This window comes from uncultured Psychrosphaera sp., from assembly GCF_947500655.1.
Classification (GTDB): domain Bacteria; phylum Pseudomonadota; class Gammaproteobacteria; order Enterobacterales; family Alteromonadaceae; genus Psychrosphaera.
In genome coordinates, this window is sequence record NZ_CANMSK010000003.1 from 57672 (window position 1) to 115342 (window position 57671).

45 protein-coding genes and 1 tRNA gene (2 of these 46 cut by a window edge) are annotated in these 57671 nt (G+C 37.1%); 23 read left to right on the forward strand and 23 right to left on the reverse strand.

The genetic code is table 11. The features are described 5' to 3' along the window. Positions 1-2402: the 5' portion of a preprotein translocase subunit SecA gene (secA, locus tag Q0940_RS03730; protein WP_299264162.1), read on the reverse strand. 301 nt of this gene lie to the left of the window's left edge; only the first 2402 of its 2703 coding nucleotides appear in the window; the start codon lies at positions 2400-2402; its stop codon lies off the left edge, out of view. A 93-nt stretch (positions 2403-2495) separates the two neighbouring features. Beyond that, positions 2496-3419 (reverse strand): M23 family metallopeptidase, encoded by a 924-nt coding sequence (locus Q0940_RS03735; protein WP_299264165.1) that lies wholly within the window; start codon positions 3417-3419, stop codon positions 2496-2498. A 30-nt stretch (positions 3420-3449) separates the two neighbouring features. Here Q0940_RS03735 and Q0940_RS03740 point away from each other — a divergent pair, with 30 nt between their 5' ends. After that, complete coding sequence (locus Q0940_RS03740; RefSeq protein WP_299264168.1) at positions 3450-3938, forward strand: DciA family protein; 489 nt, start codon at positions 3450-3452, stop codon at positions 3936-3938. Between the two features lie 14 nt (positions 3939-3952). Here the strand turns inward: Q0940_RS03740 and barA are convergent, their stop codons facing one another. Continuing rightward, a complete protein-coding gene (gene barA, locus Q0940_RS03745) occupies positions 3953-6739 on the reverse strand; it encodes a two-component sensor histidine kinase BarA (RefSeq protein WP_299264170.1) in 2787 nt (928 codons plus the stop codon). 136 nt (positions 6740-6875) lie between these two features. Between barA and rlmD the strand changes: the two genes are divergently transcribed. The 4 genes from rlmD to Q0940_RS03765 all read left to right on the forward strand — a co-directional run bounded on the left by rlmD (position 6876) and on the right by Q0940_RS03765 (position 15654). Beyond that, positions 6876-8243: a 23S rRNA (uracil(1939)-C(5))-methyltransferase RlmD gene (gene rlmD / locus Q0940_RS03750; protein WP_299264172.1), complete on the forward strand. Its 1368-nt coding sequence runs from the start codon at positions 6876-6878 to the stop codon at positions 8241-8243. Between the two features lie 9 nt (positions 8244-8252). Further along, complete coding sequence (gene relA / locus Q0940_RS03755; protein WP_299264176.1) at positions 8253-10478, forward strand: GTP diphosphokinase; 2226 nt, start codon at positions 8253-8255, stop codon at positions 10476-10478. After that, positions 10475-11383 (forward strand): nucleoside triphosphate pyrophosphohydrolase, encoded by a 909-nt coding sequence (gene mazG / locus Q0940_RS03760; protein WP_299264179.1) that lies wholly within the window; start codon positions 10475-10477, stop codon positions 11381-11383. Before relA ends, mazG begins: the two co-directional genes overlap by 4 nt. A gap of 215 nt (positions 11384-11598) precedes the next feature. Continuing rightward, entirely contained in the window at positions 11599-15654 is a 4056-nt protein-coding gene (locus Q0940_RS03765) for an ExeM/NucH family extracellular endonuclease (RefSeq protein ID WP_299264184.1), read from the forward strand. A gap of 158 nt (positions 15655-15812) precedes the next feature. Here Q0940_RS03765 and Q0940_RS03770 read toward each other — a convergent pair whose 3' ends face one another. From Q0940_RS03770 to pepA, 3 genes are all read right to left on the reverse strand, one after another. After that, positions 15813-18674, reverse strand: coding sequence for a valine--tRNA ligase (locus Q0940_RS03770; RefSeq protein WP_299264187.1), 2862 nt, complete (start codon positions 18672-18674; stop codon positions 15813-15815). Between the two features lie 89 nt (positions 18675-18763). Continuing rightward, the gene (locus Q0940_RS03775) at positions 18764-19237 is read right to left on the reverse strand and encodes a DNA polymerase III subunit chi (protein ID WP_299264190.1); all 474 of its coding nucleotides are present in this window, start codon (positions 19235-19237) and stop codon (positions 18764-18766) included. A gap of 48 nt (positions 19238-19285) precedes the next feature. Next, positions 19286-20794 (reverse strand): leucyl aminopeptidase, encoded by a 1509-nt coding sequence (pepA, locus tag Q0940_RS03780; RefSeq protein WP_299264193.1) that lies wholly within the window; start codon positions 20792-20794, stop codon positions 19286-19288. Between the two features lie 247 nt (positions 20795-21041). Between pepA and lptF the strand changes: the two genes are divergently transcribed. Beyond that, positions 21042-22145 carry an LPS export ABC transporter permease LptF gene (gene lptF / locus Q0940_RS03785; RefSeq protein WP_299264197.1) on the forward strand — a complete coding sequence of 368 codons (1104 nt, stop codon included), beginning with the start codon at positions 21042-21044 and terminating at the stop codon, positions 22143-22145. A gap of 2 nt (positions 22146-22147) precedes the next feature. Further along, positions 22148-23224, forward strand: a complete 1077-nt coding sequence (gene lptG / locus Q0940_RS03790; protein WP_299264199.1) for an LPS export ABC transporter permease LptG — start codon at positions 22148-22150, stop codon at positions 23222-23224. Between the two features lie 47 nt (positions 23225-23271). Here the strand turns inward: lptG and Q0940_RS03795 are convergent, their stop codons facing one another. Beyond that, positions 23272-23790, reverse strand: coding sequence for an RDD family protein (locus Q0940_RS03795; protein WP_299264201.1), 519 nt, complete (start codon positions 23788-23790; stop codon positions 23272-23274). A 190-nt stretch (positions 23791-23980) separates the two neighbouring features. Between Q0940_RS03795 and Q0940_RS03800 the strand changes: the two genes are divergently transcribed. From Q0940_RS03800 to Q0940_RS03815, 4 genes are all read left to right on the forward strand, one after another. Then, positions 23981-24065 (forward strand) — tRNA-Leu (locus Q0940_RS03800). Positions 24066-24865: 800 nt separating this feature from the next. Further along, positions 24866-25504, forward strand: coding sequence for a hypothetical protein (locus Q0940_RS03805; protein ID WP_299264203.1), 639 nt, complete (start codon positions 24866-24868; stop codon positions 25502-25504). A gap of 117 nt (positions 25505-25621) precedes the next feature. Beyond that, positions 25622-26674: a hypothetical protein gene (locus Q0940_RS03810; RefSeq protein ID WP_299264205.1), complete on the forward strand. Its 1053-nt coding sequence runs from the start codon at positions 25622-25624 to the stop codon at positions 26672-26674. A gap of 129 nt (positions 26675-26803) precedes the next feature. Beyond that, complete coding sequence (locus Q0940_RS03815) at positions 26804-27361, forward strand: hypothetical protein (RefSeq protein WP_299264207.1); 558 nt, start codon at positions 26804-26806, stop codon at positions 27359-27361. Between the two features lie 105 nt (positions 27362-27466). On the opposite strand, the gene Q0940_RS03820 is transcribed toward Q0940_RS03815, so the two are convergent. After that, the gene (locus Q0940_RS03820; RefSeq protein ID WP_299264209.1) at positions 27467-28099 is read right to left on the reverse strand and encodes a sulfotransferase; all 633 of its coding nucleotides are present in this window, start codon (positions 28097-28099) and stop codon (positions 27467-27469) included. Between the two features lie 524 nt (positions 28100-28623). On the opposite strand from Q0940_RS03820, the gene Q0940_RS03825 reads away from it, so the two are divergent. Then, positions 28624-30192: a methyl-accepting chemotaxis protein gene (locus tag Q0940_RS03825; protein WP_299264211.1), complete on the forward strand. Its 1569-nt coding sequence runs from the start codon at positions 28624-28626 to the stop codon at positions 30190-30192. A gap of 60 nt (positions 30193-30252) precedes the next feature. Here Q0940_RS03825 and Q0940_RS03830 read toward each other — a convergent pair whose 3' ends face one another. Continuing rightward, a complete protein-coding gene (locus Q0940_RS03830; protein ID WP_299264214.1) occupies positions 30253-32598 on the reverse strand; it encodes a peptidase U32 family protein in 2346 nt (781 codons plus the stop codon). Between the two features lie 134 nt (positions 32599-32732). Here Q0940_RS03830 and Q0940_RS03835 point away from each other — a divergent pair, with 134 nt between their 5' ends. Then, positions 32733-33413, forward strand: coding sequence for a glutathione S-transferase (locus Q0940_RS03835; protein WP_299264722.1), 681 nt, complete (start codon positions 32733-32735; stop codon positions 33411-33413). Positions 33414-33520: 107 nt separating this feature from the next. Here the strand turns inward: Q0940_RS03835 and Q0940_RS03840 are convergent, their stop codons facing one another. Then, positions 33521-34330, reverse strand: a complete 810-nt coding sequence (locus Q0940_RS03840) for a mechanosensitive ion channel domain-containing protein (protein ID WP_299264217.1) — start codon at positions 34328-34330, stop codon at positions 33521-33523. A 185-nt stretch (positions 34331-34515) separates the two neighbouring features. Here Q0940_RS03840 and Q0940_RS03845 point away from each other — a divergent pair, with 185 nt between their 5' ends. Both Q0940_RS03845 and Q0940_RS03850 read left to right on the forward strand, forming a co-directional pair. Continuing rightward, the gene (locus Q0940_RS03845; RefSeq protein ID WP_299264221.1) at positions 34516-35613 is read left to right on the forward strand and encodes a hypothetical protein; all 1098 of its coding nucleotides are present in this window, start codon (positions 34516-34518) and stop codon (positions 35611-35613) included. Between the two features lie 9 nt (positions 35614-35622). Beyond that, positions 35623-36192: a hypothetical protein gene (locus tag Q0940_RS03850; RefSeq protein WP_299264224.1), complete on the forward strand. Its 570-nt coding sequence runs from the start codon at positions 35623-35625 to the stop codon at positions 36190-36192. 116 nt (positions 36193-36308) lie between these two features. Here Q0940_RS03850 and Q0940_RS03855 read toward each other — a convergent pair whose 3' ends face one another. From Q0940_RS03855 to queA, 6 genes are all read right to left on the reverse strand, one after another. Continuing rightward, positions 36309-36794: a YajQ family cyclic di-GMP-binding protein gene (locus Q0940_RS03855; protein ID WP_299264227.1), complete on the reverse strand. Its 486-nt coding sequence runs from the start codon at positions 36792-36794 to the stop codon at positions 36309-36311. Between the two features lie 94 nt (positions 36795-36888). Beyond that, on the reverse strand, positions 36889-37848 hold the full coding sequence (gene secF / locus Q0940_RS03860; RefSeq protein WP_299264230.1) for a protein translocase subunit SecF: 960 nt from the start codon (positions 37846-37848) through the stop codon (positions 36889-36891). Positions 37849-37866: 18 nt separating this feature from the next. After that, positions 37867-39726: a protein translocase subunit SecD gene (secD, locus tag Q0940_RS03865; RefSeq protein WP_299264234.1), complete on the reverse strand. Its 1860-nt coding sequence runs from the start codon at positions 39724-39726 to the stop codon at positions 37867-37869. A gap of 72 nt (positions 39727-39798) precedes the next feature. Beyond that, a complete protein-coding gene (gene yajC, locus Q0940_RS03870) occupies positions 39799-40134 on the reverse strand; it encodes a preprotein translocase subunit YajC (RefSeq protein ID WP_299264237.1) in 336 nt (111 codons plus the stop codon). 103 nt (positions 40135-40237) lie between these two features. Continuing rightward, on the reverse strand, positions 40238-41371 hold the full coding sequence (tgt, locus tag Q0940_RS03875) for a tRNA guanosine(34) transglycosylase Tgt (protein ID WP_299264240.1): 1134 nt from the start codon (positions 41369-41371) through the stop codon (positions 40238-40240). A gap of 169 nt (positions 41372-41540) precedes the next feature. Then, positions 41541-42599, reverse strand: a complete 1059-nt coding sequence (gene queA, locus Q0940_RS03880; RefSeq protein WP_299264244.1) for a tRNA preQ1(34) S-adenosylmethionine ribosyltransferase-isomerase QueA — start codon at positions 42597-42599, stop codon at positions 41541-41543. 172 nt (positions 42600-42771) lie between these two features. Between queA and Q0940_RS03885 the strand changes: the two genes are divergently transcribed. Beyond that, positions 42772-45258: a GGDEF domain-containing response regulator gene (locus tag Q0940_RS03885; protein WP_299264246.1), complete on the forward strand. Its 2487-nt coding sequence runs from the start codon at positions 42772-42774 to the stop codon at positions 45256-45258. Positions 45259-45348: 90 nt separating this feature from the next. Here Q0940_RS03885 and Q0940_RS03890 read toward each other — a convergent pair whose 3' ends face one another. From Q0940_RS03890 to rplU, 5 genes are all read right to left on the reverse strand, one after another. Continuing rightward, entirely contained in the window at positions 45349-45720 is a 372-nt protein-coding gene (locus Q0940_RS03890) for a DUF3718 domain-containing protein (protein WP_299264249.1), read from the reverse strand. 78 nt (positions 45721-45798) lie between these two features. Continuing rightward, positions 45799-46293, reverse strand: a complete 495-nt coding sequence (gene folA / locus Q0940_RS03895; protein WP_299264252.1) for a type 3 dihydrofolate reductase — start codon at positions 46291-46293, stop codon at positions 45799-45801. A gap of 10 nt (positions 46294-46303) precedes the next feature. Beyond that, positions 46304-47446, reverse strand: a complete 1143-nt coding sequence (gene cgtA / locus Q0940_RS03900) for an Obg family GTPase CgtA (RefSeq protein ID WP_299264255.1) — start codon at positions 47444-47446, stop codon at positions 46304-46306. Between the two features lie 224 nt (positions 47447-47670). Then, entirely contained in the window at positions 47671-47928 is a 258-nt protein-coding gene (gene rpmA, locus Q0940_RS03905; protein ID WP_299264258.1) for a 50S ribosomal protein L27, read from the reverse strand. A gap of 19 nt (positions 47929-47947) precedes the next feature. Next, the gene (rplU, locus tag Q0940_RS03910) at positions 47948-48259 is read right to left on the reverse strand and encodes a 50S ribosomal protein L21 (protein ID WP_299264261.1); all 312 of its coding nucleotides are present in this window, start codon (positions 48257-48259) and stop codon (positions 47948-47950) included. A 335-nt stretch (positions 48260-48594) separates the two neighbouring features. Here rplU and ispB point away from each other — a divergent pair, with 335 nt between their 5' ends. Further along, positions 48595-49566: an octaprenyl diphosphate synthase gene (gene ispB, locus Q0940_RS03915; RefSeq protein WP_299264264.1), complete on the forward strand. Its 972-nt coding sequence runs from the start codon at positions 48595-48597 to the stop codon at positions 49564-49566. Positions 49567-49836: 270 nt separating this feature from the next. Here the strand turns inward: ispB and mdh are convergent, their stop codons facing one another. Beyond that, entirely contained in the window at positions 49837-50781 is a 945-nt protein-coding gene (mdh, locus tag Q0940_RS03920; RefSeq protein WP_299264267.1) for a malate dehydrogenase, read from the reverse strand. Positions 50782-50927: 146 nt separating this feature from the next. Between mdh and argR the strand changes: the two genes are divergently transcribed. After that, complete coding sequence (argR, locus tag Q0940_RS03925) at positions 50928-51392, forward strand: transcriptional regulator ArgR (protein ID WP_299264268.1); 465 nt, start codon at positions 50928-50930, stop codon at positions 51390-51392. Between the two features lie 73 nt (positions 51393-51465). On the opposite strand, the gene Q0940_RS03930 is transcribed toward argR, so the two are convergent. Beyond that, positions 51466-52386: a Dyp-type peroxidase gene (locus Q0940_RS03930; protein WP_299264270.1), complete on the reverse strand. Its 921-nt coding sequence runs from the start codon at positions 52384-52386 to the stop codon at positions 51466-51468. Positions 52387-52799: 413 nt separating this feature from the next. On the opposite strand from Q0940_RS03930, the gene Q0940_RS03935 reads away from it, so the two are divergent. From Q0940_RS03935 to Q0940_RS03955, 5 genes are all read left to right on the forward strand, one after another. Continuing rightward, on the forward strand, positions 52800-53705 hold the full coding sequence (locus tag Q0940_RS03935; RefSeq protein WP_299264273.1) for a porin: 906 nt from the start codon (positions 52800-52802) through the stop codon (positions 53703-53705). A 369-nt stretch (positions 53706-54074) separates the two neighbouring features. Beyond that, positions 54075-54758, forward strand: coding sequence for a phosphate regulon transcriptional regulator PhoB (gene phoB, locus Q0940_RS03940; protein ID WP_216053740.1), 684 nt, complete (start codon positions 54075-54077; stop codon positions 54756-54758). 11 nt (positions 54759-54769) lie between these two features. Then, entirely contained in the window at positions 54770-56071 is a 1302-nt protein-coding gene (gene phoR, locus Q0940_RS03945) for a phosphate regulon sensor histidine kinase PhoR (protein ID WP_299264292.1), read from the forward strand. 232 nt (positions 56072-56303) lie between these two features. Next, positions 56304-57251: a Ppx/GppA family phosphatase gene (locus tag Q0940_RS03950; protein WP_299264295.1), complete on the forward strand. Its 948-nt coding sequence runs from the start codon at positions 56304-56306 to the stop codon at positions 57249-57251. A gap of 238 nt (positions 57252-57489) precedes the next feature. Further along, on the forward strand, positions 57490-57671 hold the 5' portion of the coding sequence (locus Q0940_RS03955; RefSeq protein ID WP_299264298.1) for a phosphate ABC transporter substrate-binding protein PstS family protein. Its footprint extends 787 nt past the window's final position; 182 of the gene's 969 nt are visible here — the first part of the coding sequence; it begins with the start codon at positions 57490-57492; its stop codon lies off the right edge, out of view.

Sequence of the window (57671 nt, forward strand, 5' to 3'; positions counted from 1 at the left end):
TGCTTTGGATTTTTCTGGGCATAACCACGTAAATGAATACCTTGGCGTAAATGGTCCATTGACGCTAAATGTTCTTTCCAGTGCTGATCTAAGCTCTGTAGCATTATAGATTTTTCAAAGTGACGTAAAACATCTTTGCCAACTAATGCTTCTTTTGCATTATACATATCGTCAATGCTTTCGCTGATACGTTGTTTTAATGTTTCTTCATGTAGTTTTTCGTCTTCTTCTATCCATTTACGGATTGGTAAGTCGACTGACATATCACTTTTAAGGCGATCTTCTAATCCTTCAAGATCCCACATTTCGTCTAACGACTGAGGTGGAATGTATTGGTCTAGAACTGTTGCCACTACGTCTTGACGGATACCAGAAATAACTTCACCGATATCACCTTCTTCTAACAACATATCACGTTGTGAGTAGATAACTTTACGTTGGTCATTAGCAACGTCATCATATTCTAATAACTGTTTACGGATATCAAAGTTACGCGCTTCAACTTTACGTTGAGCGTTTTCAATTGCTTTGTTTACCCAAGGATGTTCAATAGCTTCGCCATCTTCCATCCCTAAACGACGCATCATGTTAGTAACACGTTCAGATGCGAATAAACGCATTAAGGTATCTTCCATTGAAAGATAGAAACGTGAGCTACCAGCATCACCTTGACGACCAGAACGACCACGTAATTGGTTATCTATACGACGAGATTCATGACGCTCAGTACCAATGATGTGTAATCCACCAGCGGCTAATACAGCATCATGACGTTTCTGCCATTCTGATTTAAGATGCTCAACTTGTTGTTCAGTTGGGTTTTTAAGACGAGCTGCTTCAGCCTGCCAATTACCACCTAATACGATATCGGTACCACGACCGGCCATATTAGTTGCGATAGTTACCGTACCTGAAGTACCTGCATCTTCAATGATTTGCGCTTCTTTCTCATGCTGTTTCGCATTAAGTACGCTGTGTTTGATCTTTTCTTTCTTAAGGAAAGAAGATAACAATTCTGAAGATTCAATTGACGCCGTACCAACCAAAACTGGCTGTCCACGTTTTTGACAATCCTTAATGTCTTCAATGATTGCTTTGTATTTTTCTAACTGAGTTAGGTAAACCAAATCAGTCATGTCATTACGAACCATAGGACGGTTAGTTGGTACAACAACCGTATCTAGTCCGTAAATTTGTTGGAATTCAAATGCTTCTGTATCAGCAGTACCTGTCATGCCAGACAATTTGTCGTACATACGGAAAAAGTTCTGGAATGTAATAGAAGCTAAAGTTTGATTCTCGTTCTGAATTTTTACACCTTCTTTTGCTTCAACAGCTTGATGTAAACCTTCTGACCAACGACGACCTTCCATTGTACGGCCTGTATGCTCGTCAATGATAACAATTTGGTCATCTTGAACTATGTAATCAATGTCTTTTTGATACATTAAATGCGCACGCAATGCTGCATATACATTGTGTAATAACGGAATATTAGTGGCTGAATATAAAGATTCACCTTCAGCGACTATGCCACGTTCTAATAAAATTTCTTCTACGCGAACCTGCCCTCTTTCTGTTAAATAAATTTGTTTTGATTTCTCATCAGCGGTGAAATCACCATCGCCTTCAACACCTTCTTCATCGTCCTTTTCTTGTTTTTCAAGTAAAGGTACGATTTCATTTATTTTAAGGTACATTTCTGAGCCATCTTCAGCAGGACCAGAAATAATCAAAGGGGTACGAGCTTCATCAATTAAGATTGAGTCAACTTCATCGATAATAGCAAATGGGCGGCTACGTTGAACACGTTCGCTGCTTTCAAACGCCATATTGTCGCGTAAGTAGTCAAAACCAAATTCGTTATTGGTTCCGTAAGTAATATCTGCGTTGTAAGCAACTTTTTTGGCATCATGTGCCATACCTGCAGTATTACAACCAACACTCATATCCAAAAATTCAAATAATGGGCGGTTAGTTTCAGCATCACGAGTTGCTAGGTAATCATTCACGGTAATAACATGAACGCCATCACCCGTTAATGAATTTAAGTAAGCTGGTAAAGTAGCGGTAAGCGTTTTACCTTCACCCGTTCTCATTTCTGCAATGGAACCACGATTCAATACCATGCCGCCAACTAGCTGCATGTCAAAATGACGCATTCCAAAAACACGTTTACTGGCTTCGCGCACAGTGGCAAATGCTTCTGGTAATAAATCATCTAATGTTTCGTTTTCTGCTAAACGCGCTTTAAATTCTGCGGTCTTCGCTTTTAATTCTTGATCTGTAAGGCTTTCGAATTGAGGCTCTAAAGCATTAACTGTTTGAACCGTTTTATTTAATTGTTTAAGCGTGCGTTGGTTTCTGCTACCAAACATCTTTGTAAGTAATGATGAGATCATGGTTTTAGCTTTTTACTTTTAATTATTCTAAAAATAAACAATCGGCCAAAGGGCCGATTGCAACATGTTGATTAAATATCGTCTAATTAATCGTCAATCGGCTTTCCGATAGACATAAGGTAATGGATCTATTCGCTTACCGTTTTTTATTACTTCGTAATGAACATGTGGTCCTGTAGACCTACCTGTACTGCCCATTAATGCAATCTTTTGTCCTTTGGTTACTATGTCACCCGCATTTACTAATAAGGCTTTGTTGTGTCCGTATCGAGTGATAATACCATCACCGTGATCTACTTCCACTAAGTTACCATAACCAAATCGACTGTCGGCCCAAGTTACAACACCAGAACCAGTCACAACAACAGCCCCGCCATCTTCACCAGCAAAATCCAAACCTTTATGAGTGGCTGGCATACCGGTAAACGGGTCTTTTCTTACACCAAAATATGAGGATAACCAACCGCGTGTAATTGGTCTCCCAGATATAAATATCTCGTCTTCTATATGGGTATTCATCAAGATAGATTCAAGTACAGCCATCTTTCTTTCTTGCCCATCTAACTTAATCAACATTTCATCCATCTCACTGAATAAAGTTTCAGCATTTGCAGTTACATCTTCAGCATTGGTTGTCAAAGGACCGCCAGTTGCTGCCAATGTAGCAAAATTAAATTCATCATCAGGGATTTCAGACTGTTGCGCTAAACGAGAGGCAAATGCATCTAATCGATTTACTTGGCCTTTTATTTCGCCAAGTTTTAACGTTAATGCGCTTAATTGATGTTGAGTTTGATTTTTTAGACGAATAAGCAGCTCTTTTTCATCGCTGTATTCTTTTTGCGCGACACTTAGTTGTTCGCGTACATGATTAGTATCATCTGTGTGACCAATTGCACCACGCACAAGCCATATCGTGAGCAATGTTAAAACCAAGGCAACAGAAAGCCACTGAGCCTTTAACATTCTCGTTTTAAAGCTTACATTTTTTCCTCTATAAATAAGTGTTAAACTCATTCACTACTACCTAATTTCACGGACATATAAGTGAAGACACCCAAATCGTTAAATGAACTAATAAGTTCAGACAAAGAAACAAACAACCTATCTTTATATCGTCAAAAAACGAGTAAGTTTAGGTTAATCCACAAACTTTTATCAGAAGTCTTAGGCGCTAATATCGCTCAAAACATCATAGTAAGCAACTATAAAAACTCAATTGTCTATTTAGAAACCACTTCTGCCGGCATTGCTACCGGATTTAAAATGCAACAATCTCAAGTTTTATCTTTATTTCGTAAACAGCTTAACCCTGCACTTGTTACCATCGAAATGAAAGTTAGTCCGCATTCTGCGGCTCTACAATCAAAAAGAGCAAAAGCAGAAGCCCCAGCTGAAACCCCAAAAAGCACTAAAACTATTCCACCAGACGTTGCAAAAATGTTTGTATCTATTGCTGAGTCTAGCAAAGGACCGTTAAAAGAAAAGTTTCTAAAACTAAGTCGACTCAAACAATCAGGACAAGATGATAACTAAAATAACCTTTATTGTTAATCTAAATTCCAATTTTTTGCATCATTAATTATATGAGCAATTTCATCAATCAACTCCAAAAGTTCAGGTTCGATTGACTCAATTATCCTCTCACTCTTTAATCCTGACTCTATAATTTCGGCTAACTGCTTTAATTTAGACACTCCTGTATAACAACAAGCACCATGAAATTTATGGATAGCAGTTAATAACTCTTCAGTATTTTCATCGTCATAACTTTGTTTAATTGTTATCAATAAATCTGGCAAACTTTTTACCAGCATAGTAAACATTTCAATAGCTAAGTCTTGTTTTCCAGCAGCACGAGTAAGGGCAAGCTCCCAATCTAAGTGATGATAATCAACAAAAGGCAATTCTAAATTTGTTTGATTAATTATAACCGGAGTTCGATTATCTCTTTGCTGTAATCGACAACCTGGGCAAACATCTAAAATCACTTGAGTTAACATATCTTCGTCGATTGGCTTTGCTAAATAGCCAGTAAATCCAACCGCTAACATTCTTTTCTGCTCCTCAGGCCCAGCATGAGCTGTGACTGAAATAATAGCTGTATTTTCATTTAACGATGATTCTTTAATTTTTTGGCAAGCCGTTATGCCGTCCATTATTGGCATCTGTATATCCATAAAGATGACGTCATAAATATGTTTTTTTGCTTGCTGCAGAGCAACTAATCCATCATGAGCAATATCAACAACCATGCCCATTTCATTAAGTAATGTGGTTAACAATTTTAAATTAGCAGGGGTGTCATCTACAGCAAGTACTTTCATACCACTAAATGACGAAGATAAAGGCTGATGTTGAATATTCTCTTCTATATAAGGGTCAGCCAAGGTATTTATTAGTTTGCGATGATTCACTGGCATACTCAAGCAATCTTTGGCGCCTGAACTTATACTGACTTCTTTTAAATTAGGAGAAATACTATTCACTATGGTGTAAACATGTGAACAATGCTCTGTCGCCATAACTATATATTTTTTAAGCTCACCTATCATGCTAGGGGATATTTTACGGCAGATTAATACCATATCGAACACCTGCTGTTGCAAGGACTCTAAATAAGACTGTTCGGAATCACAAGTAGTAACAACTAATTCAGTTTCCTCATTCAACAATTGCCCTATATCTTTAGACGCTTGTGGGCAGGTAGCGAAGAACAGTATTTTTTTACCTTCAATTTCTGCAAGAGGTAATTTTTGGCCAATCGCTGTGTTATTTTCATTAATATAAATATCAAAAAAGAACTGTGATCCTTTATTTATTTCACTAGTAAAGCTAATTCCACCTTTCATGCTTTCTACTATTTTTTTACAAATAATAAGGCCTAAACCAGTACCACCAAATTTTCTTGTAGTGGAATTATCAGCCTGACCAAACGCCGAAAACAATTTATCTTTAAAGTTAGTCCCTATACCAATACCAGTATCTGAAACAATAAATTTTATATGATGACCATACTCATGACTTCCTAAATACTTCACATCTAAGCGTATATAACCGTCTCGGGTAAATTTAATTGCGTTACCTACAAGGTTAATAATTATTTGTTTTAACCTAACAGGATCACCTTGTAACTCGTCAGGTACACGAGTATCAATATTAAGATGAATTTCTAAACCTTTCTCAAAAATACCAGGAGCTAACAGTGTCATTACCTCGTTGACGGAATCTCGTAAAGTGAATGGCGTTGACTCCAATTCCATCTTACCTGCGTCGAGTTTTGAGAAATCTAAAATATCATTAATAATTTGTAGTAAATTATTAGCTGATGTATCGATTGTCTCAAGAAAATCACTTTGATTAGTATTTAATTGAGTTTTTTTCAACTGACGAGTAAAACCTAATACACCGTTTAGAGGTGTTCTTAACTCATGACTCATATTAGCCAGAAATTGTGATTTCACGTCGTTGGCATTTAGGGCTTCTCGCTTGGCCATATTAAGTTGAATATTTTGTACTTCTAATTGCTCTACTGTTTGCTGTAACTCTTGAGTGTGCTCACTTATATTATGTTCAGCTTGCTCAGTAACGACATACATAGCTTTAGCAATTGCATTAACACTGACCCTTAAGTGATCTAATTCACCAACCATAGGTGTATTAACTCGGCACTTATAATCGCCATTAGTAATACTTTTCACTGCGACATTTAACTTATTAATTGACGTTATAATGTCTCTAATGAAAAATAAGGCAAAGGCAATAGTTAATATAATTACGAATAATAAAATCAATACCAAGGTGACAACAGATGATTGCTGCTGTAACAAAGCTTGATCGCGACTTAGTTCAACCACTAAATAACCAAATAATGTTTGGCCATTTTTAGTAATAAATAAATTTGAATCCCTGTCCATATCTTTGCCATAAATGGGAGAACGAATGTAAATAATATTATCCGTTACTTCAACGCGTGTGTTTTCTGCCAGCAATTTCCCAGGTTGTAAACGGGTATTTTCAAAATCTTTATGAAAATTAGAAGATTGGAAAAGTTTATGATTTGGTAAAAAAACAGAAATTGAGCGTACTATTGGACTGGCTTTTCGGTGTGCCATATCGAGAGCTTGCTCTAATATTTTTTGTTTATTATGCAAAATAGCATCAGCACTTAAGATACTTAATGGCTCGGAAAGATAGATACCACGTTGGATTAAGTTTTCATCCAACTCAGTATATCTTTTGTATGTTAAATACCCGCCCAACAAAAGGCCAATTAAGATAGTAGGTAAAATAGTGATGATCAACGCGCGTTGACGTAAAGAAAACAGTTCTTTCATTAAGAGTACGAGTATAATTTAAATAAATTTAGGGAGAATAACTTATCCTAAACTTGTTAAACTAACAAGAATACAGCTTTCTCAATTTCATATTTCTCTATCTCAATAAGATTTAAGGACAAAGGCACACCTTCGTATGGCTCAAATATTTAACCCAAACAAGTCAGGCAAAAATAGAAAACATAAATCTCTTGCCAAGCAACTGCCTGACTTTATCGCAAAAGTTGAAAGTTATGACCCTGAAGGCAAAGGTATTATCAGAGCCGAATCTGGCCGTATTGCATTTGTCACCGGAGCGCTTGTAGGCGAAGTAGTAAAAGTACGTCCAATAACCTACAACGAAAAAATAATGAAAGGTGAAACCTTACAAATTATTGAGCCAAGTCCAAAACGAGTCACTCCTCATTGCACTCATTTTGATGTGTGTGGTGGTTGCCAATTACAGTATATGCAATCTGAACATCAAACTGAGGCTAAGCAGCTTGCGTTGAACACCTTATTTCAAAAGCAACTTGGCTTAACTGATATCCCATGGCAACAACCGATTGTAGGTCCAGATTGGCATTATCGACGTACGGCACGTTTATCTATTTGGTTTGACTCAGACAAATCATTCCGCTTAGGTTTCAGACAAAAAAAATCTAAACAAATTATAGATGTAGAACAATGCCCTATTCTGGTTCAAAGCCTTACCGATTTATTGCCTTCTCTTAAAACTTTAATCCAAAGTTTAACCAATCGCAGAGCAATAACCCATGTGCAACTGTACGCGTTAGATAATGGCAACACTATTATCTTTAGAGTCATTGAATCGATTAAAAATGAAGATAAAGAAAGGCTTAGCGAGTTTGCCAAGCAAAATGAATTTAATATTATTTTGCAACATAACGAACATGAATTTGAACAAATATCCGCATTAAAAGGCACAAGTGGTACAGAGCTTGAATACCAAATGCAAAATTGCCGATTCCAGTTCTCACCAGAAGATTTCATTCAAGTGAATTCAGAGGTAAATCAGCAAATGGTAGCACAAGCATTACAGTGGCTAGCGCCCACTAAAGACGATGTTGTATTAGATTTATTCAGCGGTGTTGGCAACTTTACTTTGCCATTAGCATTAAAAGCAAAACAAGTTTTTGCCGTTGAAGGTGTCAATAATATGGTATTGCGCTTACAAAAAAATGCTGAATTAAATCAAATAGATAATATTTCAGCACACCAAGCCGATTTATCTAAATTAGTACTTAAATATAAACCCAAGTGGCTAAAGCCAATTGATAAGTTATTATTAGACCCAGCTCGTGATGGCGCTTTTGATGTTGTGCAAAAGATCCCATTATTAGCCCCTAAAAAAATATTGTATGTCTCTTGTAATCCATCCACTATGGTCAGAGATATTAAAGAATTACAACAAAGTGGTTATAAATTGTCGAAACTAGGTTTACTCAATATGTTTCCTCATACCGCTCATATAGAAGCAATGGCTTTGTTAGAAAAAGAATAAGGAGCACCCGTGGTTTCGGTAACTCGTGTACATCACTTAGAAGATATTCTAGAAAGTAAAGATACCAAACAGTGGCTACTATCTGCTGGTCTTTCGGATCATACTGTTCAAGCTATTGATGACGCAGTTAACTGGTTACAGGAACAACCAAAGCAAGCTGAACTCTTATCTCCTGTCGACGGCGATTTTACACGCCAAGGCTTATTAATAGTTGAAATATTACTTGAACTGCATATGGACGATGACAGCTTAATTACCGCCTTGTTATATCCTTATTTTGAACATCAATCATCTGACAACAAAGTTAAAGAAAAGCTTAAAAAGAAATTTGGCCGCAATATAATTAACTTGTTAAACGGTGTTACTAAAATGGCCAGCATGGGCTTGTTATCTGCTCGAGTAAAGCATTCCCCAGAACAAGGTGAAAATATTCGTCGTATGTTAACGGCCATGATTGAAGATGTCCGTGCTGTTGTTATTAAATTAGCTCAACAAGTAGTATTTTTACGAGAGATCAAAAAAAGCGACGAGGAAACCCGAGTCCTAGCAGCTAAAGAAACTCAAGCCATTTACGCCCCTTTGGCTAACCGTTTAGGTATTGGTCAATTAAAATGGGAACTAGAAGATTACGCATTTCGTTATTTACAGCCTGACTTATATAAAAACATCGCCTCTAGCCTTGAAGAAAAAAGAACCGAAAGACAGCAATATTTAGAAGATTTTGTTGATACTTTAGGAAACCGTTTAGACGACGCTAATATAAAATCCCAAGTATACGGCAGACCAAAACATATCTATAGCATTTGGAAAAAAATGCAGAAAAAAGGCTACGAATTTAGTCAGCTTTTTGATATCAGAGCCGTTCGTGTTGTTACCGATAAAATCCAAGATTGTTATTCCTGCTTAGGTATAATTCATACAAGCTGGCGCCATATTCCGTCTGAATTTGATGATTACGTTGCCACGCCAAAACCCAACAACTATCAATCAATACATACTGTGGTTATTGGCCCACAAGGCAAACCAATTGAAATTCAGATCAGAACCGCAGATATGGATGACGATGCTGAACTTGGTGTAGCGGCACATTGGCAATACAAAGAAGGTGCTTTGCCAACCAAAGCAGGAAAAGGCTCTAGCTACGAAGATAAAATTGCATGGTTAAGAAAGTTACTGCAATGGCAAGAAGAAATGGCCGACTCTGGTGACTTTGCCGAAGAGCTAAGAAATCAAGTTGTTGAAGACCGCGTGTATGTATTTACTCCACAAGGCGATGTAGTAGACTTGCCTAATGGTTCAACGCCATTAGACTTTGCTTATCATATACACACCAATGTTGGTCATAGATGTATTGGTGCAAAAGTGTTTAACCGCATAGTGCCTTTTACTTACCAACTTAAAACCGGTGATCAGATTGAAATAATTACCGGTAAAGAATCAAATCCAAAACGTGATTGGTTAAATCCAAATCTTGATTATATTCATTCATCACGCGCTCGAGCCAAAGTTCATACTTGGTTTAAACAACAAGATAAAGATAAAAACCTGCATGAAGGTAAACAGTTACTAGAACAAGAATTGGCTAGATTAAATATTCCTTGGTCAGAGGCTGAACAAGCCAAAGAACGCTTTAACATGATGACATTAGATGACTTGTTAGCAGGAATTGGCGGCGGTGACGTACGTTTAAATCAAGTGACTAATTACATTCAATCTAAGCTAATAAATGAAGAAGAACCAGAAATTGATCCAAGGTTAATTCAAAAACCACGTAAGCAGAAAAAATTCCAAAACGGCGTCGTTTTACAAGGCGTTGGTAACTTAATGAACCAATTAGCTGGTTGTTGTAACCCGATACCTGGGGATGAAATATCTGGTTATATCACTCAAGGCCGTGGCGTTGTTATTCACAGAAGTGACTGCGAACAGTTTAAAATCGTTATGAATGAACACCCAGAGCGTTTTATTGAAGCGAGCTGGGAAGAAGATTATTCAGGCGGTTATGTTTCTCATTTACGTATTATTGCTAATGACCGCAGTGGGCTAATAAGAGACGTCACTAGTATTCTGGCTAACGATAAAATAAACGTACTAGGCATGACTACTGAATCCGATACGCAAAAACAAATTGCCACTATGGGATTAAAATTAGAAGTTTATAACGTAGGCGCGTTTAATCGTGTTGTTAGTAAGCTAAGTCAACTTGATGAAATGATTGAAGTAAAAAGGCTGTGACTAAAGTTAACCAAAATTTAAATACTCTTATGGCTTTAACCGGTTTAGAAAAACTCACAACATTAATGAGTATGTTACGAGATCCAGAAACTGGCTGTCCGTGGGATTTAAAACAAACCTTTGATTCGTTAATACCTTATACCATTGAAGAAGCCTACGAAGTTGCCCAAGCCATTGAAGATAAAGATTATGCTGACTTAAAAGGTGAATTAGGCGATTTGTTATTCCAAGTGGTGTTTTACGCACAACTTGGCAAAGAACAATCCTTATTTGGTTTTGACGATATTATTGATGGTATTTGCGCTAAGTTAATTTCCAGACATCCCCATGTATTTTCTGATGCTCTATTTGAAACCGAAGCACAAATAAAACAAAACTGGGGAAATAAAAAAGCTGCTGAGCGCCAGTTTAAAGATTCAAAAAGCACTAGCGTATTAGATGATATCCCTCTGGCTATTCCTGCTATTTCCCGCGCATATAAAATTCAAAAACGAGCTGCAAGTGTTGGTTTTGATTGGCCAGATATACATGGCGCACTTGATAAGGTAAGTGAAGAAATAGAAGAAGTTAAAGCAGAGTTAATAACTAACTCAGCTAAAAGTGACACTCTTCTAGATGAAGCCAATTCAAATAAAAGCAAATCAAAGCAGTTAAGTGGCAATATATATAGTGATAACATAGATGCTATTGCCGATGAGTTAGGCGATTTATACTTTGCCTTAACCAACGTCACACGCCATTTAGGTTTAAATCCAGAGCAAGTCATTAAAGCGGCTAATAATAAATTTGAACGTCGTTTTCGTCATGTGGAAAACATAGCCACCAGCAATAATGCAAAAATAAACGAAACTAACCTTGAGCAGTTAGATATGTGGTGGGAACAAGCTAAATCAGAAACAAAGTAATACAACAGTCATTTTCCTGACCGTTTAGTCAAGTCAATATTTCCCCAAACAAGAAACGACAACAAACCTCATTAAACAAAGATAAAGTCAGGTGAATACAATTCACTTCATTTCTTGACCATATTGTCATATTTTATTCATAGTTATCCAATATGATTGGATTTCTACAAAAAGTCAGCGAATGAGACTGACACTAATAAAATCAAAGGAATACAATGAAAATAAAATATCCTATGTTGCTCGCATTGCTATCCATGCAATCCATTGCACAGGCCGAAGATCTCGAAGTAATTACAGCGCCATGCTTTAATTGCCCAGATTTATCAACCATTGCTATCGCTAGTGAGTTTAACGATAGCAGTTACTATGAAACAGTAATTCAAGCTGTATCAGATAATTTAACCGCTACAGAGATACACACATCGCTAAATGCGGTTATCAGTGAGGATCACAAAGTATTAACTTACTCTGAAGTATGGTCAGCATTAACCAAAACTGATGAAGATCCTAATAACACAGATAATGTTATTTTGTTATACAGTGGCATTTCACTTCCAAAACTGTCGAATGGCAGCGGAACACAAAGTACAGATCAAGACAACTGGAACCGTGAACACACTTGGCCTAAAAGCCATGGTTTTAGCAGCGACAGTTATGAAGCGTATACCGATATTCACCATTTACGTCCTACTGATATTTCAATAAACAGCTCTCGTGGTAATTTAGACTTTGATAACAGCGACAACGAATTAGCTGAGTCACCAAGTAACCGAGTAGATAGTGACTCATTTGAGCCGCGTGATGAAGTCAAAGGCGATGTAGCTCGTATGGCTTTTTACATGGACACACGCTATAACGGTGCTGATGTTACTCCAGATTTACAAATCGTAGACAGATTAACCTCGACAGGTGAAGCCGCATTGGGGCGTTTATGTCGTTTAATTGAATGGCATAATGGCGATCCCGTGGATACTACTGAGGAAACTCGTAACAACCGTATTTATGAGTTTCAAGGAAATCGTAATCCATTTATTGACCACCCTGAATGGGTAGATATTTTATTTACCGCAGATGCGTGTACTGACACTCCAGTTGATGACACAGATCCTGACGAGGGCAACTCTGATGAAACCGATCCAGTAGAGACAGACCCAGATGATACTGATACTGGTGGCTCTACAAGTTCAGCTTCATTATTCATTTCTGAATATGTTGAAGGCAGCAGCTACAACAAAGCTCTAGAATTATACAACCCAACAAGTAGTGACATAGATTTAGCTACCGACGGTTACACATTAGGCCGCTTTAGTAATGGTGGTACAAGCGCAACTAACATTAGTCTTTCTGGTGTTATTGCAGCCAATAGTACTTTTGTTATTGCTCATACATCAGCGAATGACGACATTCAAGCGGTTGCAGATTTACTAACAGGCTCTTTAAGTCATAACGGCGACGACGCTTATATTTTATATAAAGGTGACGACGTTGTAGATTCATTTGGTAATGTTGGTGAAGACCCTGGTTCTGAATGGGGCGAAGATGACTTTGCAACAAAAGATAATACGTTACGCAGAAACCCTACTGTTATTTCTGGCGATACAATATTCGATGATGCTTTCGCTCCTGAACTTGAATGGACAGGTTTTGGCACTGATATTGTTTCTGGTTTAGGTGAGCACACTATTATCAATCCAGAAATTTATATTTCAGAATACATTGAGGGCAGTAGCTACAACAAGGCATTAGAGTTATATAATCCTGCGGGGTCTTCTGTTGATTTATCAGCTAATAATTACCAATTAGCTCGTTTTACTAATGGTTCAACAACTGGAACGTCTATTGATTTAACCGGCGTTATTGCAGGTAACGATGTATTTGTTATTGCCAATAGTTCAGCTGCAGAAGCTATTTTAGATGTTGCAGATCAATTATCTGGAAATATTTCTCATAACGGTGACGACGCTTATGTTCTATACAAAGATGGTGTTGTTATTGATTCATTTGGCCGTGTTGGTGAAGATCCAGGTTCAGAATGGGGTTCGGATTTACAAGGCACACAAAACAATACGTTAGTGAGAAAAAGCAGCGTTACGGTTGGTGATACTATTTCTGATGATGAATTTACACCTAGCTTTGAGTGGGATGGATTCGATAGTGATACATTTGACTATTTAGGTTTCCATAATTCAAGCGAAGGTGAAGACACAACAGAGCCTGAAATTGTAGAAATTGGTTTATGTTTTGACCCTGCAACGCTTATTAGTGCAATCCAAGGTAACACTGATATATCACTAGTATTAGATGAGACGCATATTATTGAAGGTGTGGTAACAGGCGTATTTTCTGAGCTAGGCGGTTATTTTGTGCAGGAGCAATCGGCTGATGAAGATGGAGATGCAACAACATCTGAAGGTATTTTTGTTGTAAATAATGAAGAAACATACCCAACAGTAGGTTCTGTTGTGCGTGTTGTTGGTGTAATTGAAGAAAGTTATAACAAGACTCAGTTAGTCGCTAGCAACAGCTTGTTTGATTGTGGTACAGACACTGTAACTGAAACTCTGCTATCACTACCATTTGAAACTGCAGATACTCCAGAAGCGTTGGAAGGTATGTTGATCACGTTAAATAATGAACTAACCGTATCTGATAACTACAGCTTAGGCCAATACGGTGAAGTAACGTTATCGAATGGTCGTTTGTTTAATCCAACTAACCTGTTTTTACCAAATTCTGATGAAGCCATTGCTTTAGCTGAAGCAAATACCCTAAATACAATTATTTTAGATGACAATGTTAACGGCAGTAACCCTGAAGATGTTATTTATCCTACAGGGGGATTAAGTGCTGATAACACATTACGTTCTGGCGATAGTGTTTCTTCGGTAACTGGTATTATGGATTATAGCTTTAGTGCATATCGTGTTCTTCCAACGATTGATCCTGTTTTTGTACAAAGTAACCCAAGAACAGAAGCTCCTGAGCTTGTCCCTGGTAATTTAACGGTAGCTAGCATTAATGTACTTAATCTATTTAATGGTGATGGCCTTGGCGAGGGGTTCCCAACCTCACGTGGCGCAGATACATTTGTAGAATATGAACGTCAAGTTGCAAAAACAGTTTCAGCTTTAGTCGCTATGGATGCAGACATTGTTGGTTTAATGGAAATTGAAAACGACGGGTTTGAAACCACCAGCACTATTGTTGAGTTAGTCAATAAGGTAAACGAAGCGCTTGGCGATACCATTTATGCTTATGTAGACGCAGAAACCACAATTGGAACCGATGCAATTGCAGTTGGCTTGTTATACAAAACAGCAAACGTGACACCAGCGAGTTCTGTTTTATTAAATACAGACAGTACATTTAATCGTCCACCAGTTGCACAAACATTTAGCATAACCGGCAGTGATGAAGAAATAACGGTCATTGTAAATCACTTCAAATCAAAAAGTTGTAGCAGTGCTTCTGGTGATGATGCAGACCTAGGTGATGGTCAGAGTTGCTATAACGCAACACGTGTAACTCAAGCACAATTACTAATGGAATGGATCAGCACAAACGAAGAATTAAGTGTACAAGAAAACCTGTTAATAATGGGGGATTTAAACGCTTACGCAAAAGAAGATCCAATTACTGCTTTTGTAACAGGCGGTTACACTAACCTTATTGAAAAATTTGCAGGAGCTGAAGCATATTCTTATTCTTACAGTGGTTTATTGGGTTATTTAGATCACGCATTGGCAAGTCCCGCATTGGTTGAGAAAGTAATAGATGCAGGTGAATGGCATATTAATGCTGACGAACCTAGAGTACTGGACTACAACGTCGAATATAAATCAGACACTCAAGTTGATGATTTTTATTCGGATGACGCTTACAGAATGTCAGATCACGACCCTGTTGTGATCAGCTTATTCTTTGAACCAACACCAGAGCCAGTTCTATTAGGTGATTGGGATGGTGATAACGATGTAGATTGGAAAGATATTTTTCAGTTCTTTGCAGCTATCCATAAGCACCAAGATATTGATATGTCATTTGATTTAAACAACGATGATAAAATTAACTTACGTGACGTCCGAGTTATGAGTAGTTTATGTACATATCGCAACTGTAGTGAACAAGACGTTAAAAAACATGGCTCTAATAAGTATGGTTCTAATAAACCCCACTCAAAGAGCCATAAGTCCAATTCAAAGCAAGATAATTCAAAGTCGCACGGCTTTGACAAATACAACTCAAATCAAAAAAATTCGAATAAGCATTAATCACGTTTATTCATTTTGAGTTATACAAATAATAAAATGCCAGAGCTAGCTCTGGCATTTTTTATCTCACAAAAAAACGCTAAAAGATTGCTCTTTTAGCGTTTCTTATTTACAACTAATGACTTAATTAGTTAACCATTAGTTGCTCAAAACCAGAGTTAAATCGCTTCTATTTCAGCGTATTGCTCTTTTAGCTTATCAACCGTTTGTTGGTATTCAGCCATTTTAGCTTGCTCTTTTTCAATAACAGCCGGTGGCGCATTACTTACAAACTTCTCGTTAGATAACTTACCAGATACACGTTGTAACTCTTGATTCGCTTTTTCCATTGCTTTAGTTAAACGCGATAACTCAGCGTCTTTATCGATTAAACCAGCCATTGGAATAAGTACATCCATTACGCCAACTAAACCTGATGCCGATGCTGGAGCTTTTTCACCGTCTGCTAATACATTAATTGTTTCTAATTTAGCTAACGCCATTAAGAATGCTTTATTTGCAGTTAAACGCTCAAGATCTTGAGCTGACGCATTACGTAACAATACGTTAATTGGTTTGTTTGGCGACAAGTCCATTTCACCACGGATATTACGGATAACTAAAATAAATTGTTTTAACCATTCAACATCGGCAACCGCTTGTTCATCAACCAAGTCTGCATTATACGTTGGGTAAGCATTTAACATTATGCTTTCAGCGTCTGCTGTTAGGCCAGTTAGAGGCTGTACACGTTGCCAAATCGTTTCTGTAATAAACGGCATAATTGGGTGCATTAAGCGTAATAACGATTCTAATACCACAACCAATGTTTTACGTGTTGCGCGTTGTTGTATTTCTGAACCTGTATTGATCACTGGTTTAGTTAGCTCTAAGTACCAACCGCAGAATTCATTCCAAGTGAAGTCATATAAAGCATTAGCCGCTAAATCAAAGCGGTATGCATCCAAATGACCACGTACCATTTGAATAGTGTTTTGCATTTGCCCTTGGATCCAACGATCCGCTAATGAATATTCTAATTCAGCGTCTGTGGCTGTTTTGCCACAATCAAACTCTTCTGTATTCATTAATACGTAACGGCTAGCGTTCCATAATTTGTTACAGAAATTACGGTAACCTTCTAAACGTTTCATGTCCCAGCTAATGTCGCGGCCAGTTGAAGCAAGCGCTGCTAAGGTGAAACGTAATGCGTCTGTTCCGCTAGTTTCCATCCCATCGGGGAATTCTTTACGGGTACTTTTCTCAATTTTTGCAGCCAGTTTTGGTTGCATCATGTTGCCAGTACGTTTTGCTACTAAGGTTTCTAATTCAATACCGTCAATAATATCTAATGGGTCAATTACGTTACCCTTAGATTTAGACATTTTATCACCGTTTTCGTCACGGATAAGGCCTGTAACGTAAACCGTTTTAAATGGTACTTGTGGTTTGCCTTCTTCATCTTTAATAAAGTGCATGGTCATCATGATCATACGCGCAACCCAGAAGAAGATAATGTCAAAACCCGTTACCAATACATCGGTTGGGTGGAATTTTTTCAAATCTTCTAAATTATCAGGCCAGCCTAATGTCGAGAACGTCCAAAGTGCCGATGAGAACCAAGTATCTAATACGTCTTCATCTTGACGAAGTTTTACATCGTCAGCTAAACCATTAGCCGAGCGAACCTCGCTTTCGCTGTTGCCTACGTATACTTTGCCATTTTCGTCATACCAAGCTGGAATTCTGTGTCCCCACCAAAGTTGACGAGAAATACACCAGTCTTGCAAATCACGCATCCAAGCAAAGTACATATTTTCGTACTGCTTTGGCACAAATTTAATGTCGCCATTTTCAACCGCTTCCGTTGCAACTTTCGCCATTGACTCAACACGCACATACCATTGGTCTGTCAGCATAGGTTCAATAACAACACCACCACGGTCACCATAAGGAACCGTTAATTCGTGCTCTTTAATTTCCTCTAAGTTTCCACTCTCATCCATTGCAGCAACAACGGCTTTACGTGCAGAAAAGCGTTCTAAACCTTGGAACTGTTCAGGTAAGTCAGTTGAATACACATCGCTTTCTTCACCGTTCGTATTAAATACCTGTGCTTCTGTACGAATGTGTCCAACAAAATCTAATACGTTGATCATAGGTAAGTTATTACGTTTACCTACTTCGTAGTCGTTAAAGTCGTGTGCTGGTGTGATTTTTACACAACCGGTTCCTTTTTCCATGTCGGCATGTTCATCACCAACAATAGGAATTAAACGACCAACCAATGGCAATACAACTGATTTACCAATTAAGTCTTTATAACGTGGATCTTCTGGATTTACCGCAACAGCTGTATCACCTAATAAGGTTTCAGGACGGGTAGTAGCAACAACTAAGTAGTTTTTACCGTCTGCCGTTTTTTGGCCATCAGCCAACGGATAACGGAAATGCCACATGTGGCCTTTTTTGTCTTTGTTCTCAACTTCTAAATCAGAAATAGCGGTTTGCAGTTTAGGGTCCCAGTTAACCAAACGCTTACCACGATAAATTAAATCGTCGTTGTATAAATCAACAAATACTTTTTCTACGGCTTTTGATAAACCTGGATCCATTGTGAAACGTTCACGTTCCCAATCTACCGAGTTACCTAAACGGCGCATTTGTTTGGTGATTGTGCCACCAGATTCGGCTTTCCAATCCCAAATTTTTTCAATGAATTTTTCACGGCCTAAATCTTTACGAGTGACATCACCTTCTGCAGCTAACTGACGCTCTACAACCATTTGTGTTGCGATACCAGCGTGGTCAGTACCTACTTGCCACAATGTATTGTAACCATCCATACGTTTGTAACGCGTTAGAGTGTCCATGATTGTGTGTTGGAACGCGTGTCCCATGTGCAAACTACCAGTGACATTTGGTGGTGGAATGACGATGCTATAACTGTCCCCTTTACCTGAAGGTTTAAAATGACCTTTAGATTCCCATTCTTCATACAAAGATTGTTCGATATCGGTTGGGTTATACGTTGTTTCCATGATGGTTTTAGCCTTGAATTTCTGTAAAGATTAATTTGATATTTTTTCTATCGACAAACGTTATTTAAACTTAGTTAATAAAACGTCGCTTAAACGATTGAATCTGGAATTTGGTTGGTTGTTAAATTAAAGCCCGCTTGCTTCAGCAATTTATAACGCTCTCTTGCTGCTGCTTTACCGGCTTCATCGTTTGGCACAAAATCATGCCATTCATTAACACCTTTTAATTTTGCTACATAGTCAGGCAGCTTTTGACATATGTTAACAAAACAGCCACGCCTTTGCTGACTTGGTTCCCAATTTATTTCAACGGGTGAACCATAATGAGGGCCTTCACCAGGCAAGTTATGCGGAATAAACCTATCCGCTTCAAACTGCCATAACCAATCATCAACTATGTGAGCTTGATCTTGGTTCTCGACCCCAATTAATAGCTTTTTATTTTGGCGATATAAATCTGCCGCTAACACGCAAGCATAATGAATGTGCGCCGTTACATTTGCCTCTTTGGCGTGAGCAGGCGCTTGTTGTTGTTCTGATAATATCCAGAAAATTGCATTCATTGATTATATTCTATTTGTTAATTTACTATATTTAATACGTTATCAGCTCTAGTTCTGCTCAACTGAAATACCAGCACGGTTCATTAAGAACTGCGTTAACATTGGAACAGGACGGCCAGTTGCGCCTTTTTTAGCACCACCGCTTACCCATGATGTGCCCGCAATATCTAAATGCGCCCAGTTATACTTTTTAGTAAATCTAGATAAGAAACAAGCTGCGGTAATTGTACCAGCATCACGTCCACCTAAGTTACTAAAGTCAGCAAATGGACTGTCTAATTGATCTTGGTATTCATCCCATAAAGGTAAACGCCATGCTCTGTCGCCACTTTGCTCTGATGCATTTAACAGCTCATGGGCTAATGGATTATGTGAACTTAATAAACCAGATGCATGTTTACCCAAAGCAACTACGCAAGCGCCAGTTAATGTTGCAATATCAATAACCAATTCAGGGTCAAAACGTTCTACATAAGTTAATGCGTCACATAATACCAAACGCCCTTCTGCATCGGTATTTAAAACTTCTACCGTTTTTCCAGACATAGTCGTTAATACATCACCAGGGCGATACGCTTTACTGCCAGTCATGTTTTCACAACCAGCTAACACACCAATCACATTAATTGGTAAGTCTAGTTCTGCTAAAGAACGCATTGTGCCTAATACACCGGCAGCTCCACCCATGTCGTATTTCATTTCATCCATGCCAGCAGCAGGTTTAATTGAAATACCACCTGAGTCAAAGGTTAATCCTTTACCAACTAAAACGATTGGCGCTTCGTCCGTTTTGCCACCATTGTAATTAATGATGGTCATAATTGATTCGTTGTCACTACCACGACCAACTGCTAGATAAGAATTCATGCCTAATTTAGCCATTTCTTCTTCACCAACCGTTTGCACAGTTACTTTATCGTAAGACTCTAACGATTTACCTTGCTCAGCTAAGTAAGCTGGATTACAAATATTTGGTGGCATATTAGCTACGTCACGACACATTTTTGCGCCATTTGAAATTGCTAAGCTGTGCTCAATCGCACTTTCGCCTAAAGGTAACTCACGTCGTGTAGGTACGTTAAATACCATTTTACGTAATGGACGACGAGCTTCGTCTTTTTTACTTTTTAATGCGTCAAAACTGTAAAGACTATCTAACGTTGCTTCTACCGCTTGTCTTACTTTCCAATAGGTATCACGACCTTTAACATGCATTTCTGTCAAAAAACATACCGACTCCATTGAGCCTGTATCGTTTAATGTGTCGATAGTTTTTTTAATAATTTGGCGATATTGACGTTCATTTAGTTCACGTTCTTTACCACAACCAACAAGTAACACACGTTCACTCAGTACATTTGGTACATGATGTAATAACAATACTTGGCCGGGTTTGCCTTCTAAATCGCCTCTGCGTAATAAATTACTAATATAACCATCACTGATCTGGTCTAACTGTTCCGCTATCGGAGAGAGTCTGCGAGGTTCATAAACGCCAACAACTATGCAAGCGCTACGCTGTTTTTCTGGACTTCCACTTTTAACACTAAATTCCATGATTTCTCCAATCGCATTTATTTTTATTATTTTTGTTTAAGCTATTCTTATTTTTTTGAAATTTTTATCGGCGATTCATCAATTTACCATTATAATAATTTCTATGCCTGTTATGATTAGGCCGCCCCAATTATAAGTAACTTACTTTAAGTTCAAGTATTACAAAATAGTTTTCTTATGAAAACAAGAAGTTTACTTATTAATTGGCATTATTCCAGTAAAAGTATACGTTTTCTAAGGTTTATTTGTGATAATTCTGCGTTATTTAACCGCTGAAGTATTTAAGTCGCAGTTTGCGGTTTTTCTAGTCTTCATGAGCATTTTTCTCAGTCAGACATTTGTTAAAATATTAGCCGACGCTTCAGAGGGTAAAATCCCCGGTTATCTTGTTGCGTCCATTATTGGTCTGCGCTTCCCACAACTTGCTGCAGTTATACTGCCTTTAAGTGTTTTTCTTGGCGTAATGCTCGCTTACGGACGACTTTATAGCGATCATGAAATGAGCGTATTAAAAGCGTGTGGTGTATCTGAATGGTACCTTACTCGCATTACGTTAATTTATGCCTTTATCTTAGCTTTTGTTGCAGGCACTGTAACTTTATATATATCACCTTTATCAGCTGAATATGAATATCAAGTAAAAGAAGAAGCTGCCTCTGAAGGTGTATTATCAACCTTGAATTCTGGCCGCTTTCAAAAAGCCGGCAGCGGTAATTCCGTGGTATTTATCCATGATATAGAACGTAAAACCTCCATTATGAAGAAAGTATTTGTTGCCAAAACTAACGACGATGGCGTTGATAATGTTGTATATTCTGACACAGGTCTGGTTGTTGAATATGATAATGGCAAGCAAGACTTAGTGCTATCCCAAGGCCATAGGTATTACACAGGCAAAGACAATAAATCACAACGACTCACCTTTTCTGAATACCAAATTCAATTACAAGATAAGGCCGTTGAAAAACGCAGTCGTAATTATGCGGCATTACCGACTTTAGAACTTGCTCAATCTGATGAGTTAGAAGCTATTGCCGAATTTCAATGGCGTATAGCCATTCCACTTTCTATTCCAATTTTAGCTATGATAGCTGTGCCATTAGCTTCAGTAAATCCAAGACAAGGCCGCTTTGGTAAAATACTGCCAGGACTCGGATTATTCTTTGCTTATTATATTTTATTAGTATTAGCTAAATCTGCGATTGAAGATGGTAATTTACCCCCTCATATTGGTTTGTGGTGGATTCATTTACTCGGTTTAGTTACTGCAACCTTGCTCTTAATTCAAGACCGAAGCGCAGGCGGTTTAATTAGACAAAAATGGCTACAACTAACAAGGAAAGGTGACTGATCATGTTTGGCATGTCTATGATTGACCGTTACATAGGTCGCACTGTATTAAGCTCAATTGGCGTGACCTTAGTTGTACTTACTGGCATTAGTTCTCTGTTTCGATTTATTGATCAAATTATGTATATTGGCCGTGGCGACTTTACCTTTTTAACCGCTGTAATATTTACCTTCTATTCCGTACCACAAGACTTAGAAATGTTTTTTCCTATGGCTGCCATGATCGGTGGTCTTGTTGCTTTGGGAGCAATGGCAACTAATTCAGAATTAATTGTTATGCAAGCTGTTGGCATGTCTAAGGCAAATATTGTAACTGCGGTATTGAAGTCCAGCACCATTTTAATATTGATCATGATGGTATTTTCAGAATGGGGTGTACCGTACGCAACACAATCAGCCAAAGAGATTAAAACCCAAGCGGTTTCTGGTGGTCAATTATACTCTGCCGAACAAGGCCTGTGGGCAAAAGATGCTGATGCGTTTATCAATATAAAAGAAGTTACCGAAGACGGTGAATTAATTAATGTAACTGTTTTTGATTTTGATGAAGAATTAAAACTTACCCAACAAATAAATGCTAAGTCTGCTCAAATCAGCAACGGTAACTGGCTGTTAAATGACGTTGTTATTAAACACTGGAACAGCAATAAAATAGAAATAACAAAGATAGATTTACTACCTTGGCCAACAGATTTATCGCCAGAAAAATTAGGCGTAGTGTCTGTAAAACCAGAGCGTATGGCTGTATCTGACTTAGTTGACTATTTAAGTTATTTAAATAAAAACGAGCAAAGCGCTAGCCGCTATGAACTCGCTTTGTGGCGGAAAATATTCCAACCATTTAACATTGCAGTGATGCTGTTATTAGCTTTATCTTTTATTTTTGGACCACTGAGAAGTGTGACTATGGGCGCAAGAGTTATATTGGGGATACTGACAGGATTTTCGTTTTTCTTGTTTGATAAAATATTTGGATCGGTTTCTTTAATTTATGAAGTGCCAACTGTGATTGGGGCATTCACCCCAACCTTAATATTTAGCTTAATCGCAGCGCGCTTGTTGACTAAAAAACAGAAATAGCAAAGCTGTAAGCAAGAAAGTGTAGTGCGTTAAATATGTATAAGCTTTTATTTATCGCTATTTTTTTGTAAAGGCTCTTCTATTCCGCGTAAATACACTTGTCTATTTGCTTCTTTAGTCAACACCACCATTTCAGTATTGGTCAATCTATCTTGTAATGACAATTTAGTTTTAGGCATCAACAATACTAAGATATTACCTAAACCAAACAACGCGAATAAAGCTCTTTTTGCAGCACGAATAAACGAAACTGGCTCGTCGTTAGTACTTTGAATTTTCACGCGCCACGCTCTCATTCCTAGCGTTTGACCACCATCATACCAAAACCAAGCGTAAAACCCCCAAATCACAGCAATCGTTTCAACTTTAAACCACCATTGCTGATTTAAATACGCAGAGTGATCTTGGTAACCCGTCAACGTAAACAGATCAAACGACACTAAGATAAACAAGACACCTAAATTGATAATACTAAGCAACATAGTTAAGGCAATAACCGCCAACAAGTCATAAACAATAACCGCTAAACGTTTAAAAAAACCAGCACGAGGGAAAACTTCAGACATAAATTTCTATTCGTTTCATTAAATAAACAATAATTGCCAGCTAGTCTAACAACAAAACCGTCAAATCCAAACAACATAGAGCGCCTTGATTTAGCAATTTGCACAATATATAAACACTCAAGAGCCATATATTGATAAATCACTTGCAAGCAACCAAAGCGTGGTTATAATTCGTCTCGCTAAATGTAGCGCCGGTGTGATGGAATTGGTAGACATAGGGGATTCAAAATCCCCCGCAGAAATGCGTGGCGGTTCGAGTCCGCCCACCGGTACCATTTACTTTTATATTATTTATATTAGTAAATAAAACAACCGACTTTCTTTAATTGGAACTGTCGGTTTTTTTATGTCTGTAATTTAATAAAATCCTAGTGATATAATTGGTAGACATAGGGGATCCGCTTTTTATAAGAGCCACCCCGCAGAAATGCGTGGCGGTTCCCAATTTCAAAGAGCGCCCACCGGTACCATTTATTCTTTAGAATGAATGAGAGATAACCGACTAACTCAATTTGAGGTGTCGGTTTTTTTATGCCTGAAATTCAGCAACTTTAGCATAGAATTGGTAGACATAGAGGATTCGCTTTTCATAAGAGCCGCCCCGCAGAAATGCATGGCGGTTCCCAATTTCAAAGAGCGCCCACCGGTACCATTTATTCTTTAGAGTGAATGAGAGATAACCGACTAACTCAATTTGAGGTGTCGGTTTTTTTATGCCTGAAATTCAGCAACTTTGTAGTAATAGAATTGGTAGGCATAGGGCACTTTTCATAAGAGCACCTTTTCATAAGAGCTACCTCGCAGAAATGCGTGGCGGTTCCCAATTTCAAAGAGCGCACACCGGTACCATTTATTCTTCGGAATGAATGAGAGATAACCGACTAACTCAATTTGAGGTGTCGGTTTTTTTATGTCTAAATTTTAAGTTATCTTAGATATAATTCAAATCAAGTGATCTAACCCTATTGCTTCTAACTTTTACACTGTCTCCCCTTCCTCACAAATAAACAAACCTTCAACAAACGTAACTTTTTGTTATTATGGATTTTTTAGATTTAAACTCCAAGGGAATGTTATGAAGCACTTGAATATCGGTTTGTTATTACTTACTTCAATTGTTCTACTTTCTGGATGTGTCTCATTTCCAAGTCAAATGAAAATACTCAAAACATCTGTTGAAATTATAGATTATAGAGATATTGATTATTTCAAAGTTGGAGTTAATAGAGAATCGATATCTGCACCGACAATCGAAATAAAGTTTATTGGTTCTGCACCTTTCGCATATATGAAAAGCAATGGATACATACAGCAGATGCGATGTTATGTCTACAAATCAGAAACTAAATACTATGATAACAATGGATTTACACAAGTTTATTTCGACAGAATGATAACCCCAAGGGACCCAGAACAAAGTTATGACAAGCAGCATGGTGACGAAAAACTTCAATATGTTTCATACGCATATAGAGGACTGACTGCTGACAAAACAATAAGTGGGGGTGAAGATATTGATTTAACAAAGTCAAATTATCATCATATAGAATGTGGTCTTTGGGGAGTGACTATACTTGGACCGCATGTTAGATCAAATGTAATTAAAATAAGCAAGCTTGAACTTATCGAACTATATCACCAGTATTTGGCTAGCCCCCCAAATAATAATGTTAAAAAGTTGAATCTCTGGATTAGTGAAAACAAAAAACACTAACAATGTGCTAATCAACGGGGTTAAAACCAGCCCCTCCCTCACAAATAAACAAACCTTCAACAAACGTAACTTTTTGTTATTATGATTTTTTTAGATTTAAACTCCCAAGGGAATGTTATGCAGTATTTGAATACCAAGCGTTTTAATTTATCTATGCTAAATATGAGCTTTTTATTATTGTTAATAATAAGCAGTTCAGCCTTTGCTAATACTCAATTACACTTTAACAACAATAAAACAGTTTACTTGCAAGGTTCTGATTTAACTTGGTTTAGTTTACCTATTAAACATCGTTACCATGAAATAAAATTAACTGTAATTGTGGATGATAAAACCTTATTTTATCCAATCATTACACTCTACGATCAATTTAAAAACGTACGAAGTGAAATAAAAAGTCCAATTAATGTTAAGTCTATTGGTGCTTACAAAGAAGGCGTTGAAATTAGTATTCCGTTTGGGCCTGAAGATGTTTATATGTCCATTAATATGCCGCAGGAGTTAGTTGGCCAGCAATTTAATATTACACAAAATCAAAACACTGTAATTCCAGTATTTTCAAATGGTTCTACATACTATGTTCCTTCAGGAAATAATCAATATTCAGTAACTTATACGTTAATGGATAAAGGCTTTATTGAATTGGCATTACCGGAAGAAAATAAATTTAGTCCAGAGTATAAACAAAACGGCTGGTACTTTGATTTAGGTGTTAACTTTGGTGGAGACACAATAGCTAACAATCCTGGAGGTGATAACTACAAAGCGGGTGGTGGCGCACTTCTGATGCTTGGTTATGACTGGCCTTCTAATGATGATTTTAGTTATCAAGTATCAACCGGTTTTCGTTATCAAGGAGCTCAATTAGGTGATGGAGAGAACTTTGGTTTGGTAAGTCGAGTTGAAGCTGACTATGACTTTGGAGAATACCATCTTGGCATTGGCCTACATTTAGATATTTTAAGCCATACTAAAGATGAGTTCGGAAAGAAAACTAAAATAGATGACTCTATTTCCCCATTCATCAGTGCATCTTGGGAAATGCTACCTCATATAAATTTAACAGGCACTTATATGTTTGCAGAATTTACCGACGAAAATGATGTTGTATATAAAGGAAACCAGTTTGGTTTGGGATTAAGAATGACAGGATTAAATTTTATTCCCTAACGAAAATACAAATGAGCTTTTTGTGTTGTCCTATACTTAAATCAGGTAAAAAATAAAATACACATAAAAACAAATCTAAAAACAAAGTTCAGGTATTATCTTTTCAAAGGAACAATCAAAGGCTCTCTAATGAAGTATCTATTTAACTCACTCTTATTTTCATGTCTATTTTTAATAGTTTTCAATGTTCATGCAGAGAAACCATTATCTAAAGAACTTATTGAGCAATATGCAGCAGCCAGTAAGCAATTAGATACCTTGCTAAGCAGTAGCTCTGATATGAATGAGAATACAACTCAAGTGAATAACCAAAATGAAATGCTTGCCTTTATACGTACACTAGACATTTATCCTGAATTTAAAGCAGGGGTTATAGACAAGGGCTTTGATGATATTGAAGATTACCTAAATACAGGAACGCGTGTTTTCAATGCAACGTTTAGCTTTAACATGAGATATTCAGGTAGCCCAAGCAAGATGCTTGAGACGATGAAAACACAACTAGCTGAAACGAAGAAACAAGGACTGCAATCTCCAGCAACAATAACTCAAATGGAAGCTAGCATAGAGCAAATGACTCAAAATCTACCTTTAATGGAGAAAATGCTCTCGGATACGTTAGCGCCAGATCTTGAGTTTGTAAAAGAACATAACTCATGGATTAATAAAGTAATGTCTGCTAAGTAAATCATAATTGAATTAGCACAGCTGAATTAACACAGCTAAAGCGAATCGTATGGTTCACTTTTTTGTTTTCAGCTCCCCAAATTGACTCTTACTTTAGTTCTAAAACTAAAAGTACTTACGCCCCTCCACTCCCGCTGCATTTGGGTTTACTTTATTTGGACTTTTGATCTCTTTCCAATTATCCACTCGTTTACCAATATTTAAATGTGGAAAACGTTCATTACCTGTGTGTGCCAACCCTAAAAACTGTAATAATTTAGGTAAGCTGTCTGCTTGGCTGATATCAATACTTAGTAAGTCATTTCGTCCTTGGAAATAATCATTCACTTGTTGTTCGTGTTTTTGATAACAACTTGTTAAATGACTTTCATCCAGAGGATCCTCAACATCACCAATGCCAAAAACTTGGCTAAAACTGCGCTTTAATATTGGATTTACGTATTCGCTTCCTTGCTGCTTATTGTCAATACCTAAGCTCGGAAGCATTTTATGCAGTAACATTTGTATTGATGGCAACCATTGTAATAATGGGCGCTTAAGGTACACAAATTTGGAATTGGGGAATAACTGATCTAACTGCTGATAATCAGTAAAACAAGGACAATCAGATACAACGTCAGCTAATTCAAAAGCGCGTTTGGTGTAAGCGGTGTGCGCTACTTTATAATGCTCAAGTAAAGTCACACTTATACTTGTTGTGCCCGTTCTAGGTAAGCCGATAATAAAAAGTTTATTCATGAAGTCTCGTGATTAAAACTAAGGAGCACACTGTAAATTAAAACATATAAATGTGAAAACTGAATTTGAAATTTTACTGACTTTTAACAATTAAACACTCTATTACTTTAAGAACATCTAATGAAATATCAACAGTGACATCAATAACATAAATGCTTTATAGTCTTAGCTCTTCTAAAAATATGACTTTAAAAAGCGCCGTTTAGAAGATAAGAAATAAGCATAATAAAAAATTATATGCTGGGTAAATAAAAGCCGACTTTCTTAATATAAGGATTGTCGGTTTTTTTATGGTTATAATTTAGCTGGATAAACATTTAAGACATTATATAAATGCCAAATCGTTATATCTAACTAAGCGATTTTACTCACATTAATTGAGGTCTCATTATTAGAGGTTAGCGGACAACTTGCTTAAACCAGTTAATATGACTAGTTTTACTAAGACTTTAGTCGTAATTCATACCTTTTATATTGACCTTCTATCGTCATAGTTAAACACTATAAAAAAAGAAGGAATTACTATGGTTTACTTCAGACTCATCAGCATATTATCGCTTTTCCCTTTATTTATAATTGGTTACCTAAACAATTCAATTACCCCAACCTTTGCGCTTATTGGTATTTTACTTAGTTGCTTTCTTCTACCACTATTGTGTTCTAGAGCTTCAAGTGCAGACAATCAAGGCGCCAAAATTAAAGGGGCGGATGTAGAGTCCGATAACTTTTATACCCAAATAAGTCAGAAGGTCACCAGTGCCACCTCAAAAATGGCAATAGGTGCAGCGGAAGTATCCTATTTTGTTGATAACTTAAATAAAGATATACATCTTACACGTGATGACAGCGAACAAATTACACAAGCCGTTGAAACACTATCCGATACAGGCATGACACTTTCCACAAGTCTTGGCCAATTAACTCACACCATGCATGACACGGCAGAATCCAGTCGTAGCGCTCAACAGTCACTAAAACAAAGTGCAGATCAAGTAAATGAACTCACACAAAAAGTACAAACCGCCAGTGAACAGTTAGCCTTGTTAACCAAAAGTGCCGACGATATAGACACCATTACAGCGGTTATTATTGGAGTTTCAGCACAAACCAACTTATTAGCGCTAAATGCAGCGATTGAAGCGGCCAGAGCGGGAGAATTAGGACGAGGGTTTGCGGTAGTTGCAGATGAAGTTCGTGCTCTAGCAGGTAAAAGTGCAGACGCTTCTGAACAAATATCCACATTATTAACTGACGTGCGCCGTAACAGTGAACTTACTAATCATGAGATGTCGTCGCTCAAAGAATTAACCGAATCATTATCAACCACATTATTGGGTGAAACCCAGCGCTTTATAACGCTAACAGAAGAAGTACAAAACGCATCAAAAGTACTTTCCGAAGTGGAAAGTTCAGGCGAGAAATTAGGCAGTACAAGTGCTCAAATTGGTGGTTCAATAACAAATATTAATTCGTCACTGCAAGACATATCGACTCGTAGTGAACATTTATCAACTGAAGCATCAGCCTTAAGCAATGGTGCTGAAGTTGTATTTAGAGAGTTAGACAAAGTTGATCAATCACTGTTTTTCTCTGAGTTAGTTAAAACCGCAAAAGTTTCGGCTCAAGCCCTTGGTGAACTCTTTGAAGCTGCAATTGATAGTGGCGGCTTAAGCCAACAGGCTGTGTTCTCAACAGAATACCTGCCAATTAAAGGCACTAACCCACAAAAGTTTAGTACCAGTTACGATCACTTTACCGATGAAAACTTTCCAGCTATTCAAGAAGCGGTATTAGAACAATATGATGAAGTTATGTTTGCTGGTGCGGTAGATACAAAGGGATATTTCCCGACTCATAACAAAAAATTTAGCCAAGCACTAAGTGGCGATTACGACAAAGATTTAATTAATAACCGTACTAAACGAATTTTTGATGATCCAACTGGACGACGTTGTGGAGCGCATACTGATAGTTTCTTATTACAAACTTATAAACGCGATACTGGTGAAATTTTACATGACTTGTCTGTACCAATTTATGTAAAAGGCAAACATTGGGGTGGATTTCGAATGGGCTTTAAATCAAAAAGCTAGTTGCCGGCTATTGCTATCGCTATAACCGGAAACTAAATTTAATGTGACACTTAATCCTGCTTACAAACCGTTATGGTATTGCACTACCGTTGAGTCTGGTACCAAGGTGTTAATGGTTTCAATTGGTGCTGTCTCACCACTAAGCAATTGTTCAAACTGCTCAATTAAGGTTACTTTATCTGGTGAGGTTTTATCGCCAGCGCCAATATTGGTTAAATCAATCATAAAGCTGTCAAACAAGTCTGATAAGTCTTTGATGATCTCAGTATTTAAGAACTGATCTTGATTATAAATACTTGGGTAACCGGCTTTTTGTTTGTCGATAGCAAACGAGTCACCTTTAAGGTTGGTGATACTGGTCGATTTATCACAAGACAGCATACAGCCATTGTCTATACGTGGTTTTTCACAACCAACACTTTGTTGGAAGAAACACTGTCTACTTGTCATCAATAATATTGGATGATAAATGCTGTACATCATCTTAAAGTTATCCGGACGCGCCATGTGTCTAATTTGCTTGAAGTTTATCTCGTTAGAAATAAACGCACCGGCACAATCAAATTCTTGCTGTAAACCTAATAACGCATACGAGTTAGTGGTGTTTAAAAACGGACCTGCTATCCACTTAATACCTAACGCGTTCGCTTCATAAGCGATACCTGTGTTGTTAGTCACAATCAGTTTAGGTTTAACCTGCTTTAAAATATTAACCGCTACATCGTAATCCTTGCCGATTAACACTGGTGGAAACCAAGGTATTAAACGAGGATTTTGATTTAAAAAATCTATGTAGTGTGTGCAGTCACGTTTGTAAGCATCTGGCAATTTGAAGTAAATATCCGCGTCGGTAGAATCCGCTAATACCACATCCGCTTCGTCACAAATTAGAATACTCAAGTCTGCTTTTTTAAGGCCGGCTGTTTGCGGTTTTTGATGTTTAGTTAACGGCGGCAATATCACTTCTGGGTGAATTGGCGTGTGCTTGTTAAGAATGAGTGATATTTCATTTCTAATCGCAGTCAGCTCTTTATAAGGAATACTTAAGCCGTCATCTAACCCATCTGAGTTTAACTCAAGTAAGTCATACTCTTCATTGTTTAAGCTTCTGAATCTTTTACTTAGCGTGCTCTCATCTAAGCTTAACTGCTCACTTTTAACTAATGAACTGGTTGAAGTAATTTCAAACGATTTAGTCTCTGTTGTTAACAAGCTAGAAATATATTCTTGGGTTGTTACCGTAACGGTAAATACGTCGCCAAGTTTCCCTGAGAAGTTTAACGTTAATGGTATTTTATCTATGCTTAGATGTTTGATTTTATCTAACATGATGTCTTGCAGTTCGCTTTTCTCTTTGTTTAGATCTTTCTCAACTTGTTGAATTTGAACTACCGATATAAGGTCGCTGCTCTCGATACCAGGTTTTCTTAATACCAAGCTTTCCGCAACTTGTTTTTCTACACCGTTTTTCTCTAGTGCATAAACTTTAGAGTTATCTCTTGGGTTGTCGATAAACATCGACTGATTTAAATCGCCACGTAAAAAAGCATTGGAGAAGTCGCGGTTAAATACTTTATATAAACGCTCGCCATCTTCTAACAACTCACCGGTTTTTAAGAACCCGTCAATTTGCTTGCGGAAACTATCAATAACCGTATGTACATAACTTGCGCCTTTAATACGCCCTTCTACTTTGAAAGAATGGACGCCGGCTTCAATTAACGCAGGCAGGTCAAAAAAGGCTGAATTGTCTTTGATATTAAGTGGAAAATTATTACCAGATTCAGTGGTTTCATATTCTTCACGACAAGCTTGGCTACAACGGCCACGGTTACCTGAATTGCCAACACTTGCAGAGGTGGAGTAACACAAACCAGAAAACGCAATACAAAGCGACCCATGGACAAATACTTCCATCAAGACATCGTGCTCAACGCCAACTTTAGTTAGTTCTGTGATCTCACGTAAGTTCATTTCTCTGGATAAATTAACACGGGAAGCGCCAAACTTTTTCAAGAATGGAATTTGCCCTGCATTATGTGTGGTCATTTGCGTTGAGGCATGAATATCAAGAGTTGGATAATATTTTTTCAATACATAAAGCAAACCAAAATCTTGGATAATAACGCCATCTAATGTGGTGTTTACCAACTTATTTAATAATTTAGTTAATGCTTTAAATTCGTGCTCTAAAATAACAATATTAAGGGTTAAGAATATCTTACATTCGTATTGATGCGCCAAACGAATTAGACCAACAAGTTGTTCAAATGTGATATTACCCGCACGATTACGTGCATTAAATGTATTTAACCCGCAATAAACGGCATCAGCTCCGGCTATGATTGCGGCTTTAATTGCTTCGGCGTCTCCACCTGGGGCGAGTAATTCAATTTTTGGGTTCATATGTACAACTTGTTATCTACAAAACTTTGGGCGGGGATTTTACCTGTATAATTAAAGAATGAATATGGTTAAAATGCTTATTCCTACTAAAATACTCAACTATTATTAATACTGCAGGCAAAGAATACAACGTGATGAAAGATAATGTTAATAAAGCCAGTGAGTTACCAATACTCTACTCGTTAAGAAATTGCCCTTTTGCCATGCGCGCAAGATTAGCAATATTTCGTTCACAATCTCCAGTCATCCTGCGTTCTATTGTATTAAATGACAAACCTGCGGAAATGTTAACGGCATCACCAAAAGGCACAGTGCCAGTTTTAGTGTTACCGAAAGAAGATAATGGCAAAACCGTTATTGATGAAAGCTTTGATGTTATGGTTTGGGCGTTAACACAAAGTGATCCGGACGATTTATTACATGCTGGAGAAGCAGCAATATCACAAGATATGTTTAGTTTAGTGAGTAAATTTGATAACGAATTTAAGTCCGCACTAGAACAGTACAAAGCCGCCAAACGTTACCATGAAGACAACTTAGTTGAGCGCCGACAAGTTTGCGAAGCTTATATTGCAGATTTGGAGCAAAGGCTAACAACGCATACTTTTTTAGTTTCCAACCGAGAAAGTTTCGCTGATTTGGCGTTATTACCTTTTATTCGCCAATTCGCCAAAGTGGAACGTAAGTGGTATTTACAATCACCTTATCCAAATTTGAAACAATGGTTAAATAATTATCTACAAAGTGCCATGTTCAACAAAGTAATGGCGCAGCATCCTTTGTACCTATCCACTGACGAAGTGATTTATTTTTAATTCGCTTTTTTTACTTTGCTAACAAAAAACCGACATCAAATTACTCTAATGTCGGTTTTTATTTCTTGGATTAAAATAACAATAAAAGCTACTTCATTACTGAATACTTACTTATGTAAATGCACATCCATTTGTGGGAATGGGATATTAAGCCCTTCTTTACCAAATGTTTTGTATACATTTTCATTCATGTCGAAGAATACGCCCCAATAATCTGGTGCTTTTACCCAAGCTCTTACCGCGAAGTTAACTGAACTGTCTGCTAATGCTGATACCGCAATAAAGACTTCAGGATCTTTTAAGATTCTTTCATCCGCATCACATAACTGTTTAATTACCTGACGTGCTTTGTCTAGATCATCACCGTATGCAACGCCGATTGTCCAATCAACACGTCTTTTTTCTTCCGTTGAATAGTTGATCATTGAAGAGGTTGATAAACCACCATTTGGGATAATAATGGTCTTATTATCTGGCGTTTTTAATATGGTATTAAATATTTGGATTTGCGCAACAGATCCTACATAACCTTGTGCTTCAATGACATCACCCACTTTAAACGGTTTGAATAGCAGTATCATTACACCGCCAGCAAAGTTCTGTAACGTACCAGACAATGCCATACCAACCGCTAAACCTGCAGCACCTAAGATTGCAATGAAAGACGTCATTTCAATGCCTAACATTCCAAGCACACTGATGAACAACATCACCTTAAGTAACATGCCTAACATGCTAAGTAAGAAAGGTTTAAGTGACGGGTCAACGCTGCCCTTATCTAACGCAATTCTTACGCTACCAACAACCGCTTTTATTACCCAGCCACCTATAAATAGAACAGCGATTGCCGCTAATAAGTTAGGACCGTTAGTTAGCACCAACTCAGTTAACTTATCTAATAATACTTGTGGATCCATGAATTTCCCTACATTTTTAGTGAGTTATATAATCGAATCAAGCATAGCAATATATTGATTAATCACCACTTTGATTACACATTTTTACAATTAATACTTGCTGTTTACTTGTAGGCTTAGCTTTATGCTTATACTATCGGGTGAAAGCAGTTTGGCTTGCCCCAATAATTGGAAAGATTAGATTCATGGATTGTCGTTTAATCACTCAGTTTTTTGCTAATGCGGTGTCTATAAAACGCAGCACTAAAAAAATATTAACTGTAATTAGTTTTATGGCTTTGATTGTTGTTCCGCAATTTCCAGCGTTTGCTAGTACACCTTGTTGGTTAACAAATCTAAATGCCAATAACAAAAACATTTATGGTGTATCTAGTAAAATAAGTGCGTCTAATATGCCAGCTCTGCATTTTGCTAAAGCCAATGCGTTAAATAACTGGTTGTTATCTGAAGGCTTAAAGCCTGTTGAAGTAATAGAAAACCTAGCACCACTAGAACAATACTCAACACAGCAACATACTATTTATTTTCTAGATCAGTACGAAGAAAATAATCGTATTTATAGTTTAGTCTCTGATATACCAAGCTCTGACTTTATCAGCCAACGCTGTGAAATTAAGTCTTGCGATATTAAACAATGTTCACCTTTGTGGTTATGTGAAAACACAAGTGACAATATTGCTATTATTAGCATGTCTGAACGCACCGCAATGCCAAACACTCAAATTAAAAGCATCATAAAAAATGCTCAAGATATAGCTCAAACGATTAATAATACTCACGTAAAGGGCTACATTGACACATTGCATTTAAATTCAAAACAAGTAAATGTGTCAAATATTCAACAACGCTACTCAATAACCAGCTTAGTTAAGCATCAACCTAAAGTTACAATTGGGGAAATGTGTAACCTCAAAGGTACCTTGTTATCTCAGGTTAGCTTAAATAATAAAAATATTGGCTCTGCTCATAATTGGATGGCTCAACCTTTGCTAGGTAATACACTTGGCGTTGTTGGTCATGCCAAAGGGCAAACCTCAACGGGCCGTTTAAGTGACTTGATGCAAATTGCTGTTCGACGTGCTTTATTCGAAATGGCTAAAGCAAAAAATATAAATGTGAAAAATAATGTTAAATTAGTTATAAATGAACAAGGTTATTATTCGCTGATGAGAAAATCTCATCAATATACTGAATCTATAGTTTCTGCATATATTGCAGATATGAAGATGAAAATTAATGACAAACTACAACCTGAGATATATATTTGGTTATTGGAAAAATAAGGATTTATTATGAATAAGCTTACAAAATTATCAACAGTCATCGCTATTACTGCAGCTCTAGCTGCGTGTGGAACAACTCCAGAAACTCCGGATGAGCTTAACGCTAATATTCCAGAGTGGGTATTAAGCCCTACTGTTGAAGACGGTATTGCAGCAGCAGCTTGTGTATCAGCATCTGGCAGCATGACGACTGATAGAGCTCAAGCAACTGCTTTATCTCGTGTTGATTTAGCTCAACAAATTGGTACAAAGGTTCAAGTACTAGATAAAACGTATCAAGAGCGTATTGATGTTGACGGAAAAGCACAAGTTGGTTCAACATTCTCATCTGTATCTAAACAGCTTACTGAGCAATCATTAACAGGTGCACGAGTTTCTAAAACATCTTATGCAAACTTTGATGGCAAGAATCAACTTTGTGTTTTAACAACACTGGGTTCATCTGCTACTAAAGAGTTATTTGAAAACATTTTAAAACAAAGTGAACGCCCTGTAACTCCAGACCAAGAGCGTGTTTTATACCAAGAGTTTAAAGCATACAAAGCTCAAGAAGAGTTAGACGCGGCATTAGCTAAATAGTATAAATACTTATTGCTAATACAAAAAACCCAAACACATGTTTGGGTTTTTTATTGCCTATCATTTAAGTTCTTAACGAGCATAAAAATCAGGTTCTTAAAGAAAGCATTAAATAGCTAGTCTCTAAAATTATTGAACTGTAAAGCTTGCTCAAGGTCTGCTTGTCTTAACACTTGCATCACTTGTTGTAAGTCATCACGCTTTTTACCAGTAATACGTACTTTATCACCTTGAATAGAAGCTTGGACTTTATACTTACCTTCTTTAAGCATCTTAACAATTTTCTTAGCTAAGTCCTGTTCAAGGCCTTGCTTAAAGTCGACCCAAAACGTGTGGGTTTTTCCAGTGATATCAATTTTGGCAGAGGTATTCATTGCTTTGGCATCTAAACCGCGTTTAGTACATTGTGAGCGCAAAATATCCGTTAGTTGACTAATTTGATACTCGCCTTCCGCAACTAATTTCACTTTTTCATCTTTAAATTCAACACTTGCGTCCACACCACGAAAATCAAATCGAGTGGCTAGTTCACGCTTAGTGTTATCCGCAGCATGGCGTACTTCATTCATATCTATTTCTGAAACAATATCAAACGATGGCATGGGTTTTCTCCTAACAAAAAGCCTTTCAAATCCTAATTGTGGATAATAAGAAAGGCTTTATTTATAACAAGTTACTTTTATATGCGTCTAACAATTAAGGCATCATTGGATCTTGATCCGCGCCTTCTTTCTCAACAACCGTTGGCATTAAGTCCTCTTTACTTATACCTAAACCAAGTGCAATTGAACTTGCTACATAGATTGAAGAATAAGTACCGATAACGACACCAAATAATAATGCAGTCGCGAAGCCTTTAATTAATTCACCACCCACTAATAACAAGGCAACTAATACTAATGCCGTTGTTATTGACGTAACCATAGTTCGGTTAAGTGTTTGAGTTAATGAGGTATCAATGATCTCTTCTGCATCACCTTGACGCATTTTTAAGAAGTTTTCACGAATACGGTCAGATACAACAATTGTATCGTTAAGTGAATAACCAATTACCGCTAATATCGCAGCTAATACCGTTAAGTCGAACTCTATTCCTAACACACTAAACAAGCCAACCGTTATAATAACGTCATGCATAAGGGCCGATACAGAGCCTACAGCAAAACGCCATTCAAAACGCATAGCAACATAGATTAGGATACAAATAAGCGCCGTTAGCATAGCTAAACCGCCCTGTTCTCTAAGCTCGCCACCAACACTTGGTCCAACAAATTCGATTCTGCGCATTGTCGCAGTCTCATCCATTGCCGTTAATGATTCCATAATACGATTGCCAACCATTTTAGAGTCGGCAGTTGTTTTGTCTGCATTTTCCATTGGCGCCATACGTATTAATACATCTTTGCTTGAACCAAAGTTTTGTACCGTTGCGTCTCTAAAACCTTGTTCGTCCATAACAGCACGAATTTTTTGCAGGTCTGCACTTTGATCAAAAGAAACTTCAATCAAACTACCGCCAGTAAAGTCTAATCCCCAATTGATCCCTTTTGTCGCAAATGACGCTAAAGAACCAATAATAAGGAGCAGTGAAAACGCCAAAGTAAAACGGCGTATAGACATAAATTTAATTGTGTCTTGAAGATTTAATAATTGCATTGTAATTATTCCGCCTAATTAAATTGAAAGTTTTTCAATACGTTTACCACCCCAAGTGGCATTAACAATTGCACGAGTACCTACAATTGCCGTAAACATTGACGTAGCAATACCAATCGCCAACGTGATAGCAAATCCTTTAATTGGACCTGTACCAACAGCAAATAGGATAACCGCTGCGATAAACGTTGTAATGTTGGCATCAGCAATTGTTGAAAATGCACTGTCATAACCATGATGTATCGCTTGTTGCGGACTACGATTATCTTTCAGCTCTTCTCTAATTCGCTCAAATATCAGTACATTGGCATCAACCGCCATACCTACCGTTAATACGATACCTGCAATACCTGGTAAAGTTAATGTCGCACCAGGGATCATAGACATGACACCAATGATCATCACTAAATTTGCAGCCAAAGCTACGTTAGCAACTAGACCAAATTTCTTGTAATAAACCAGCATGAAGATAAGTACTAGACCAAATCCGAGTAATACTGCGTTCATACCTGCATCAATATTTTCTTGACCTAAGCTTGGACCAACTGTGCGTTCTTCAACAATTTGAATTGGCGCAATTAACGCACCTGCACGTAATAATAATGCAAGGTTATGCGCTTCCGCTTGTGAGCCAGAACCAGTAATACGGAAGTCACGACCTAAACGACCTTGGATTGTGGCAACACTAATAACATCTTCAACTTTTTTAAGCTTGAATTTACCGTTAGCGTCTTGTTTGTCTGTTTTTTTGTATTCAATAAAAACAACGGCCATTTGGTTGCCAACATTATCTTTAGTAAACGCTGACATCTTACTGCCACCTTTTGAGTCTAAAGAAATATTAACTTGTGGCATGCCGTATTCATCAAAAGAGCTACTTGCATCAATAATATGATCACCAGTAAGCGCTACTTTTTTCTCTAATAAAACAGGACCTACTTTTGAGTCTTTGTATAATTTAGAGCGTGGAGGTACTCGACCATTTAATGCTGCACTTAGGTCTCCATTTTTATCAACAAGTCTAAAGTCTAACGTTGCCGTTGCACCTAAAATCTCTTTAGCGCGAGCGGTGTCTTGTACACCCGGAAGTTGTACGACAATACGGTCTTGGCCCTGACGTTGTACTAAAGGCTCAGCAACACCTAATTCATTTACACGGTTACGAATAATCGTAATATTTTGCTCTACAGCATAACTACGAATTTCGCTTATTTTCTCTGGCGTCATTTTAACTAACAGATCAAATTCGTTTGTGCTGCTATCTTCGAAAACACTGTAACCTTGGTAGCGTTTTTCTAAAAAGTCTTGAGCTGTCTCAATATCTTCTTCGCTGCGTAATTCAACACGGATTGCTTCTTTAGCCAAGTCACGTTTAATTGTACGGTAACGAATTTTTTCGCCGCGTAAGTCAGCTTTAAAGTCTTGTTCCATTTGAGTGAATGACTTATTTAAAGCTTCATCCATGTCCACTTCCATTAAGAAATGCACACCGCCACGTAAATCTAAACCTAGTTTTAACGGCGTAGCACCAATCGCGTCCAACCAAGCTGGTGTCGCAGGTGCTAAGTTTAATGCCACAACGTATTTCTCGCCTAAACTATCGCCAATCGCTTCTTTTGCTTTTAGCTGATCGTCTGAATTATTTAAACGAATAAGAATGCGGTCTGTGGTTAATTCAGTTTTTTTAAAACTGATTTGGGCTCTATCTAACTTAGCCACTACGCTGTCGAGTATTAAGGTGTTAACTTCCGCACCACGAAGTCCTGAAACTTGAATAGCGGGATCTTCACCATATAAATTTGGAGCTGAGTATAAGGCGCCTATAGCCAATACCATCACTATCATTATGTATTTCCAAAGTGGATACTTGTTTAACACGTGTTAACCCTTTTGAATTTATGTAATTAAAAAAACAAAAAGGCCAGCCCATTGGCTGGCCTTCTTAGACACTTATATTGACTTGATGGTGCCTTTTGGAAGTACAGAACTTACTGAGGCTTTTTGAATCGAAATCTCTACACCGTCGGCTAACTCAAGTTTAACAAAATCTTTATCGTCAGACACTTTTGTTAACTTACCTAGAATGCCACCAGCGGTAAGCACTTCATCGCCTTTAGCTAGTGCAGAAATTAAGTTCTTTTGCTCTTTAACACGCTTAGCTTGTGGACGGTAAATCATGAAGTAAAAGATAAGACCGAAAATTGCTAACATGATCAACATGTCTGGACCTGCTGCTGAAGCTGGAGCGCCGCCTTCTGCGTATGCGTTTGAAATAAATAAGCTCATTATGTTTCCTTAGTATTTTATTTTAATTTTTATATGGAATTCTATATAAGGGCAAACAGGTATAGAAACAACTGATTTCCCTTAGAATAATTACTTTTTTGTATTAATTAGTTAGACCTTCGTCAGATAAACTTGGTACTGGCAACTCACGTTTTGCATAAAAGTCAGCAACAAATTCTTCTAATGTATTGGTTTCTATTGCCCCTCTTAAACCTTCCATAACTCGTTGGTAAAAACGTAAGTTATGTATTGTGTTAAGTCGAGCACCTAAGATTTCGTTACACTTGTCTAAATGATGCAAATAAGCACGAGAATAGTTTTTACATGTATAACAATCACATTCAGCATCTAACGTGGATGGGTCGTCTTTATGACGAGCATTACGGATTTTAACTACGCCATTGGTAACAAACAAATGACCGTTACGAGCATTACGTGTTGGCATAACACAGTCAAACATATCGATACCACGACGGACGGATTCAACCAAATCTTCTGGCTTACCAACACCCATTAAATAACGAGGTTTATTTTCAGGTAATTTATACGCGGTAGTGTCCAGAATATTCATCATGTCTTCTTTTGGCTCTCCAACTGACAAACCGCCAATTGCATAACCGTCAAAGCCGATACTTTCCAAACCTTCAAGAGATGATTCTCTTAAATCTGGGTACATGCCACCTTGAACAATACCAAATAAAGCCGACTCGCTGTCGCCATGTTCTTTTTTACAACGCTCAGCCCAACGAAGTGATAATTCCATTGAGGTTTTAGCTTCTTCAAATGTTGCAGGATAAGGCGTACATTCGTCAAAAATCATAACGATATCTGAGCCTAGTTCACGCTGAACTTCAATTGAACGTTCTGGTGTTAACATGATTTTTTCACCATTAATTGGTGAACGGAACTCAACACCCGCTTCAGAAATTTTTCTTAAATCGCCTAAGCTGAATACTTGGAAACCGCCGGAGTCGGTAAGAATAGGTTTATCCCACCCCATAAAGTCATGTAAATCACCATGCTTACGGATAATTTCTGTACCTGGACGCAACATCAAGTGGAAGGTATTACCCAAACAAATGTGAGCACCGGTTTCTTTTACTTCATCCGGAGTCATGCCTTTCACTGTGCCGTAAGTACCTACAGGCATAAATGCAGGTGTTTCAATAACACCTCGGTCAAAGGTAATTCTACCTCGACGGGCTTTACCGTCGGTATTTAATAATTCGAACTTCATTATAAGTCTCAAAACTAAGGGCTGAACGAGAGTAACTAACATCCAGCGATAGGTAATAAAATGGCGTCTATTATATACCAGAGGGCTTAAAGAGTAACCCTTTAGATCAAATTAGCTATGATCTAACTAACAGCATAATTACAGCCATGAACGTCAACAACACAAAACGCTAATCAGCCGCTTGATTGGTTAAAAACATTGCATCACCATAACTGAAAAAACGATATTCATTAGCAATTGCTTGGTTATAACCTTTAAGGATATTTTCTTTACCTGCAAAAGCCGAAACCAACATAATTAACGTTGATTCTGGTAAATGGAAATTAGTTACCATGGCATCAACCACTTTAAATTCATAACCTGGGTAAATGAAAATATCGGTTTCACCAGTAAACGTAGTTAGCTTATCAAACTGTTTACTTGGCATATTACATTTCCAAGCCGCGGACTCAATGGAGCGCACTGATGTTGTGCCTACCGCTATTACTCGCTTGCCATTAGCTTTAGTTTTCTGAATCGCTTCAACCACATTTAATGGTACTTCTGCATATTCAGAATGCATAACATGCTCCTTTACATCTTCAACACGAATAGACTGGAAAGTCCCCGCCCCTACATGCAAAGTAACAAATTCGGTGTTAACACCTTTTTGTTTTAACTTTTCAATAAGCTCTTCTGTAAAATGCAAACCTGCAGTTGGTGCTGCAACCGCGCCTGGCTTTTCGTTATAAACCGTTTGGTAACGCTCTCTATCATCTTCAGTATCAGGACGGTCGATATATGGAGGTAATGGCATGTGACCATATTTTTCTAACGCCGTTAACGCGCTTTCGTCCGATAAAAATTTCAATTCAAATAAATCGTCATGACGTTTTATCATCTCGGCTTTTACGGCACCTTCTAAAATTAAAATATTACCAGGCTTAGGCGCTTTGTTAGCACGAACATGCGCAAGAACCGTATTTTCATCCACTAAACGTTCTACTAATATTTCAACTTTACCGCCACTTTCTTTTTGACCGAACAAGCGAGCTGGAATAACGCGAGTATTATTAAATATTAATAAGTCCCCTTCGTTTACCAATTCAACTATTTGTTCAAATTGGCAATCTTGTATATCACCAGTTTGACCATTTAACGCCATTAGTTTGCTACTACTACGTTGTTTTTTGGGCGCTTTAGCTATTAATTTTTCTGGTAAATCAAAATGAAAATCGGCTACCTGCACTACAAACCTCTACAAGAATAAGTTGCCATAATTGAACTGGCATGGAAAATTGATGAAATATAAATTGATATTGTATCAGCGTTTAAGATTTAGAGCCTTGTTTATTCCTCATATTCTTTATAAAGTAGGACACGTTTTAACCAAAAAAACCATATAAGCGATTTTACTCAATATGAATAGTCAACTACCCTTGTTGTTAATTTCTGCTGATGCAGGAACTAGGACAAAGTTGAAGAATTACATTAATAAACTTCAACTGTTTGACGTTGACGTAGCATTTGATAGTAAGGACGCAATCGATAAGTTAAGACAAAACCCTTATCAGTTCATTATCTCAGACATAAATATTGGCGACGTGGACGCTTGGTGTTTATCAAGTTTGATCCGCTCAGATATATATAAATGTGACAAAAAAACCCCGATCGTATTATTAGCTGATACACACAGTGAACGTATTGCAGAAGCCACAGCAAAATCTTTTGGTATCAACTCGGTATTAGCTAAGTCTGACTCAGCTAGAGTTAATGAAATTTTAGCTGACGCTTTTTCTACCTCTTTACCTCTTAGGGACAGACTTAATGGCTTAACTATTATTTCAACACCTGAAAACACAACTGATTTTGAGGCTTTGTTACAAGAAAAGTTTTATATTGAGTCTGCATATTCTGGCAAAGACGGGTTAGCACTTATTAGACAAAAGGAATTTGACTTTATCATTATCGATAGTGAATTAGAGCACGAAGCTGCAATGCCACTAATGCAAACAATACGTTTTGAAATGCCGAGTTTACCTATTGTTATTTTAGTCTCTAAAAATAATTATGCTTGTGCTGAGCACTTTGTATTAAATGGCGCCAGTGATTTTATTTATATACCTTTTAATTCCTCGAGAGTTATTAATATATGTGAGCGTGCTGCTCGTCGAAATGATTTTATGATCAGTAACAAACAATTCACTGGTAAAGTAAATCAATTAGAAAAAAGTGAGAAAAAGTTTAAGGCATTATCTAATGAACATACTCAGCTACTTGAAAACTTAAGTTCTGTAGTTATGGAACTCGATGAAACTGGTCATATTCGTTTTTTAAACAATGCTTGGAAAACTCTAACAGGATTTAGTATTTCTCAATCACTTGGCCGTAATATTATGGATTTTATCGACACCGATGAATTAGGCGTAACTAAGTTTTCTAATCAATTAAACAACTTATTAATGCAAGCGACATCATCTTCAACAGAAGAAGTTAGAGTATTAAATGCTCAAGGAAAAAGTGTTTGGGTAGAAATTAAATTTCATCAACTAATTAAAAATAAACAAGCCAGAGGCCTTGCTGCAACTATTGATAATATTGATGATAGAAAAATAGCCGAAGAAAAATTACAACATTTAGCCTTACATGACACATTAACAGGCCTTAATAACCGATACTTTTTTGATAATGAATTAAACCGCTTAACTATGCTCGCATCCCGAGGAAAAACAACCCATTGCCTGTTATATATCGACTTAGATCACTTTAAGATCATTAACGATACCGAAGGCCATCAAATGGGTGATTTAGTGCTAAAAGAAGTGGCTTTGTTATTAGAAAAACGTATACGACAGTCTGATATATTATGCCGTGTCGGTGGTGATGAGTTTGTTATCTTATTGGCTGAAATAGAATTACAACAAGCAATGACAATAGGTAAGAGTATTTGTAATCAAATTGCAGAAGCTCATTTTCAATTTGGTAATAACAGTTATAAGATCAGTGCCAGTATTGGAGCAGCAGAAATTGATGGTAACGCCTCAGCTGCAGAATACTTACGAAGAGCTGATATTGCATTATATGTAGCTAAAAATAAAGGTCGTAATCGGACGCACGGCTACTCAGAAACAGATACTGATACCAAACAACAACATGATAATATGCAATGGGCACATCGCTTACAAGAAGCTGTGCTCAATGATGGTATCATATTGCACTTTCAACCTATTTGGGACTTAACAAATGATGAAGTCGCATATTATGAAGCGCTCGTCCGATTAAATATTAATGGCGAATTAATATACCCAAATGACTTTATTTCTGCTTTAGAGCGCACTGAAGATATTAATTTATTAGATCATCAGGTGGTTCATAAAGCGATAAAACTCGTCAGTCAACATCCTGAATTGCATAAAATTGCAATTAATTTATCAGCTCAAGCATTTTCTGATGAAGGTTTATTGCCTTTAATTCACAAAGAATTAAAAAATCACAATGTTAACGGTGCAAAAATAATTTTCGAGTTAACGGAATCAGCTAGTTTAACTAATGTTAGTGCCACCAGAAGAATGATCCAGCAGTTACAGCAACTTGGTTGTCAATTTTCAATTGATGACTTTGGGACTGGGTTCAGCACATTTGCCTATTTGAGAGAACTGCCCGCTGAGTCCGTAAAAATTGACGGTAGTTTTGTTAAAGACATGGCAACAAATTCAGTAGATAGGTCTTTAGTATCAGCTATTATTAACGTAGCAAATACTCTTGGCAAAGTTTGTGTTGCTGAGTTTGTAGAGGATAAAATAACATTTGATGAATTACGAAAATCAGGCGCTGAATTCGCTCAAGGGTATTACATTAGTAGGCCATTAAGAGTGGATCAAATAAAAGATTTTAAATTCACACCTTGACCTTCTAACATATAGAACTAAGTATCAAATTAAAGATAATAAAAAACCGCTTAAATGCGGTTTTTTTATTATGGATAAAAATAACAACGATTAGCGCTCAGCTATTGCTTTAACAATTGGAGAATCAGTAAAACCATTACCGGTAGCCCATTCTGCATCACCTGAACTTGCAAAATGTGATGCAGGTAATCGTTTTACGATAAATTCCCCTGTACTTATTGCTCCGTTTTTAATCGCATAACGAACCAAGGGCTCACCACCACAGGAAATACCACTGTAGATATTGCGAAGTTTAACTCCGGCTTCTTTTAATTTTTTACGGAATCGACTTTTATCATCAGCTGCGACATTCTCACAAATCCCCGCTAACAAAGCTCCAACATCCGCAGACTTAACTACTGGTGAATAACTTAGTGTTATCATCACCAAAATACTCGTTAAAATACTTGCAAAAAACTTCATAAAATACACCTTTATTAGTTATTTCAATTTAAAAATAACATAAAAAAATATCTTATTAAACTTTATCGTAAAAGTTCCCTAACTATTTTTATTTAGTGTAACAAACTCATATGCAAGAGAATTTTTTTCATCAGGCTGGTGTTGTTCATGTGAAACTTGCTGCCAATCTGCCACTTCAAGCCAATCAGGGAAGTGAGTATCACCATCAACCTGTAAGTCTATAAAAGTTAAATATAAGGTATCTGCTTGAGGTAAAAACTGCTGATAAATATTACCTCCACCAATGATCATAACTTCACCCACATCGGATACTAAATCCAGTGCTGATTCAGGCGAAGATACAACCTCAACTCCATCATGTGACCAATCTAAATTACGAGTGATCACTATATTTTTACGTCCAGGTAAAGGACGACCGATAGATTCGAAAGTTCGACGTCCCATAATTACAGGTTTACCTAGCGTAACCTTTTTAAAATGTTGCAAATCTGCTGGAAGGTGCCAAGGCATGTCATTATCTTTGCCAATAACACGATCTTTCGCCATAGCAGCTATTAAAGAAATTTTTGTCATTTTTTAAACGCTATTCATTAGTATAGACAACATTTGGATGATCGTCTTCATCATCCCAAACATCATCGTCTTGCTCATCGTCTAATGCTTCTGGTTGAGGCGTATCCCATTGGAACATAAGCTTATCTTCTGCATCGGTAACTATTTCTCTTGGCATTAATTCTAATGCGTCTGAAATATCGTTACATAAGGCTTTGGTATTAATACCATTAACCGCCGATATTTGATAAATAGGACCTTCCCATTCAAGTTCAGCTGCAATTTTTTTGCATAATGCGTCAGCTTCTTCATCAGACATTAAGTCAATTTTGTTAAATACTAACCAACGAGGTTTTTCAGCTAATTTTTCACTGTATTTTTTTAGTTCATTTACGATGATTTTAGCGTTTTCAACTGGATCAGACTGATCCATCGGCAAAATATCAACTAAATGCAGTAATACACGACAACGCTCAAGGTGGCGCAAAAAGCGTATTCCTAAACCAGCACCTTCTGAAGCACCTTCAATCAATCCAGGTATATCAGCAATAACAAACGAATTACCAGCTCGAACCACACCAAGGTTTGGCACTAAAGTGGTAAATGGATAATCAGCTACTTTAGGTTTAGCTGCAGATACATTTCTGATAAATGTAGATTTACCAGCATTAGGAAGACCTAACATGCCAATATCTGCTAATAATAATAGCTCTAATTGAAGATCACGAACTTCGCCATCAGAACCGTTTGTTTTCTGTCTTGGTGCTCGGTTTACACTACTTTTAAATCGTGTATTACCTAAACCGTGGAATCCACCTTTAGCAACCAACAAACGTTGGCCGTGTTTAGTCAAATCACCAATAACTTCATTAGTATCTAAATCTCTTGCGCGCGTTCCAATTGGAACAGGCATAACACAATCTTCTCCACGCTGCCCCGTACATTTACGACCCATGCCATTTTGGCCGCGTTGTGCTTTATGAAATCGTTCAAAGCGATAGTCAACTAATGTATTTAGACCTTCATCGGCTTCAAGAAATACATCACCACCATCTCCGCCATCGCCGCCATCAGGACCGCCCATTGGCACATATTTTTCGCGACGAAATGATATGGCGCCATTGCCACCATCACCGGCTTCTACTTTAACTTCTACTTCATCTACAAATTTCATTTTACCAACAACTCTTATCTTAAGAAGGATTGTAATTATTCAAGTTATTACTCAAAGATGTATTTTACTAGAATACCAAATTGAATAACTACAACTATATGTTCGAACGCAATATCTGCCAACTCTTCAAGATACTTTGTTCTATATTAATGCTTATGTTACAAGCGCAAAAACAAAAAACCCCGCAGCAGCGGGGTTTCAAATTTTGCAAAGGTTAACTGAAATTATTCAGCAACAATACTTACGTATTTACGGTTAAGAGGACCTTTAACGTCGAACTTAACTTTACCTTCTACAGTAGCAAACAATGTATGATCGCGGCCCATGCCAACGTTTGTGCCTGCGTGGAATTTAGTTCCACGTTGACGAACGATGATACTGCCAGATAAAACTGATTCTCCACCAAAACGTTTAACACCTAAACGTTTGCTTTCTGAATCACGACCGTTACGAGTACTACCACCAGCCTTTTTATGTGCCATTTTATAGTTCCTCTATTAATTAAGCGTTAATGCCGGTAACTTTCACTTCTGTAAACCACTGGCGATGGCCAGCTTGTTTACGTGAATGTTTACGACGCTTAAATTTAACAATTTTTACTTTCTCACCACGACCGTGAGAGACAACTTCAGCTGAAACTTTTCCGCCAGCTACTAATGGAGCGCCAACCTTAACGTCGTCGCCATTAGCTACTAATAACACCTGATCAAACTCAATGATAGAACCAGTTTCTACCTCAAGTTTCTCAAGACGAATAGTTTGGCCTTCAGCAACACGGTGTTGTTTACCACCACTTTGGAATACCGCGTACATATTACTCCGTCTCCTGTGCGTTTCTCGCACAAATTAATTCTTTAAAACAGGGCGCGAATTCTAATGGAGTTGAAATATAGACGCAAGCATAAATTGACTTAATTTTAAATAAATCGGTAATAATTGGCATATTCATCGATATTTAAGCCAAAGTAGCGAAATATTTGAGGGTAAATCTATTTTAACAAGCCTAATTTGCTAATTTGATAATAAATGGGTTCATTAAACAAATTAGTAAAAATGCGAAGAAGTTAAGTTAAGTTATTTAGAAAGTTGGCATACTCAGGTAAGATAACCGACAATTTAATAGTCCAGTATAAATTAGTCGGCAGTAAATGAACATCAAACAAATTTCTGAATTAGCAGAGCAAGACATGCAATTGGTTAATCAATGTATTGGCAAGCAGTTAAACTCTGATGTTGCGTTAATCAACCAACTCGGTATGTATATTGTTAATAGTGGCGGAAAACGTATTCGTCCTATGTTAACAGTATTAGCTGCCAAAGCACTAAACTACCAAGGTGATAATCAACATACACTCGCAGCTATTATTGAATTTATTCATACGGCTACTTTGTTACATGACGATGTTGTTGATGAATCAACCTTGCGCCGTGGTAAACAAACTGCAAACGCGGTATTTGGCAATCAGGCCAGCGTATTAGTTGGTGACTTCTTATATACCCGCTCATTTCAAATGATGGTGACATTAGACTCCATGCGCATCATGAATATTTTAGCCGATGCAACTAACGTTATATCTGAAGGCGAAGTATTGCAGTTAATGAACTGTAACGACCCTGACACCACAGAACAAAGTTACTTTGATGTTATCTACGGAAAAACAGCTCGCCTGTTTGAAGCGACTACACAGCTTGCTGCTATCATTGCTGAAAGCTCACCTGAGGTAGAAGATGCTATGCGTTTATACGGCATGCACTTAGGTACAGCCTTCCAATTAATTGATGATGTTATGGATTATTCATCTGAAGCTGAAGATATGGGTAAAAACGTTGGTGACGACTTAGCTGAAGGTAAACCAACCTTACCTCTTCTATATGCAATGTGGAATTGTGAAGGAAAACAAAAACAACAAATTAGCGATGCTATTGAGCATGGTAATGGTATGGAACATTTAACTGATATTTTATCAACGATGAAACAAACCGGTGCGCTAGAATACACAAGACAAAAAGCCGAAGATGAAGCTGACAAAGCAATTAAAATGTTAGATATCATTCCAGAGTCTAGTTACAAACAAGCGCTAATTGGCTTAGCGAATATTTCTGTGAATAGGACGGCTTAAGCGCTAGTTTCGATAAAGTAAGCTTTAAGGCTTTAAGGCTTTAAAAACTTAATACTTAACTAGTTTCTAAGCTAGTATTATTTATTACATCCCATTATCCAAGCTTTCCAATATTCTAGCCCTCAAACTTTCCTACAAAGATTTTAAAGACATTCTTCTAACCATTTCCATAAAAAAAGGTGCATTCAATATGCACCTTTCTTTTACAGCCTTATAGCCTTATAGCCTTACAGCCTTAAAGCCTTAAAGCCTTAAAGCCTTAAAGCTTTATTAAGCTGGACTATTAACGAAGTCTTCACCTAATTTGATGTCAGCTTTTAGGCCGTCAAGCATGTCAGCTTTACATTTTGTTTCATATTCACTGATATCGCCGTAATGTAAAATTTCTTTTACGCCGTCTTTACCAATTAATACAGGTTGAGCAAAGAAACGTGCATCTTCGCCGTCGCCTTCAACATATGTGTATTCATAAACGTCGTCTTCGCCATTTAATGCGTCAACTAAGCTTAAGCAGAAACGAGCTGCTGCAAGTCCCATTGATAATGTAGCAGATCCGCCACCAGCTTTTGCTTCAACAACTTCAGTACCAGCATTTTGGATACGGTTAGTTAATTTTTCAATTTCTTCTTGAGTGAAGTCAGCGCCTTCAACTTGAGAAAGTAATGGAAGAATTGTAGTACCACTGTGTCCACCTATAACTGGAACAACGATTTCTTCTACGTCTAAGCCTTTTAATTCAGCAACAAACGTTTCAGCACGGATAACGTCTAGTGTTGTAACACCGAATAATTTAGCTGGGTTATATACACCTTTCGCTTTTAATGCTTCTGCAGCAATCGCTACAGTTGTATTAACTGGATTAGTGATGATAGCGATACAAGCTTTTGGAGCATGATCAGCAATTGCATCTACTAAGTTTTTAACGATACCAGCATTTATGTTAAATAAATCTGAACGGTCCATACCAGGTTTACGTGGAACACCAGCTGGAATTAATACTACGTCAGCACCTGTTAATGCTTTATCTAGATCGTCAGCACCAAAGCCTTCAACTTTTACAGCTGTTGGTATGTGGCTTAAATCAACTGCAACACCTGGAACAACCGGTGCAACATCATATAACGCTAGATCTGTACCTGCTGGTAATTGCGTTTTTAGTAATAAAGATAGAGCTTGACCGATACCGCCTGCGGCGCCTAATACTGCAACTTTCATATTCTTCTCCGAAGTCATTTTGTTTAGAGGATATTTATACGCACAGACCATACTTAAATCTGAGTAAAAACTCAATTAGCATTTAGTCTATATTAGTATATTTTTGTTAATTACTTTAAACTACGCACAAGTTTTTAGGGGGATACATGAGCCAAGTGAAGCAAGAAGAATTAATAAAGTCATTTAAAGCACTATTAAAAGAAGAAAAATTCGGCTCTCAAGGTGATATTGTCGATGCATTAAAAGGGTTAGGTTTTGATAATGTAAGTCAATCTAAGGTATCCCGTTTACTATCAAAATTTGGAGCGGTTAGAACTAGAAATGCCAAGCAAGAAATGGTGTATTGTTTACCTGCTGAATTGGGCATGCCTACAGCTAAAAGCCCATTAAGACAGCTAGTGTTAGATATAGAACACAATGAATCTATGGTGATCATTCGTACCAGTCCAGGGGCTGCACAACTCATAGCTCGATTACTGGACTCTGTTGGTAAAGCAGAAGGTGTGTTAGGTACAATTGCTGGTGATGACACTATTTTTATAGCCCCATTAAAAGTAAGCGATATAGAGCATACTCTTGAAAATATTAGACAATTATTTGAAAGCGTTTAATTAAAAATTAATGTACAAAAAAGGTTCCTTAAAAGGAACCTTTTTTGTTTGTGTTTTACTAAAACGATAAATACTAACCAACATTGCCTTGGTTTTTAAGGAAATCGATGGAAGGTGCAAAAAACGCTGAACCAGTCTCTGCTGTTGTATAATCTAGCATATGATCGTAATTACCATCACCACTACCAAAAACCATATTATGCAATATACGTTCAAAATTAGTTGGTTGTGCACAATACGAAATAAACAGTAATCCCTGAGTTGATGCATTCCCGTAAGGCATACTTTGACGCATTAATTCTAAACTATTACCATTTTCATCTTTAAGACTAGCGTGTTTTACATGTGAAGTGTCTGGCATATCTTCTTTAGACATTTCAATATCATCTATTTTGGTTCGGCCAATGATCAGTTCTTGCTCTTCAGTAGGAACTTTATCCCAGCGAGCCAAGTTATGGCGGTAACGCTGGACATGTAAATAGCTTCCTGATGCAAACGTGCCATGTTTAACTAAAGCCACATCTCTACGGTTGCGTCCTTTCGGATTTTCCGTACCGTCAACAAATCCAGTTAGGTCTCGGCCATCTAAATAACGAAAACAAGGGACTTGTTCTATTAGCTCTATCATCTCACCGAACAAACTAACCAAACGCTGGCATGCGATATAATTAACATCTTGTCTATCGGATCTTAATTGCACAAATAAATCTATCGACTCACCAGGCATATACCTATCATCATGTTTAATAGCAGAGAAAGGTTTCAAACCTTCTGGTTTTTTATCTGGATAGAGATCATCCCAAAAACTAGCACCTATGGCAATAACGGCACTGAACATAGCTTCAGAAAATTGTTCGTTAATTTCTTCGAATATTTTAGGTAACTGAGTTAATGCTTCACGTATTACAGGTTCATAACCATCATGTGCATTAAAAAACAAATGAAGCCCATGTAAATTCGCTTCTGCGCAAACCCCCCATTGTTCTCTCGCCACAAATCACTCCTAAACTACATTTATAATAATCTTGATATAGCCATACTGGCCAAACGGCTTAGAGTATAGATATTTATTTTGAATACTCTACATTATCAATGCGAATACTTCTTTTATTTATATCATTTTTATTTCAATTTTCACTAAAACAACCATTTAAAAAGTGAAGCTTATGTTTATTTCCCCTTGAAACTATATAAATAAAATAGTCATAGCTAAGTTTGTACCCGTGCAAACCTAACAGTAAATGAATATGTTCCAACCATTACAGTTGTGAGTATTTTTTATTACAAAAACATTACCAATGTAATACTACTGTAACATTTGTGTTTTTTAATAGTGTCAACTTAAATAAGACTAACGTTTTATTATGTACATCTATTATTAACCAATTCCTTATGAAGGCGCCTCAAATGAAAATGCTTAAAACAATACTAGCAACAGCTGTTATCTCTGCTTCAATTACTCCAGCTTTAGCTGATACCGATGTATACGGTAAACTTAATGTCTCAGTGCAAAGTTCAGATAGTGGTGAGGGTGCGGTTTCAGAGCTTAAAAGCAATTCTTCACGCTTTGGCTTAAAAGGAATAACTCAGTTAGATGATGGCTTATCATTAGTTTATAAATATGAATTTCAAGTTGATGTTACTGATGAATCTAAAGAAGAAAATCTTAAGTCACGTAACCAATACATTGGTTTAAAAGGTAACTTTGGTGAAGTGCTACTAGGGCGTAATGATACTGTCTTAAAACAGTCACAAGGCAAGTTCGATCTTTTCTCTGATTACGAAGCTGATATAAAAAACATTGGTTGGAAAGGTGAAAACCGCGCTGATGACTCTGTCACATATAAAACACCTAAGTTTAATAATTTCCAATTTGGTTTAACATATATCCTTGATGAAGAAAACGACGATGCATCAACCTCTTTCTCTGCAACCTATGGTGATGGCGCACTGAAAAAAGACAAATTCTATGCTGCAGTAGCACTAGACAGTGAAGTTGGTGGTTATGATTCTACTCGTATTACTTTAGGGACTAAACTGTCTGATGTTAAATTGGGTTTAATATTTCAAACTCAAGAAGCAGTTGAAACCGGTATTGAAAAATCTGGTGTAATGTTAAGTGCTGACTATAAAATTGGTTTATATAATGTTAAGGGCCAATACCAGACATTAGAAGATGACGCTGGAATTACACTTGGGTTAGACCGTAAATTAGGTAAAAGTACAAAAGCTTTTGCTTTTTATACGACTTTTACTCCTGACGTTGGTGACGACGAATCTTATCTCGCTTTAGGCCTAGAACATAAATTCTAAATAATTAAAGCTCACTTACTAATTGTAGTATAAGTTAAAAATAAAACCGCCTTGTGCGGTTTTTTTATGCCTTTGAGTTTAACTATGGACGATTAGTTACTCCAACTAGGTTCTTATAAATTTCAGTCAAACAGTAAATAGAACCCGTATTTTAGAGCCCTCAGTCTTGCTACATGCAACCAATAGCCGCCAGTTATTACTGGAAAATCAAATATATACAGCCACTAACATTCAAGTTTTATTAAATATAAGTTATAAACTAACCTAGCTGTCATAAAAATGTCATAATTATTAGACATACTGAGCACACTGAATAATTTCAACATCATTCCAATTGAATTTTGTATAACTTATAGATAAAGATTAACAATGATGAATAAAATTTTAATTATAGAAGACGAAGCTCCTATCAGGGAAATGCTAGTCTTTATACTAGAACAAAATGGTTACCAAGCTTTAGAAGCTGGTAGCTTTGAAGAAGCACAACGTCACTTAGTTGAGCCTGTACCTGTATTAATATTACTTGATTGGATGCTACCTGATGTTAGCGGCATTCAAATTGCCAAGTCATTAAAACAAGGTGATCTAACTAAACATATTCCTATTATTATGTTAACCGCCAAAGGCGAAGAAGAAGACAAAATAAAAGGCTTAGAAGTTGGCGCTGATGATTATATGACTAAACCGTTTTCTCCAAAAGAATTAATGGCTAGAATTAAAGCGGTATTACGCCGAGTAGCGCCTACGGCGATTGAAGAAGCCGTAGAAGCAGACGGTATAATCCTTGATCCGGTATCTCATCGTGTTACTGTGCACAACAAATTGGTGGAGCTAGGGCCTACTGAATTTAGATTACTTCACTTTTTTATGACTCACCCAGACCGTGTTTATAGCCGAGAACAGCTACTAGACCATGTATGGGGCACCAACGTTTATGTTGAAGACCGTACGGTTGATGTTCAGATAAGAAGATTAAGAAAAGCAATTGGTGAAGTTAATACCATGATCCAGACGGTACGAGGCTCAGGGTATCGTTTCTCTAAAACGACATAAAGAAGTAACAAATGCGTCATTTACCAAACGGCAGAAATTTATTAACTAAGGTAGTATTATTTTTACTACCTTTTTTCTTAATAGGCATTTCACTTGGCATTCCAGTCGAAATGGTTTGTCTAGGACTTATTTGTTTAATAGGTTGGAATTACCATCAGCTTCTATTACTCATAAATTGGTTGTGGAAACAACGTGGAGCTTACCCACCGGCATCAAAAGGAATATGGTCTGACGTTTTTGACGGCATCTATCAGCAACAACGTAAACATAAAAAAAAGCGTAATGAATTAACAGTACTAGTAAGACGTTTTCGTTTAGGTGCTGAATCATTACCTGATGCTGCTATTGTATTTAACAATGATAGAACCTTAGTATGGTGTAATTCTTTAGCACAAAAAATGCTAGGATTTAAATGGCCAGAAGATATGGGAAATCGTATAGATAACTTCTTACGCCAGCCTGAGTTTATTGAATATTTAGAATTAGAAAACTACGAAAAACCATTTGAATTCCCTTCTCCAGTAAATGAACTCATTATATTAGAGTGTCGTATTGCGCCATTTGAAAAAGATAAATGGACATTAATTGCCCGAGATATCACCCAAATAAAACAAATTGAACAAATGCGTAAAGACTTTATTGCTAATGTCTCTCACGAATTAAGAACACCATTAACGGTTATGCGTGGCTATTTAGAACTATTAACTGAATCTGACGTGCCAGAAGCCGCTATTTGGAAAAAAGCCCATGCCATGATGAATGAACAAACCATTCGAATGGACGGATTAGTCAATCAATTGTTAACACTAACCAAATTAGAAAACAAACAATTTGTATTAGCTCAAAGTAAAGTGAACGTGGTTCGTTTACTACAAATGATCGCAGAAGAAGCAAAAACACTTTCTGAAAACAAACATATTATAAATCTAGATATTGAGCCCAATTTATTTATTCGCAGCAGCGAAGAACAAATACGCAGTGCCTTCTCTAATTTAATATTTAACGCAGCAAGGTATACGCCAGCAGGTGAAAGTATCAATATTAGTTGGAAAGCATTGGATAATGGCGGCGCTAAATTTGTCTGTCGTGATACTGGTGATGGTATACCAGCTGAGCATTTATCACGTTTAACGGAAAGATTTTATCGGGTGAATCAAGCAAGGACTCGCGACTCGGGAGGTTCTGGTCTTGGTTTATCTATTGTTAAGCATATCCTAGCCAATCATAACTCAGACTTAGAGATCTCGAGTCAGGTTAATATTGGCAGTACTTTTTCTTTCACTATCCCAGCTGAGTTTATTGTTAAAGAGTGATTAATCAATTTGTGTAATAGTGAACGTGTTAAATTAAAACAACACTCTCTATTACTTCTTGAATCTAAGTAATAAGTGAATCTAAATGTCTACAAATGATTAAGAAGTGACTAAACAGCCATTAAAACAAGTACATTTATAGACAAATATATAAATTGCCGTTATGTTAAGAAAATCCTACAAAGTGACGTTCACCATTCACTTTGTTACTGATTTATATCTGGACTGCGATTTGAATAATAAACCTTATCAAAACAACCAACTAACACCACCAACACAAAATAACGTTGCTGTTTTAGATATAGGTTCAAATAGTTTCCATCTCATCATAGTTAGCCTAAATCCAAATGAATTAAGTATTTTACATAAAGCCAAATACAAAGTTGGATTGGCTGAGGACTTAATTAACACTGGATTACTCAGCCCAGAAGCTATTGCTACTGGTTTAGAGGCACTCAAGCAAATCAATTCTGTGGTCGATAGTTATCCAATTGATCATGTAAGAGTTATTGCAACACAAGCATTACGTAGCGCAAAAAATACAGAAGAGTTTATTAACCAAGCTCAAAAAGTATTTCCTTACCCGATTGAAGTGATCTCAGGTAAAGAAGAAGCACGTTTAATTTACAAAGGCGTGGTAAGTCGAGAACAAGCTAGTGAGGTTCAATTAGTTATTGATATTGGTGGCGGTTCTTCGGAATTTGTTATCGGACAAAGTATACAAGCTAAATTACTCAATAGTATTAACATTGGTTGTGTGAGCTTTACCAACCAATTTTTTAGTCACGGTGAGCTTAGCCAGCATGCATTTAACCAAGCAATTGATGCCGCCTGTAAGCAAATAGAACCTATTTCAGCCGAATATATAGCACATAGTTGGGATGTTTGTTTTGGCACATCTGGTTCAATTGAGAGTATTTTTTCTGTTATGCAAATGATGAAAATAGGCAATCAAGTTAACCTTCACAATTTAGAAACATTAATGTCACAAATCATCACATTTAAATCTGCTAACTTACTTAAGTTAGGTGTAATTAATGAAGACAGAAAATGTGTTTTCCCAGCAGGTTTAGCTATATTAATAGCTATGTTCCGCACCTTAAAAATTAGCCATATGGAGTTTTCACAAGCTGATCTTGGCCAAGGCGTTGCCTTTGAACTCATGGAACAACAAGATTAATCACTTTTAAATCAAGCCTTCTATTTACCGTTTTTTTCTAGCCTTTTCAAAGTCATTGTTCCAAACAAAGACACTTCAGTTTTTTCTAATATTTAATAATTATTCAGTTAAATTCACTTTGTAATATTTTTGACATATAACCCGAATATGATGGCCACAGCTTTTTAAGAAACAAGTATTTTTTTATAACGAAACCTTTAACCCATTGCCAATTATTTAAACTTGGCAGGAGTAAAATATGAAATTAAAAACATTGTTCAGCGTGTTAGGTTTTACCTTAACTACGTTAGTATCAACATCATCAATGGCTGTTGATAAAGAAATTGCCGACTATGAAAAAACAAGTGGCATCTCAGGTAACCTTTCAACGGTTGGTTCTGATACTTTGGCTAATATGATGACATTTTGGGCTGAAGAATT

What these genes read in the sequence shown, in the direction of transcription:
- Q0940_RS03735 (WP_299264165.1), bottom strand. Translation starts at nt 3,419, where the DNA reads ATGAGTTTAACACTTATTTATAGAGGAAAAAATGTAAGCTTTAAAACG.
- barA (WP_299264170.1), bottom strand. Translation starts at nt 6,739, where the DNA reads ATGAAAGAACTGTTTTCTTTACGTCAACGCGCGTTGATCATCACTATT.
- rlmD (WP_299264172.1), top strand. Translation starts at nt 6,876, where the DNA reads ATGGCTCAAATATTTAACCCAAACAAGTCAGGCAAAAATAGAAAACAT.
- Q0940_RS03765 (WP_299264184.1), top strand. Translation starts at nt 11,599, where the DNA reads ATGAAAATAAAATATCCTATGTTGCTCGCATTGCTATCCATGCAATCC.
- Q0940_RS03770 (WP_299264187.1), bottom strand. Translation starts at nt 18,674, where the DNA reads ATGGAAACAACGTATAACCCAACCGATATCGAACAATCTTTGTATGAA.
- Q0940_RS03775 (WP_299264190.1), bottom strand. Translation starts at nt 19,237, where the DNA reads ATGAATGCAATTTTCTGGATATTATCAGAACAACAACAAGCGCCTGCT.
- pepA (WP_299264193.1), bottom strand. Translation starts at nt 20,794, where the DNA reads ATGGAATTTAGTGTTAAAAGTGGAAGTCCAGAAAAACAGCGTAGCGCT.
- lptG (WP_299264199.1), top strand. Translation starts at nt 22,148, where the DNA reads ATGTTTGGCATGTCTATGATTGACCGTTACATAGGTCGCACTGTATTA.
- Q0940_RS03795 (WP_299264201.1), bottom strand. Translation starts at nt 23,790, where the DNA reads ATGTCTGAAGTTTTCCCTCGTGCTGGTTTTTTTAAACGTTTAGCGGTT.
- Q0940_RS03805 (WP_299264203.1), top strand. Translation starts at nt 24,866, where the DNA reads ATGAAGCACTTGAATATCGGTTTGTTATTACTTACTTCAATTGTTCTA.
- Q0940_RS03810 (WP_299264205.1), top strand. Translation starts at nt 25,622, where the DNA reads ATGCAGTATTTGAATACCAAGCGTTTTAATTTATCTATGCTAAATATG.
- Q0940_RS03815 (WP_299264207.1), top strand. Translation starts at nt 26,804, where the DNA reads ATGAAGTATCTATTTAACTCACTCTTATTTTCATGTCTATTTTTAATA.
- Q0940_RS03820 (WP_299264209.1), bottom strand. Translation starts at nt 28,099, where the DNA reads ATGAATAAACTTTTTATTATCGGCTTACCTAGAACGGGCACAACAAGT.
- Q0940_RS03825 (WP_299264211.1), top strand. Translation starts at nt 28,624, where the DNA reads ATGGTTTACTTCAGACTCATCAGCATATTATCGCTTTTCCCTTTATTT.
- Q0940_RS03830 (WP_299264214.1), bottom strand. Translation starts at nt 32,598, where the DNA reads ATGAACCCAAAAATTGAATTACTCGCCCCAGGTGGAGACGCCGAAGCA.
- Q0940_RS03835 (WP_299264722.1), top strand. Translation starts at nt 32,733, where the DNA reads ATGAAAGATAATGTTAATAAAGCCAGTGAGTTACCAATACTCTACTCG.
- Q0940_RS03840 (WP_299264217.1), bottom strand. Translation starts at nt 34,330, where the DNA reads ATGGATCCACAAGTATTATTAGATAAGTTAACTGAGTTGGTGCTAACT.
- Q0940_RS03845 (WP_299264221.1), top strand. Translation starts at nt 34,516, where the DNA reads ATGGATTGTCGTTTAATCACTCAGTTTTTTGCTAATGCGGTGTCTATA.
- Q0940_RS03850 (WP_299264224.1), top strand. Translation starts at nt 35,623, where the DNA reads ATGAATAAGCTTACAAAATTATCAACAGTCATCGCTATTACTGCAGCT.
- Q0940_RS03855 (WP_299264227.1), bottom strand. Translation starts at nt 36,794, where the DNA reads ATGCCATCGTTTGATATTGTTTCAGAAATAGATATGAATGAAGTACGC.
- secF (WP_299264230.1), bottom strand. Translation starts at nt 37,848, where the DNA reads ATGCAATTATTAAATCTTCAAGACACAATTAAATTTATGTCTATACGC.
- yajC (WP_299264237.1), bottom strand. Translation starts at nt 40,134, where the DNA reads ATGAGCTTATTTATTTCAAACGCATACGCAGAAGGCGGCGCTCCAGCT.
- tgt (WP_299264240.1), bottom strand. Translation starts at nt 41,371, where the DNA reads ATGAAGTTCGAATTATTAAATACCGACGGTAAAGCCCGTCGAGGTAGA.
- Q0940_RS03885 (WP_299264246.1), top strand. Translation starts at nt 42,772, where the DNA reads ATGAATAGTCAACTACCCTTGTTGTTAATTTCTGCTGATGCAGGAACT.
- Q0940_RS03890 (WP_299264249.1), bottom strand. Translation starts at nt 45,720, where the DNA reads ATGAAGTTTTTTGCAAGTATTTTAACGAGTATTTTGGTGATGATAACA.
- folA (WP_299264252.1), bottom strand. Translation starts at nt 46,293, where the DNA reads ATGACAAAAATTTCTTTAATAGCTGCTATGGCGAAAGATCGTGTTATT.
- cgtA (WP_299264255.1), bottom strand. Translation starts at nt 47,446, where the DNA reads ATGAAATTTGTAGATGAAGTAGAAGTTAAAGTAGAAGCCGGTGATGGT.
- rpmA (WP_299264258.1), bottom strand. Translation starts at nt 47,928, where the DNA reads ATGGCACATAAAAAGGCTGGTGGTAGTACTCGTAACGGTCGTGATTCA.
- rplU (WP_299264261.1), bottom strand. Translation starts at nt 48,259, where the DNA reads ATGTACGCGGTATTCCAAAGTGGTGGTAAACAACACCGTGTTGCTGAA.
- ispB (WP_299264264.1), top strand. Translation starts at nt 48,595, where the DNA reads ATGAACATCAAACAAATTTCTGAATTAGCAGAGCAAGACATGCAATTG.
- mdh (WP_299264267.1), bottom strand. Translation starts at nt 50,781, where the DNA reads ATGAAAGTTGCAGTATTAGGCGCCGCAGGCGGTATCGGTCAAGCTCTA.
- argR (WP_299264268.1), top strand. Translation starts at nt 50,928, where the DNA reads ATGAGCCAAGTGAAGCAAGAAGAATTAATAAAGTCATTTAAAGCACTA.
- Q0940_RS03935 (WP_299264273.1), top strand. Translation starts at nt 52,800, where the DNA reads ATGAAAATGCTTAAAACAATACTAGCAACAGCTGTTATCTCTGCTTCA.
- phoB (WP_216053740.1), top strand. Translation starts at nt 54,075, where the DNA reads ATGATGAATAAAATTTTAATTATAGAAGACGAAGCTCCTATCAGGGAA.
- phoR (WP_299264292.1), top strand. Translation starts at nt 54,770, where the DNA reads ATGCGTCATTTACCAAACGGCAGAAATTTATTAACTAAGGTAGTATTA.